A 57,502-nucleotide genomic window follows, 5' to 3' on the forward strand; every position below is an offset into this window, starting at 1 on the left:
ACTCGCGTTGCGCCTTTGGCCAACTGGCGACTTCAGCGTGTAACCGAATACATTCACGCTCACTTGTTCGACCCGATCTATCTGGCCGATCTCAGCAATATAGCCGGGTTGACCAGAATGCATTTCCTGACGCAGTTTCGCCTGGCAACAGGATTCACGCCGAACGCTTATGTCATGCGAATGAGGATCGAGCATGGACGGCGACTGCTTGCGCAGACCGATCTTTCGATCGTGGATATTTCGCAGATGCTAGGCTTTAAAAGTCAGAGTCATTTCACATTGGTCTTCAGGAAGATCGTCGGCAATACGCCGGCTCGCTGGCGGACCGCGTCGAAGTGACGGACGTTCGTTCTTAATCAGAATTAAGCCTGGTTAACTGTCCAGTTTTGCGCGGCTACTCTAAGCTCGTGTTCGAATAGCCATTCCGCACCGCACTATTAAAGAAGAAGACAACACTCCCGCGACCTGACGCGAACGCTTTGCGACGGAGCTATCTGATGAAGCCACCTGCGAAAGAGGACATCGGGCAACGCGCGCTGCTCGGCATCCTTGCGCGTGCGACTCAGCCGCGCAATTCGGCAAGCGGACCCGTGCGGCGGAAGAAGCCAAGGTATCGGCTTAGAAAGGACCGCGTGCGCAACGACGACGCGCCTGCTATCAACGCCGATGCCCGCGTGACATGCATTTCCATCGTCGAACGAACGTCTTCGCAAACCGTGACCGTCTGCTGGAGCGACGCCAGAATGGGGCACTTTGCAGAGCAGGTATGGCGTTTAGGACGCGCATGCGCCGACTCGTTCTGCGTGTTGACAGGTAAGCAGATCGCGTACGGCGACAAGATCTTCAGGCCTCGGGTATGGAGGGGCGTTGCACCGGACGAGGATTGCATGATTCTCGCTTGTGCCGTCGATGAGATGTTCGACGATTCGGTGAAGCTGGCGGACGAGTGCATGACCGCTTCGGAGAATGTAGCCGATGCGACTCCGTAACTCCGATGGCGAAATCAATTGCGCCCACCGTAGTCATCCGTTCCGATAGCCGCATATGCGCGACCTCCGTATATCTTTCGCGCGTCGCATAGTCGATCGGAGCCTCGCATGTTGACGCAAGTGAACGGCATTGCCTTCGGTGTGCTCGTCGTTCTCGCCGACTTCGTGGCATGGCGCATTCTCGGGCCGGGCGCATCGCCGTGGCGCAAAGCGTGGCGTGTGCTGCTCTTCGTGGCATTGAGCTACATACTCTTCGCCAATAAGCTCAGTCCGCTCGCGACGACCGCATCGACCAACGAGGCGCAGCGCTTCGTCGCGCAGGCGCTCGGCATCGTCTGGTGGCTACAGTGCGCGCAGTTCGTCATTCTCGTTCTCGATACGCTGATCCTGCCGCAGTCGTGGCACACGCAACGCCTCTTTCACGATGTCGCCGCCGCGCTGATCTTTCTCGCGGCCGGCGTCGCCGCGTTCGGCTATGTGCTCGGACTGCCGGTGAGCGGGCTCGTTGCCACATCGGGGGCGATCGCGGTCGTCTTCGGACTCGCGATACAGAATACGCTCAACGATATGTTTTCCGGTCTGGTCTTGAATGCGACGGAACCGTTCAAGCTCGACGATTGGGTCGGTATCGGCGATGTCGAGGGCCGCGTGGTCGAGAGCAACTGGCGCGCGACGAAGCTCATCAACGGCCAGGGTAATCTCGTGGTCGTGCCGAACAGCGTCGCCGCCAAGGCGACTATCGTCAATCTGAACGAGCCGCCGAGTACTCACGGCGTGACCTTGTCGCTCGAGATCGATCCTCAGATACGCCCCGCGGCTGTGCTGAATGCGCTTCAGCTTGCCGCGTCGAGCAGTGCGGACGTGCTCGACAATCCGGCGCCGCTCGCGATCGTAAAGGCTGTGCGAGCGAACTCGATCGATTACGAACTGCTGTGCTATGTCGGCGCGCTCGCGAAGAAGGTGCCGGCGAGAAACGCGCTCTACGACCTCGCGCACCGGCACTTGAGCGCTTCGGGCGTGACGCTGAGACCTCTCGCAGTGCCCGTGTCGTCGCTCGCGCCTGGGCAGCATCGCAGACGTGCGCTGCGTGCCGTGGACATCTTCAGTCACTTGGACGACGCGGACCTCGATATCCTCGAAGCCGCGATGGAATGGCATCAGTACGAGGCGGGCGAAGAGATTTACGCCTCCGGTTCCGAGGGGCGCGTTCTGACGATCATCGATTCAGGCGTTGCCTCAGTCACGTTGCCCGGCGATTCCGGCGAAGTGGAAGTGAGGCGCATGGTGCCGGGGGACACCATAGGGCAGTCCGCCGTGTTGTCGGGCGCTACGATGCATGCGACGGTGCGGGCGCGCACGCGCGTGACTGTGTACCGACTGACGAGTGATTCGCTCACGCCGATCGTCACGAAGCGGCCTGACGTTGGCCGTCAGATGTGCCGTGTGCTTTCTGAACATCGTGAGACGGAGGAGAAGGTCATGTCCCCAAAGGAGAAAAGCGGCGAGAACACGGCGGGGTTCTTTTCATGGCTCGAGGATGGCATGCGGCGTCTGCATCAGATCGTGGCGGGTTAGTTACGGGCACTGAGCCATTGATTCACTGACAGATCCTTCCTCATCGATTCCTCGAGAGATTTTGTTCTCAGCGTTCTGCCCTCCGAATTCAGATGCAGATCTGTGTTGAAGAAAAACTTGCGATCGAACATGACCTGATTCCGGTCATCGAGCACGGTGCCGAGCGGTGCGATCGCCGCCGCGAATTGCCGTGACGCTTCCTCTACCCGATCCGCGCGCGTGACGCCTGTCGCCACATACGGAACATTGGCGAAATAGACGGTCACGCCTTTGCGGTGCATGTCCCGCACGAATTGCTGAAGAGTCTGGAAACTGCCGGGGCATACCTCGGTTTTCTGTTCGGGCGAGGCCGCATGACCGGTGAAGTGCGAGCCGTCTATCTGCTGCATGTTGCCCAGGTTATCGAGGTGATAGGCCGAGTAAGCGAATGCGGTCGGACGCGGCGAATGAGTGAATTCGCTCAGGATATTCTTGTCGCGGAACGTCTTCAGGCGATCTTCGATCGAGCGCGGAAACCACGTCTCGCGAATGCGGGCGAACGCCAGCTCGAAGAGCAGTCCAGGACCGCTCAATGATATGGCTTCGAGCCGTTCGAACATCGACCATGACTGCCACCGCCGATGGTCCCACGCGATAGCATTGCGCGCCCGCCAGGTGATGCTCGTGTTGTCTCGTGTTTCACAATAGTATTCCTGCTCCAACGGCAAGATGACCATGTCGTTGCGTTCCGCGGCCGTTGCAACTTCGCCGAGAATTTCGTCCAGCGCAAGGCCAGCGTGCAGACCGTAATTGATGACTGGAATGCCGAGGTCTTGGCTGAGTCGGTCGGTGTCCACGCTAAAAAGCACATTCGATCCGGCCGCTATGATCAGCTTGCGCTGCCCCTGATAGCGAAGCGCGATACTCCGCTTGACCACGGTCATTTCGCGGACCCAGTACTCGGCGGAGATCGGCGCAGGCGCGAGCAATAACGACATGGAAAAATACGCGAGGGCTATCGTCAGCAGCGATATCGCGAATACTTTCAGGTAGCTCATGGTCAGAACTCGAAATACAGGAATTCGGACGGACCGTTGGATCTGATCGCCAGAACCACGAAAAATAAAAGCAGCGCCGAAGTAACCGCCATCAATGCACTTGGATTAACAAAAGAAAGCAGGCTCTTTGCCTTGATGACGATGGCCGGCCAATGCATCTCCGGATGTTCCACGGACATATGTTGTTCCAGCAGACGTTGAAGGTTGGGGCATGCCCAGACGAGAATCGCGCCGATAAACAGAGCGACGAACGCGATCTTCGGCAGCGTCACCGAAGTTATGAACGGAAGCGACACGCCGTGCAATCCGGCCATGCCGGCAAGCACGTTCCATGCGGTATCGAATTTATCGGCTCGAAAGAAGACCCATCCCACTACGACAGCGATAAAGGTGAGCGCCACGCTCGCCAGTCGCCACGGCACGCTCGCGTGAGCGATTCCAAAGCGTGAAGCAAGAGCTCGCCAGCCGTGATTGATGATCAGATACACGCCATGCAGCCCGCCCCACACGACGAACGTCCAGCCCGCGCCATGCCACAGACCGCCGAGCAGCATCGTTATCATGAGATTGGCGTGCCGGCGCATTGGCCCGCCATGACGGCTTCCACCCATCGGTATGTAAAGGTAGTCTCGCAGAAAGGCTGAGAGCGTCATGTGCCAACGTCGCCAGAAGTCGATGATGCTCGCGGACTGATAAGGCGAATCGAAGTTGATCGGCAGCTTGACGTTGAACAGCAGCGAGATGCCCACGGCCATATCGCAATAGCCGGAGAAATCGAAATAGAGTTGAAGCGTGTATGCGAACGCCGCGATCCACGCCTCGAAGAATGTCAGCGGGACGCCTGCGCTGGCCGCATTGAAGAGGGGCGTCGCGGCCAGCGCGAGGTTATCGGCGATCAGCACTTTCTTTGCAAGGCCCAGCACGAATACCGTCAGCCCGGCCGCAATGTTATGCGGATTGATCCTGAACGTATCGGGATTGGCGAACTGGGGCATCATTTGCTTGTGATGCAGAACGGGTCCAGCGATCAGATGCGGAAAGTAAGTGACGAACAATAAGTAGTTGGCGAAGCTGTACTCGCGCGCAATACCACGATAAACGTCCACGAGAAAGGCGATCTGCGTGAAGGTAAAAAACGAAATGCCCAAAGGCAGAAGCACGGCCAGCACGTCGAGGTGCCAGCCCAGGAAGTGATTCGTGGAATCGATAAAGAAATTCGCATATTTGTAGTAGCCAAGCACCGCGAGGTTGGTGGCGATGGCGGCAGCCGTCACCCATTTGGCGCGTTCAGGCCGCGACCGCCTGCTCTCCGTGCCGATTCACCACGCGGCGCCGTAGTTGAACGTGATGGACGCCAGCAGGAGCACCACGAAGCGCGGATTCCAGACCGCGTAGAAGCACAGCGACGCCAGCCCGAGCCATACAGCGGCCCAGCGATGACTGTAGCGACTGAGCAAAAACGTACCAGCGAAGACGATCGGAAGAAAAAGGAAGAGAAACGAATCGGAATTGAACAGCATGCTCGGCTTCCTCGACGTCTGACCGGTTACGCCGCCAAGCGAATCGCGACCCGTCTCTGCCGCGCTTGGTCTGCTCGATTCTAGTTTTCCAGCAATTTGTTTCCGATTCGATGTCTGAAGACACCATTGCTTTGGCTGAAGAAAGGGGCGTCATCGCCGTTCTTCCGGGATAACCTGCCATAGCGGTTCGGGCGACACGGCGATCGCTCCCGAAAACGGCCGGTCGTGTGGAAGGATCAGCAACACGGTCGTGGCGAGGCTTGCACACAACAGCGCAATCGCGACGGCGGACGTCAGGCGGTTTTCGCAGTGAATTCGCCGCTCGGATCTTCTTCCGGTACGCCGGGGCCGTGAATCACGCCATCCAGACCGATGAAAGCAGATGCGACGAGGTTGCGCATGAATGCTCTCCTCATTCACGGACCCGATCGTCCATATAGACGACAAACGACTCGCAGGAAAGCGAAAAGCGGCGAGCGCTTTATCGCTCGAATGGAATTATTGGTGCGTGTGAATGTGAATAGGCGCGGGGAAACGCGTGCGCGACGAGTTAGTCGCCTAGCTGCATCGACACCATCGCAATCAGTGCCCCAATCCACTCGCCGCGATCTGCTGCTCGACGTATTGCGCGAAGAGGGCGTGCATGCGCGTCGTCGGATGGAGATCGTCGGCGAACATGTAGGTCTGATCGGCGTTCGACGAGACGTAGGTCGCCGGCGAGCAAAGCAGCGACGTGTCGCGCGGTGTCTTCGACGGATCGCAGGCCTGGCCCGTGTTCGACACGGTGAATCCATTGGCCTGATAGTTCGCGATGGTCTGCGTCGTCCATGCGTAAGAGTCGATCACGATGACCTTGCCTTGCACACCGTTGGATTGCAGGGCGGAATTCAGCGTCGCATTGAAAAGCTGCGAGAGCTGCGTGAGGTTGCCGCCGCCATCCGTCGACTTGATGCCATCGGGCGACAGTCCGATATTCGGCACGTTGACCACCACGACATGCGTGGCCCCGCTCTGCACGATCTTCGCGACGAGTTGCGCGAGCGTGGTCGCCGCGGTCTGCACGGTCGTGTTCGCGGCGGGCGGACTGCCCGCGCGCAGCACGTCGTTCGCGCCGGCCCAGACGAGCACGAGCTGGTTCGAATTGAAACTGCCGTGGGCGGATAGATAGCTCGAGATCTGTTGATTGACCGGCATCTCGACATCGCCGATCACGTCGGTCAGGAATTGATTCTGATCGGCTGGCGTGGCGACCGTCGATCCGCCTTGCGCATAGCCCAATCCGCTTTGCGGCTTCAGCTCGTGGCCGAGGTCGATCGTGAACGCCGCGGTGAGCGTGTCGCCGTAATACTGCGCGACGTCCTGCGCCCAGACTTGTCCAGGATTCGTCGTGAAACGCCCGCCCTTGACCGCACTCGCGATCGGCTCGTACGTCCCCACGTCCGACAGGCTGTCTCCGAACGCGACGACCTGCAGCTTGACGCCGCCCGCGGGTGCAGATGAACTGCTCCCGCCCGAGTCGCTTCCACCGCCGCATGCGGTAAGCACTGCAATCAGCACGGCAGAAATTGCGTGGCGAATGCCGGGTGTGATTCGGATATGACGCATCGCTCCTCCGTGCCATCCTTGACCGGGGCAGGTTTGCCCTCGCTGTGAGCGCGCGTGAAACTGCGGCCTCGATCATCGGTAAGCAAGAAAGATGCGCTTCGCGTACTTCCTGTAGCGAATCGGCTACCATTGGCCGACGGCTCGTTCGAATCCCGGTTGCGAGGACGCCAAGGTGGACGACTATATCGATCTTGCTGACGACCCTTCCGCGCTGGCGCATCTTCTGCGACGACTGCGCCTCGCCGATGCCGCCGCCGCTGCGACCGCAACGCTCACGCCGCTGACAGGCGGCGTTTCCTCGAACATCTTCCGCCTCGAGATCGGCGACAAGACCTACTGTCTGAAGCAGGCGCTGCCGAAGCTCAAGGTCGCGAAAGACTGGATCGTGCCGGTCGAGCGCGTCTATGCGGAAATCGGCTGGCTTCAGACGGCTGGCCGGATCGTGCCGGGGCATGTACCAGAAGTGCTCGGCGTCGATCGCGTAACCAAGAGCTTCGTCATGGCGTTCCTCCCGCCGGCATTCGCGAACTGGAAACGCGTGTTGATGGACGGCCGCGTCGACCCGGCGATAGCGGCGCAACTGGGCGACATAATGGGCCGCATCCACGCGGCGACGGCAGGGAACGCGGATATCGCGGCCCGATTCGCGAATGACGATACCTTTCACGCGATCCGTCTCGAACCTTATCTGGAAGAAGCGGCCCGACAGCATCCGCAAGTGGCGGCGGCGCTACGCTCGCTGACCGAGCGCACGGCGAGCACGCGAGAAGCGCTCGTTCATGGCGATGTCAGCCCGAAGAACATCCTCTTGGGACCGGCCGGGCCGGTGATGCTCGATGCCGAATGCGCGTGGTACGGCGATCCCGCCTTCGACGTGGCCTTCTGCCTCAATCACTTTCTGCTCAAGGCGGCGCGTTCGCCGGATGCGCTTCCTGCGCTGATGCTGTCGTTTGCGAAGCTCGTCGAAGGTTATGTGCCGCATATCGCGTGGACAAGACACGACGTGCTGCTGCAGCGCGTTGCATCGCTGCTTGCTGCGCTGTTGCTTGCGCGCGTGGACGGCAAATCGCCCGTGGAGTATCTCGACGAAGATCGCCGCGCCCGCGTGCGCGCCGCCGCGATCGAACTGATCGAGCGGCCCGAGAGCACGCTCTCCGACATCACAACGTTCTGGCAAAGGGAGTTCTCCGAATGAGTCGTATCGATGAAGTGCGGGCGCGGCGTATCTGGGATTCGCGCGGACGGCCGACCGTCGAGGTGGACATCGTCACTGAAACCGGCGCGCGCGGACGCGGCATCGCTCCGGCCGGTGCGTCACGCGGCTCGCGCGAAGCGGTCGAACTCCGCGATGGCGGCACGGCGTTCGATGGCAAGGACGTCAAGGCGGCCATCGCCGGCATAGCGCGCGAGATCGCGCCCGCGTTGCGAGGACACGAGGTCGCGGAACAGGCGGCGATCGACGCGATGCTCATCGCGCTCGACGGCACGCCGGACAAGTCGCGGCTCGGCGGCAACGCGCTGATCGCGACATCGCTTGCCGCATTGCACGCTGCCGCGAACGAACGCGGTGTGCCGCTCTGGCGTCATGTCGCGGGCGAGAACGAAGTGACGTTACCGCTTCCGCAGATCCAGATTTTCGGCGGCGGCGCGCATGCGGATCGGCGCGTCGATGTGCAGGATTTCATGGTGATCGCCATGTCGGCCACGAGTTTCGCGCAGGCGCTCGAAATGACCGCCGAAGTCTATCTCCAGGCAGGAAAGCTCATGCGCAAACGCGGCGCCGCGCAGGGCGTGGCGGACGAAGGCGGATGGTGGCCCGCTTTCGCCAGCAACGAGGAGGCGATGGACGTGCTGGTGGCATCGATCGAAGCGGCGGGTTTCGTTCCGGGTACCGACGTGGGCATCGCGCTGGATATCGCCGCATCGGAATTCGGCAGAGGCGGTTGGTACACGCTCGGGCTGGACGACGTCCGGCTCGACACCGACGCGATGATCGAAAAATTGTCGAGGTGGATCGAGCGATATCCGATTGTCTCGATCGAAGACCCGCTGGCCGAAGATGATGAAGCGGGGATGATCGCGTTCACGCGCGCGGTTGGAAGCAAGGTGCAGATCGTGGGCGATGACTTTCTCGTTACGCGCGCTGCGCTCATCGATGAAGCCGCCAGGAAAGGGGCTTGCAATGCGGCGCTCATCAAGCTCAATCAGGCTGGCACCGTGACCGAAACGCTCGCGGCGCTTCAGGCGTCCAGGAGGAACGGCTATGCGTCGATTGTGTCGGCGAGATCGGGGGAAACCGAGGATGTGACGATCGTCCATCTCGCGACGGGGTGGAACGCTGGGCAGTTGAAGGTCGGTTCGTTCTCGCGATCGGAGCGGATGGCGAAGTGGAATGAGGGGGTGCGGATTGAGGAGGGCGGAGGTCCGGCAATGGCGTTTGCGACGGCGGCGGGGTTGCTTCGAGGTTGAAGGCTTGCTCGTATTGAAGCGTCCTGCACTCGGAATAGTCCGAAAAGATAGGTATTCCATTTATATCTAACCGTTTGAATCCTATGTAATCCTTCGTAAAACCTCGTACTGCGAGTCATAGGTGCCTCCCTGAAGGCAGTTTTTGGGTAATAATTGCCTGCGCCCATTCGTATTGCAGAAGACACGCAATCGGAAACGGAGTGCGCCGGGGTTCGAAACAGATCGCTCCAGCGTGTCCGTCAGTCGGATGGCGCCACTTCAGGGAGCTTCTTTCGCATGTCGACGGTCATACCCAGCCAGGCCTACAGCCTGACTCTCAAGCCGCAACCGGGCCCGATCTCGGTCCTTCGATTCAATGGCCGCGCAGACATTAGCGCGCTATATGAATATCGCATCGAATTCACGAGTGCTCTCCCCGATATTCCGATGGATCAGGTCGTAGGCAGGCCGGCGACATTCGCCGTTGAACCCGTTGATCCCGCTCAAGGTTATTTGGAACAGATGTTCGGGTCGCGCTGGAAAGACTTCAGCAAGATGCGGTTGAAGTACTCGATTCACGGGATCATCCAGCGCTTCGAGAACCTCGGGTCGTCGGCCGATGAGACGCACTATCGCGTCACGCTTGTTCCGAAAATTGCGGACCTCGCCAGAGTGAGGAAGAGCAGGTTATTTCAAAAGCAATCCGTTGTCGAAATCATCACGGATACGTTGCGCCACTACGGTTATCGCTTGGGCGTCGATTTCGATTTCAAGAGTCTGCGGGGGAAATATAAGCGGTTCGAATACGTTACTCAATTTCACGAGACCACATTTGCCTTTATCCAGCGGCTCTGCGCCGAAGCGGGTCTCTGGTTTCGTTTCGAACAGAAGCACGATCGCACCGTCGTCATATTCGGCGATGATCTGGATGCGTACGCCCGCAAGCAACGAATCTTGCCGCTGCGGTCACATTCCGGTTTAGAGAGCGCTGGTGCTGAGTCGATTCGGTCGTTGAGGACCATCACACAGCGTGTGCCCGAAGCGATTCAACTGAACGACTACAACCATCGTCAGGCGGACGTGTCGCTGTTGGTCGAGCAGAACGCCGCGCCCGGCGATAAAACCACGGATGGCGTCGATAACCACTGGGGCGACCATTACGAGACGCTGGAAGAGGGCCGGGAGATCGCGCGCCGGCGTCACGAAGAGCATCTGGCCACGCAGATCAGCTATCGGGGCCGGGGCAATCCTTTCTCGCTCGAAGTGGGCGAGGTGATGGGTCTCGACGTGAACCCCAAGGATGCGCCGCACGGATTGTTCGTTACGTCGATCCGGTGTGGCGGTGGACGCGGCACATCGTATTGGACCGCGTTCCGTGCGATTCCGGCGGATCGCCGGTGGCGCACGAGCATCGATTCGATCAAGCAACCGAAGATCGAAGGCATTCTTCCGGCACGGGTGGATTCTCCCGGCAATTACCAATATAGCTATTTGACGGAGAAAGGGCTGTATGTCGTCAAGATGCCGTTCGATCTGGACGAGTGGAGCCCAGGTGGAAGGAGCCGTGCGATCCGGATGGCCAAGCCGTATGCGGGTGCCAATTATGGGCATCACTTTCCGTTGATTGACGGGACGGAGGTTGCGCTCATTTTCACGGCGCAAGATCCGAATAGGCCGGTGATTATCGGTGCACTGCATGACAGCTTGAATCCGGACCTCGTCAATAATCTAAACAACACGCGTAACCTCATCCGGACCGCCGCGCAAAACGAATTGCGCATGGAGGACAAAGAGGGGATCGAGCATATTCACTTGACGACGCCCTATCAGACCAGCGAGTTGAATCTCGGGCATATGGTCGATGGTGATCGCAAGGAAAGAGGTAGGGGCGCGGAGTTGCGCTCGGATGAGCGCGTGGCAGTTCGAGGTGGGAAGGGCGTGTTCAACCGTATCGAGAACGGCACGCCGGGCGATATATTGGAGAAATGCTCCGCATGGAGTAAGCAAGGTGCGACCAGTACGCAGCAACAACGCCAGAATCTATTCGACAGTCAAACCGAACTCGGTTTTAGTCAGCAATTTCACGTTGATGACGCGCTGCTAAATTTTTCGAAGAAGGGTGAGCCAGTGAGGTACCGCATCCTCGACGAGACCGGCGTCTTGATCGGAGGCGGAGTCCTTGCCGAAAGCGGAAAGACATTGCGGGCCTTTACGGAAACGTCACAGCCGATCACCGCAGTCCTTGATCTTTACGAAGGAAAATGGAGTGCAACCAGCTATAAGGAGTTGTTCGAGTTTTCGAGTGATTCGCTAGAAGGACAACACTTGGGACTATTTGACTACGCGGACCATACAGCTCCGCATGACCAATACGATATCAACGATAAGGATCGGGACGACGATCGCCTCGCCTAAGAACAGTACCGATTATAGACATTCAAGAAGCGAGGAAATTCGATGACACAATTTCGATGGTTCTGCGTAACTCTGTTCCTGTGCACTAGTTCAATTGCGTTCGGTGCGCGGGCAGAGGACATCGCTCTGGCGCCGCCCGACGGATTTGTTGCGTCTTCAATCGACCGGGTCGGCAGCGCTCAGTATTGCGTGACAGGAGAGATCATTGACGACGTGCACTCAACTAAGACCGCCTGGGTAGCACTATTAGATTTCTCGAGCAAACGTCTTGTCTGGAAGGCTGAGCTTCCTTTCGCGCCGCCGTACGCCGGAAATTACGCTCTGCATTGCACATCTGGTCCCGATGCGTTTTATGTGCTGACAGCGGAGCAGACACACACTGAAGAAAGCCTCGCGCAGACAAAGCTGATGCTGAACAAGCTTAGCAGGGACGGCAGATTATTAGTAAGTAAGCCAATCGAGGCTGGCTTCGACGAATGTCAGTACGGATGGTTCAACCATGAGTGCCGTCTCGACACATTGAGACATGTCAGGTGTTTTATGTGTTCTTCATTCTCAAAAAAATGCTAAAAAAGATCATTCCATTGGCTGTCGCAATGACAGTAGTCGTTGTTTTGGGCTCAATCACGAGTGCGTCGGCATCGACGACGCTTAAGACGTCTCGAGCGAAGGATGCATCAACCGTCAAGTCATACGAGGGAACCATCGTCTTGCAAGGTGACGGACGAAACGCGTTCGGGAAGCGCGCGATTACTTATCGTATTGCGCTGCGTTCGTCGACGTGTCGTTCGATATTGGAAGGTTCGGCTGTTCTATTCGCTGCGAAGGACGAAATGGGAGACGATTCCGCTTTCTTGCGTAATGGCGACGTGGTGAAGACGAACATCTTCAAAGGTACAGGTACTGGACCTGTCCAAAGCACCCGGACATCAATCCCAATTTCATCATCGATGGCGATGAACAGACGTTGGACGAAGGCGTGCCCATCGCCCGTCACGGCTATCGCGCAATGTGCGGATGTCATTTGATTTCCAGCCTCCTTTGAGCGTTGCGCATGCCTGTCGTATTGCCTGCGGCCGAATCGCCGGAGTTTCGCCCGCGACCGGCCAATCCGTTTGTCTGGCTTGGCCTGCTGCTCGTCATCATGGTAGCGGGTGTTGTCATCACGCTCGTGACATGGCCGAAGGGCGAGCCGACCGGCACGCTCGAATTCTGGGTTTCGCTGCTTGCCCGGCCCGCGCTCGTGTGGGGCATCGCGCTGGGGCTGCGTCTGGTCTATTTCGATCAGGAAAGCGAGCGCCTCGACGCGGTGAATGAGGTTCTGCGCGGGGAGCGGAATAAAGCGCTGCAGTATGCGAGCGAACCGTTAGCCGCCATCGCTTGCGCCTATCTCACCGGCGCAGGCGATTCCGGATTAGTCGCCAATATCTTGCAAGGCGCGAGCGTGCTGGAAGCGCGCACGTCACTCGACGGACGAGAGGGAATTCGCCACTCGGCGCTCGATCTGGTGAGCGACGAAGAGAATCCATGCCGCTATCGGGTTTGTTTCGGACGGTTGATAGCATCCATGGAGAGGACGGTGCGCGGCTTGCCGCTGGACGTTCCCTTTGGCGTGCGCTTGCAACTGCCGGCAGACGTCGACAGGGAAACATTGCGCCAGACCTGGCAGACATGCTGGGACGAGAAATCGATGCGCCGCTGCGAGGCGAAACTCGTGCCAAACGAGCAGGGCATCATGGCGCTCGACGAATGGCTCGATCACTGCGGCGGTCCCGTGTTGGAGAAGGTACTTCTCTTCGTCGCCGTCCAGTTGCACGATGTGCCTCCCAAGAATAGCGCGGAAGCGGCGAGCGCCGTGCTCGTCGGCTGGCCTCAGCTGCTTTCTCGGCGAGAGATCGCTTATCTCGGAGTGCTGCATCGTCCGGTGCAAGGGCAACGCGACGACCTCAAATCCTGTGTGTCGACAGCGCTTCAGTGGGGCCGAACCACGGCTGCGGAAGTCGGCGATCTGTGGCAGGCCGGCCTTGAGAAGGACGACAAAGGCGCGGTGAATCAAACGATGTCGGACCTTAAGGCCGGCGTGTCCAGCGGAAGTGATTTAGGCGGAGTCCACGACATCGATCTGGCGCTGGGTCAACCCGGCTATGCGTCGGGGTGGCTTGCGCTTGCGTTGAGCCTTGAGCATGCCACGAAAACAGAGAAACCACAGTTGGCGGCATGGAGAGAAGGCGCCTTGCACTTCGCTGTCGTGCAGCCCACCGTTAGGCCCCATCAATCAGAAGTGAAAGAAGTGAACGCATGAAGTTTTTTCGCAAGCCCTCGGGCTATTGGGTTTTCGTCGTTGCATTGACGATCGGCATTGCCTTGTATGTCTGGTTTCATGGCGAGGGCATTGATCCCTCGCCTCTCAAACGTGTTGGATTTGTCGTTGTCATCGGCATGTTCGCGCTCACGGCGCGCGCCCGCGTAACCGGACTGTGGCATACCGTCGTGCGTAAGACTCCGCGCGACAATGCCGGGCAATATGAACGAGACGCGTCTGCGCGCGCGGCTACGACTGATAGCGACGCCAGCGAAGTCGTCGCACGCCGGCGCGACTATCTCGAGTCGACGCTACGCCATCGTTACGGATGGCGCTGGCGATCTCTGACGCGATGGATAGCGGTGGTCGGTGACGAGGCGTGCGTCAAATCCGTGGTGCCGGGACTCGTCGATGCGGGCTATGTAATCGCCGGCGATACCGTGCTCATCCACGCGAAGCAAAACCGTGAGACCCTCGATGAGGGTTGGTTGACCCAGATTCGGCAACTGCGTCGTCGGCGTCCGATCGATGCGGTCGCCGCCCTGACGCATACCTCGGCCGGCACTGCGCAAGGGGAGGCGTTGGTGCAAACGCTGGCCCGTCATGCACGCGCGCTGCAGTGGTCGGCTCCGGCCTATGTGATCGAAGTCACGAACTCCCACGTCGAGGCGTTTCGCGACGACGATATCGTAGGCAGGACTTGGACGCGCATGTTTCAATCGGGCGAACTGGCACACTCGCTGCCTAGCCTCGCCGGGCGTCTGGCCGATGCCGGTGTAGCACGGCTGGCACACAATCCTGGTGACCGCTACCTCGCTGAACTGTCCGCTCATATCGAAAAGTCCCGCGCTGCATTGTGCGATCTTGTAGCGCAGTCGAGCGCGTCGCGCTTGGTCCGGACTTCGGTGCAGGGCCTGCTGTTCGCGCCGCTGACGATCAAGGGCGCGGTCACTCAGTTGGCTCGCCAGGCGGACGTCCCAGCACCCGCCGATGAACAACACACACAGCTTCCGCTTTGGACCATCATCGCCGCTCGCAGCCGCAGGGTGCACGGCCACCGCACCGGCTTTTCATGGTCGACTACAGCAGCCTGCGCGACCATCGCCGCCGCGACGATCTGGCTTCTGGGATCGACGATCTCCGGCGTTTCCAATCGCTCATCGATGCAGCAAGCGGCCTCCACGCTGCTAGTGGCCTCATCCCCACAGAACGCGACACAAGTACTACTCGCCCTCGACGCCCTAGACAAACAACTCGACACCCTGGAATTCCACCGCAAGGAAGGCGCACCGTGGCACACTCGCTTCGGCCTGAACCACGATGCCGAGCTTTACGGAGCCCTCTGGCCGGCGTATCAAAACACCGCCTCGCGCGCGCTGATCGAGCCGATCAAAGCGAAACTCGAACAACGCCTGCAACAACTGGCTTCGCTCTCCGACGCTGAAATCGCGAGCGGTGGCAACACGCAGGTGCAAGCCGCCTACGACACGCTCAAGACATACCTGATGCTCGCCCATCCGGAACATGCCGATGCCGCGTTCCTGACCGCGCAACTGCTGGCGACCAACGCGCCGGCGCGCCCGCAGAACGCATCGATCACTCAGGGCACGTGGGACGACGTGCGCCAACATGCGATCGAGTTCTACGCGAGCCATCTGAAGCGCGGTGCAGCACCGGCGATCGTGCCCGACGCATCGCTCGTCGCCTCGGCCCGCCAGACGATCATCGGCGTGCGAGGCCTTCAAAACTCGACCGACGCGATCTACCAGCAGATCATCGAGGAGACGAAACCAAAGTACCCGCCGATCACGCTGGCGACGCTCCTCGGCGACCACCCGAGCCGCGGCCTCTTCAACACGACGGTCACCGTTCCCGGCGTATTCACACGCGCCGCATGGGACGAACGCATTCCGAAAGCGATCGACGAAGCGAGCGAACAGCGTACCGTCACCGGCGACTGGGTGCTGTCGGACGCGAAGATCGACAACACCACATGCTCGCAACCGCGCGCATCCTCGATCTGCTCGATGCACGCGGCGCGTTCGCGTCCGGCGATCTGGAACGCGCGATCGCCGCGCTCGATCTCATCGTCGAGCGCGCGAACGCGTGGAACGACGCCGCGCGCCCGACGCTGCAAGCGCTCGTCGCGCGCTTCGAACGTAAAGACGATGCGGTTCAGAGCGCCGAGCCGAGCGCGACCGCTCCCATTCCAGCCGGTTCGACGTTGCCGTCGTCGGGGCCGATCGCCTCGACGCGCGATCTGCTCGATCAGGCGCGCACGATGGCTGCCTGGCTGCGCGATCAGGAGAACGGCTATCTGCCATCGGCGCGGCTCGTGCGCAGCATCCGCTGGGACACGCTGCATGAAGTGCCGCCCGCGGATGCCAGCGCGCGCACGCGGCTCGTGCCGCCGCGCGGCGAGATCCGCCAGCAATTCAAGCGGCTCGTGCTGCAGAAGCAATGGAACGAACTGCTCGAACGCGTCGAAGGCGCATTCATGGAGGGCGTCAATCATCTGTGGTTCGACCTTCAATACTTCCAGCACGTGGCGCTGGATAACGTAGGCGTGCCCTACGACGCCTGGCGCGATCTGTTGCGCGCCGACTTTGCCCTCTTCCTGGAGCGTTTGCCCGGCATCGAGCGGCTCGCCTTCAACGACGGCACGCCCTTCGCCGACGACGCCACGCTCGAATGGATCGCGCGTCACGCCGTCGTGCGCGATCTCGAAGCGGGCGAGAGCGTGGCGACCTTGCCCGTGTCCGCCGACCACGAAGGCACCGCGAGCGACTGGCCCGAGATCGAAGCGCAGGCGCGTGATCTATCCGCGCGCGACGGCATCGAAGCCGCGTTTGCTTGGCTCGAGGCACTACCCGGTATGAAAACGGAGCGTCATCGCTACTTGCAGCGGCTCGTGATGGCGCGCATCGCGGACAACGCAGGCCGCATCGATACGGCGCTTGCACTCTTGACCGAACTCGACGTCGCGGCCAACGCGTTGCCGCTCACACGCTGGGAACCGGCGCTGATCTTCGAGGTGAAGCAGCAACTGATGCGCGCGCTCAAAGCGCAAGCCACGCGCAAGGACGCCGACAAAACTGCGCTGATCAACCGTGTCAACGAATTGCGTAACGAACTGACCGTGCTCGACCCGGCGCGCGCCCTGACCCTGTCGTAACAAATCCAATGAATAAAGACACTCCGATCGACGTCCACAACGACGCAGCTCAACCCGATCCGGTCCTGCGCTACTACGAAGCCGAAATGCGCTACCTGCGTGAAGCGGGCCGCGAATTCGCGCGCGCGCATCCGGACCGCGCGCGCATGCTCAATCTCGATCGCGTCGGCGACCGCGATCCGTATGTCGAACGCCTCTACGAAGGCTTCGCGTTTCTGACCGGCCGGCTTCAGCAGAAGCTCGACGACGAACTGCCCGAACTCACCGAAGGCCTCGTAAGCCTTTTGTGGCCGCACTACCTGCGGATGATTCCATCGCTGTCGATCGTCGAGCTGAGGCCGCTCGGCGAGAAGCATCAGCGCACGGAGCATGTCCCGGCGGGCGTCGCGGTACGCTCCGCGCCGATTCCCATCGTCAAGGATTCGGGCGATGGTTCGACCGCGAAAACCGTCCAGTGCCTGTATCGCACGACGCAGCCCGTCGATCTGCATCCCTTGCGCTTGTTGCGCGCGGGACCGTCCGTGCGCCACGACGGCCGCTCGGTGATTCGTCTGGCTTTCGAATTGGATCATTCGGCCAATCGCAAGGAGACGGATCTCTCGCGCCTGCGCCTGCACCTGAGCGCGGATCAGCCGACGGCGTTCGCCATGCATCTCGCGCTCACGCGTCAGGTGCACGCGATCGAATGGCGCATCCCCGAAGTGCGTGATGGCGAAGCGCTGCCTTTGACAGGCGTGACGATCGAACCGGCGGGCTTCACGCCCGGCGAGCGTCTGTGGCCCAAGTCCGACGCCGCGTTCTCCGGCTATCAGCTGCTACTCGAATACTTCACGTTCCGCGAGAAGTTTCTGTTCGTCGATCTGTGCGGACTCGACGTCGACGCGCTCCCGGAAAACTCGACGCACTTCGAACTGGAGATCGTGCTCGACCAGACGTATCCGTCCGATCAGCGTTTCAGCAAGGACAACGTCCGGCTCTTCTGCACGCCGGTCATCAATCTGTTCGAACTCGATGGGGAGCCGGTCGTGATCGATCATCACGAGACCGAGTATCGCGTAGTGCCGGCGGGGCATCAGGGCGAGCACGTCGAAACGTATTCGGTCGATGCAGTCGAAGCGTTCGATCACCTCACCTCCGAGCGATACGAATATGTGCTAGGCAGGCGCGTGCCGTATCGCAGCCGCGCGGTGCGCGTGACGCTCGCGCCGCAGAACGCGCAGCAGGCGCGGGACTTGTTGCCGGGCGCATGGCTGCATCGCGATGTGATGTCGCTGCTGAAGATCTATATCGGCACCAAAGCGGATGTGCATCTGCGTATGCAGATGTCTTCGCGCTTCGCGCCGGAACCGGCGGTCGGCAAGCAAGGGACCGAAGTCGCGCCGCGGCTGGGCTGGACGGTCGTGCTGCCCGCCCGGCAAGAGCGCGTCATCACGGTGGAACTGGGCGTGTGCGAGGCGTTTTCGTCGCCGTCGCCCAATCCTTATCTGCAACAACGCGCCGCGTGAGATACGGAGAATCATGTTGAATCGACGAAGGATAGCCTGGGCGCTGATGACGCTTTCACTCTCGGCGTGCGGCGTGTGGCAATGGGCGCAGACGGCCGCCAGAACATTCCAGGGTAACTGGTGCAAGACCTGTGTGAGGATCGAAAGACAGACGCCGCTGGGCGTGATGCATGCAATCGCTGCATCGCGCGGGGGACGCTGTCTTTCGCTGGAGACGCAGACCGTCAAAGACAAGCTGACATGGGAATGCGGTCTGGGGCACGTATGGGAGGCCCGTGCGGAATGGATCAGGCACGGCGCCTGGTGTCCTGAGTGCGCCGCACTCGAACGCGAGAAGCTTCGCGCAAATGAGGTTTCCGACGCGAAGCCTCGACCTCGAGTGAGGGCAACCGATGCGAACCCGTCACACCATCCCGCGTTGACGAGATTGCGTGAATACGCATCCAGGCTCGGATGGCGCTGTCTCGCTCAAGCCTGGTCGGGCTACTACGCGCAGTACGAATTCCAATGTGAGAACGGACATCGACAGAAGCACGCAGCGTCGCAGTTTCTGTTCGGCAAGCGGCATCGTCCTCGATGCGCTCAGTGCGAAGCCGATGGAAGTGCCGGATATGACCATCTTCATCAGAAAACAACGTAGCAAAGCAGGATCACGAAACGATGCAAAAGAGATTTAACGCTTCACGCAGTTATGGCGTTGCCACGATGGTCGCCACAGCGACGCTCGCGCTGGCCGGCTGCGGCGCGTGGCAGGCCACGAAGGACAGCACCGTCGACGCCGCGCAATGGCTCTTCACGACGCAAGTCAAGTCGATGAACATCGACCTCGACGCGCGCGCCGCATTGAACGAAACCACGAGCGGACGACCGCTCTCCACCGTCGTGCGCTTCTACCAGCTCAAAGACTCGAAGACCTTCGCGCAACTGGAATACATCCAATTGCAGAACAACGACCTCGAGTTGCTCAAGACCGACCTCGTCGCGACGAAAGACGTCGTGATGCGTCCCGGTACGAGCGCGAGCATCCGCGAGCCGATGGACAAGGACGCCGAGTACGTCGGCGTGGTGGCGTTCTTCCGCACGCCGAGCAGCGACGGCGTATGGAAGCTGCTGATTCCGAAGCAGCAATGGAAAGACACAGATCCGGTGAAGATTCAGGTACAAGGGAACCGGCTTGCCTACGAGGGCGCGAAGCCGAGGCCCGTGACGCGCGATACACCGCAGCAGTCCGTTCCCGCTGTGGCGGCGTCGGCGGCATCGAGTGTTTCGGGTGCATCGGCGACAGTCAGGAGTGCGTCGCAGACCCTGAACTCCGCGGCCGATTCGGTCAAGAGCGCGAAAGCAGGCGCGAGCGCCGTGCCTCGTAGCGTCGGCGGACTGCTCTCGAACTGAGCTGGTCTGAACCTCAACCTCAACCCTTTACCACCAAGCAGGAAGCAACATGAAGAAGTTCCTCTCTCTCACCGCGTGCGGGCTCTCGATATCCCTCTTGGCAGCCTGCGCCAGCGGTCCTGACCGCGACAAGGAGCTCGCCCTCAACCAGCAAGTCGGCATCGAAGTGACGCAAACGCCGGAAGGCGTGCAAGTGCGTCTGCCCGACCGCGTGTTGTTCGACTTCAATAAAGCGGCGCTGCGCCGCGATTCGGGATCGGCCATCCAGCGCGCGGTCGTGTTGCTTAAGCGCAGCAATAAGTCCGTGATCGTCGAAGGCCACACCGACAATTCCGGTACGCACGAGTACAACCAGGCGCTCTCCGAACAGCGCGCGCAGACGGTCGCGAGCGCCTTGGAGGATCGGGGCATCGTATCGTCGCGCATCGCCACGAAGGGTTTTGCTTACGACCGCCCCGCCGCAAGCAACGACACCCCGGAAGGCCAGGCGAAGAACCGCCGCACGGAGATCGTGGTGGTCGGCGAATCGCTCGACGCGATCATGGGCAAACCGACGAAGCGGAATTAAGGAACGCGGCCGCCTTCGCGCGCTAACGCGTCGCGGCCAACCGATTGCGGACGGCGAACCCCGGCTTACTACCGCCAGTAGCCGACCGCATAATGCCGATATCCCCATCCCGGATGTCCGCCCCAATAGCCGACGGCCACTGACGGCGCGTACACCGGAGCGGGCGGCGCGTAATAAGCGACGGGCGGCGCGTAGACCGGCACCGGCGTGAAGGGCGCAACCGGAACCACCGGCGCATAAGGCGCAACCGCCACGACAGGCGCGAGAGGTGCAACCGGCACGACCGGCATTCCCACATTCATGCCGACGAACACATGCGCCTGGGCACTGCCCACCAATCCCATACCGAACACCATCGCAACGGCGACATAACCGATCTTTTTCATGATCCTTCTCCTTGAAACGCGGTGCGGCGTATTAACGCATCGGTTGAGAAGGATTCTGAACGTCGAGAATGAGCGAAGAATGAGCGCTCATTCAGTTCCGCAGTCGTTGCAGGTGTTATCGATGTACCTTGCCGCCTTTCCGCGCTCCGGCGGGCTGACCTGCATATAGCCGCCGTCGAGGATGTTATGACGCACGACATTCCCGCTATAGTCGACGCCCCCTTCGCCATTCGACCCGCCGGTGATATTCCCGCCGTTGATCATGCGGTTGCACTCGAGGACGTTGCCGCCGGTGTCCTGCGTGGCGTCGTTGTTCTCGGGGCCCATGCGGCAGTTATCGGCGAGATTGTAGGCAACGCGTCCTTTGACCGATCCGACCAGCGCGATGCCGTAAAGCGGACAGTTCGCGAACGAATTGAACACCAGAACCGCGCCGGTGCCGCCGCCTTGCCCTTCGGTCTGAAACATCGACTGGCCGAAGAAGTCGCGAAAGCTGTTGCCCGCGAGCGTGAAGTTGTCCACCGCGCCGTTGGTCTGCACCGGAATATCGTAATGTCCGGGATGGTCCCAGTCGCGCACGCGCGTCGGATTGGCGCCCACGAAGTTGCAGCCGACGAGACTGTTCCCCGTCGACGGTCCCTCGAAGTTGAACATGTTGCTGTCCTCGCGCACCGTCTTCTTGAGGGTCGCGCCGGGCTCGCACTGGATATGCCGGTTGCTCGCCGTGACGACGACGGTGCGGTTCAGCAGATACGTCCCGGCGGGCACGAGCACGTCGCCGGCATCGACCGCGGCCTGGAACGCCTTGGTGTCGTCGGTCTTGCCGTTGCCGGTCGCGCCGAACGCCTTCGGGCTGCGCGGATCGACGAGCTTCGGCGGCGTGAAGGAGGTCTCCGGGCAGCTCGGCGTCGCCGGGACGGGCGAACTGGTCAGGTTGGCGCGATGGCCGCCGCTATCGCGTCCGTCCCTGAACTGGCGCCACCAGCGCATGACGTTGCGCACGGTCAGTCGATCCAGGATACGGCCATCGTCCCAGGCGGCGTAGACGGTCTGAAAATGCCTCGTCACGCCAGGTGTGTTTATCACGAGCACGGAAACGACCACCAGTATCCCGCCAACCACGATCGATTTCTTCATCTACATCCCATGCACGCTTTGGTTTTCACAATGACGAGGCCTCGGTAAGCCGTCGCGCAGCCGCAACTCTCGCACGTTGTGACCGCGGACTTCTGCCCGGTAGCACACCAGGCGAGCGCGCGAAATGCTCGTACAAGGCTGCATCATCGCGCGCCGGTGGCGTGCCGAACAGTCCGACCGTTGCGTTTGATGCACGCTCCCTCGGTGCGCAAGCGGCCAGCCGGTCCTGCGCGGCTCGAGTCAATTTGCCGGAGGAAGTGTGCTGACCGCAACAGTGCAATCGCTAAGAGAGCGTCTGCTCGGCGTTCATCAGGACCACAAGCGCATCGCGAGGAGCGCCTTCGTCCTGCTGATATTCGTGCTCGCCGGGAAGTTCATCGGCGCATCGAAGGAAATGGCGATCGCGTATCGATACGGCATCAGCGGCACCGTCGATGCCTATCAGCTCGCGCTCACGCTCGTCACCTGGCTGCCCGCGACGATCACGAACCAGTTGAGCGTGCTGCTCGTTCCCGCGCTCGTCGCGCTCAGAAACGACAAGGCGCGGCAGAACCAGCTTCTCGGCGAACTGGAAGGGGCGGGGCTCGCCGTCGGCATCGTGTTTTCGTTGCTGCTGTATTTTTTCTGGCCGCACATGGTGGGCTTCTTCTCGGGCAATCTCGCCGAATCGACGCGCGAGATGTGCCGTCAGATGGTGGTCGGCATGACGCCGGTCGGCGTGCTGGCCTTCACCATCTGCATCTCGGCGGCGCGGCTCCAGGCATCGGAAAAGCACATCAACACGTTGCTGGAATGCGTGCCGGCCATTGCGTTGCTCGTCTTCGTGCTGAGCGCGCGCGACAACACGTCGGTCATGCCGCTCATCGTCGGCACGACGATCGGCATCGTGATTCAGGCGGCGTGGCTGCGGATTCTCGCGAAACGCGCCGATGCCGTGCCCGCGCGTCCGCGTCTGTCGCTGCGCGCGAAGGAGTGGCCGGGCATGACGCGCTCGATGGGCATGCTGCTGATCGGCTCCGTGGTCGCGAATCTGTGGCTGCCCGTCGATCAATATTTTATGGCGCATATGGGCGATGGCGCCATCGCCACGCTCGGCTACGCTAACCGTCTGCTGTCGCTGCTCGTGAGCATGGGCGCGATCGCCATCAGCCGGGCAACGCTGCCGATTCTTTCGGAAATCCTGCATCGCGGCGATCATGCGCGGGCGCGCAGCACGGCCATCAAATGGTCGTTCGTGATGCTGGCGGTGGGATCGATCGGCGCCGCGCTCGCCTATATCCTCGCGCCGTATGCGATCAAGCTGTTCTTCCAGAAGGGCGCATTCACGAGCGAGGACACGATCGCGGTCACGAGCCTGTTTCGCTTCGGGCTTTCGCAGATACCGTTCTCTTTCGGGATGTGCGTGCTGATCCAGTTGTTCGCGAGCGAAGCGCGCTACAAGGCCATCACGGTGATCTCCGTGTTGGGCTTCGCGACCAAGCTGGCGGCCAATGCGGTGCTGATCCGCTTTTACGGTCCGCTGGGCGTGCCGCTCGGCACCGGCGTGGGGGCGGCCAGTGTCCTGGCCTGCTATCTCTTCTGGACGCGTTTTGCGCCGCCTTATGTCGGCAAGAGCGACCAAGGACACGACTGATCGCAGGATCGTCGGCCGCCCCGTATCGGCGAGCGGCTGACGATCCGGCCACTGCGTCCTACGCGCCCCGCACCATGACGCCGTGAACGCGGCGCTGCACTTCCGACTCGTCCGCGATGCCGTAGTCCGTGTCGAGCGCGGCCGCGGCCGCATACACGCCCGGCTCTTCGATGACGCCCGCGTGATTGCCCGGCACTTCCGCGACCGTCAGCCCGCTGCGCGCGATCTTGCGATACAGCGGCAGCGGATCGCCCCGGTCTTCGTCGCGCAAGGCCGCGCGCACATAGACGATGCGCCCGCCCGCGTACGGCTTCGGCCGATAGTTGTTCATCGCGGTGCGGCACGTGTCGCGCATGCGTCGCAAGACCGGCGGCATGGGATCGGCGGCCGGCGCTGCCTGCGCCCGCGGCACGCGGCCGAGGCGCATCGCCACCTTGTTCGCGGCGGCGTGGAACTTGCCCGCCGCGAAACTCACGCGCGCTTTCGGCGGCATGCCCGAGAGCGTCTTCCATAGCCGGCTCACGTAATCGCGGCGGAATTCGAGCAGCGCGAACCACGGCAGCCAGCGTTCCTGCACATACGTGTCGAGCAGGCACACGAACTCCGTCTGCTCGCCCGCGCCGAACAACTGTTGCGCGATTTCGAGCGCGATCAGTCCGCCGAACGAGAAGCCGGCGAGCGCATACGGCCCGGTCGGCTGGACCTTGCGAATTTCGTCGACGTACGTCTTCGCCATGTCCTCGACGCGGCGTTGCGGCGGCGTTTCACCGTCGAGCCCGAGCGCCTGCAGACCGTACACCGGGCGCGACTTGCGCAGACTGCCGATGAGCCGCGTGCATTCGAGCACCGACCCCGTCACGCTGTGCACGAAGAAGAGCGGCGCGCCGTCGCCTTCGCGCATCGGCACGAGCACTTCCGATGTCTGCGGCAGCGCGCCGTTGTCGATCACGTCGGCGAGTTTCGCGATGGTCGGCGCGCGCAGCATCGTCGCAAGCGGAATCGGGCGGCCGATGATCGGTTGCAATTCCGCGAGCAGCCGCGCCGCAAGCAGCGAATGTCCGCCGAGCTCGAAGAAATTGTCGTCGCGGCCGATCGGCGCGAAGGCGAACAACTGTTCCCATTGCATCTGCAGCAGCCGTTCGAGTTCTTCGCGCGTCGTGTAAGACTGCGGCGAATCGGCGGCGCGGGCTTGCAGCGCGGGATGCGTGCGGATCGCATCGACCGAGGCGGGATTGCGCAGCGCGGCGGCGTTGGTCACGTCGCGCCCGTTGACCGCGTTGCGCACCGCCGCTTCCGTGAGCTTGCCGCTATGCGTGACCGGCAGATCGTCGACGGCCGCGATCACATCCGGCACATGCGCGGCGGACGTGCGGCGCACGAGATCGCGGCGAATCCGCGCGATCAGCGTCCCGTTGAGCTGCGCGCCCGGCTTCAGCGTGACGAGCAGCACGAGCCGCTCGCCGATGGGATTGCCCGGTCCGTCGGCGCTCGCGGCATCGCGCATGCGTTGCTGAACGACGATGCCCTCGCGTATCTCGGGGATATCGTTGAGCACGGCATAGATCTCGCCCGGCCCGACATTGATGCCGCGCACGACGAGCACGCCGTCGCTGCGCCCATGCAGGCGCGCAGTGCCTTCGGGCGGAAACTCGATCTGGTCGCCGTGCGTCCAGACGCCGGGATTCGCGCTGAAATACGCCTTGTGAAAGCGCTCGCCGTCCGGGTCGTTCAGGAAGCCGAGCGGGCGCGACGGAAACGGATTTACGCACACCAGTTCGCCGACGCCTTGCGTACGCGCGCCGTCGCGCCACGCCTGGACATCGAATGCGAGACTCTTGCACTGCGCTTCGCCCGCGTACACGGGAAGATTCGGGTTGCCGAGCACGAAGCAGCCGAGGATATCGGTGCCCCCTGAAATGGATTGCAACCGCAGCGGCTTCACGTTGTCGCGAACCCATTCGAACTGGGCGTCGAAGAGGATCGCGCCGGTCGACATCATCGCGCGAAGCTCGCTCAAATCGAATTCACGCGATGGCACCAGACCGGCGTCCTCGCACATCTTGAGATACGCGGGGCTCGTGCCGAACACGTTGACGCGCTCTTCGGCGACGAGCCGCCACAACGTATCGACGGATGCGATCGGCCCGTCGTAGGTCACGATCTCGACGCCCGATGCGAGCGCCGACAACTGCCAGTTCCACATCATCCACGCGCAGCTGGTGTGGAAGTACATGCGATCGCCAGGCCTCAGATCGCAATGCAGCCGATGCTCCTTCAGATGCTCGATCAGACTGCCGCCCGTGCCATGCACGATGCACTTGGGCTTGCCGGTCGTGCCCGACGAGAACATCACGAAGAGCGGATGATTGAAGCCGAAGCGCTTCCATTCGACGCGGCGCGGATCGCCCGCCACGAGCAGCGCATCGAGCGAGTTGACGGGCGGCGCGGCGCGCACGGCCGACGGATCGCCGTCGAGGCAGACGATGCCCGCAAGCGACGGCAGCGCGTCGGCGAGCAGCGTCATTTTCTGCGCGAGCGGCGTGCCGGTGTCGAACGGCTTGGCGGCGGTATGCGCGAAGAGGAAGCGCGGTTCGAGCTGCGTGAAGCGGTCGAGCAGCGTCTCGATGCCCATCTCCGGCGCGGCGGTGGAGAGCGTCGCGCCGATCGCGGTCACGGCGAGCGCGGTGACGATCGCATCGGCATCGTTGCGCATCACGCCCGCGACGCGGTCGCCTTCGCGCAGGCCCAATTGCGTGAGCGCGTCGGCGAGGCGAGCCACGCGCGCGCGCAATTCGCCGCGCGTCAGATGCACGCGGCGGCCATCGGCATGGCAGGCGGTGAGCGCGGGCGCATCGGCGGGGGCGACGGAAAAGCCGAGCAGATTCTCCGCGTAGTTCAGTGTGACCTCGGGAAAGAAGCGCGCGTGCTCGCAACTATCGCCGACGCACACAGGCTCCGCTTCGCCCGACCATTGCAATCCTGGCGTCCATTGCATGAAGCACTTCCAGAAGACGCGATGGTCCCGGACCGAGAAGTCGTGCAACTCTTCATAGCGTTTGAAAGCCCGACCCGTTTGTGCTTGCAGCGCCGCGGTGAACGCAGTCATTTGAGACTGTGCGGTGCGAACGGGTTCGTGGTCGAAAATCGGCAGACGTGTTCTCGCCTCGTTGGGCGATTCCGAACGATCCATGAGAAGCTCCCTCAGCGGTTATGGCAATACCGAGTCCCGTCGGCTTGCCTTATTTATTTGATTCTTTGAATTGTGCGCGGCGCGTTGAGCGCTCTCGATTTAGTGAGGTCCGATTCCGGGCGGACCGGTGTCGCCGACGATGAAGCGTATCCAGCCGAATCGTGTCGCAATGTGCGGAGAAGAACAAAAGTCGTTGGCTGATTGCAGGCACGTGTCGGGAATCGGTATGAATGACACAGAACGCGGACATGCCGCCGTCAACACATTGGAGAACGAACTATATGCTTGCAAATTGCTTTCGATGTCTTGCGCACTGACATGCGCGATGCCGCATCGTTTAATGACCGATTGAAAGTCGAGGCACCACGTTCACATGCATTTCCCCGCGAGAAGAAAATTCATGACCTTGGCGCTGGCAGCATGCCTGGGCGGCGTGGTTGCGGCGCGCGCGCTCGAAGACGATAGCGAACGCGCGGACGGCGTCGCGTATGGCAAGGGGCGTCGCGAGCGGCTCGACGTGTATGCGCCCGAATCGCGCGCTCGCGCGAACCTTCCCGTCGTCGTCTATTTCTATGGCGGCGGCTGGCAAAGCGGGCATCGATCGGATTCGCGCGACATAGCCGAGGCGCTCGCCGCGCATGGCATCGTGACGGTCGCGCCGGATTACCGCATCTATCCGGAGGCCGTTTTCCCCGGCTTTCTCGATGACCCCGCCGCGGCCGTACGCTGGACGCGCGATCACGCGCACGAATTCGGCGGCGATCCCGAACGCATCTTCGTGATGGGTCATTCCTCGGGCGCGCACATGGCCGCGATGCTCGCGACCGATCCGCGCTATCTGGCGGCGCAAGGCATGGCGAACACGTCGCTTGCCGGGATGATCGGACTCGCGGGCCCGTACGCCGCGATTCCGACGAGCGATCCGCACATGGACGAAATCTTTCCGGCGGCGTCACGCAAAAGCGCGCTTCCGATCGCCTTCGTTTCGGGAAAGGAGCCGCCGATGCTGCTCGCCGCGGGCACGGCGGATACCGATGTCGATCCGCGCAACAGCGATCGCTTCGCCGACGCGTTGCGCGCGCATCACGACGCCGTCGTGCTGAAGAAATATGCGGGTTACGGCCACGATACGATCATCAAGTCGTTTTCGGCGGAGCGGCGCAAGGACTCACCCGTTCTCGCCGATGTCATCGCGTTCATCGACGCCCATTGAGCCGAAAGCAGCGTCAGTCCGCCGCACGCGCGCTCCTGTGAAATGCTTGATGCAGGTCAACCGTAAAAACACGGTCATCTTTAAAGTGATCTCGAGCGTGCGCAAGTGACCCATGCGTCACGCGCACGCACATACGGCCTCGTCAATCGACTTCCGGAGCACATGATGCAAGCACGCGATGTAATGACTTCCCCCGTCGTTTCCGTCACGCCCGAAACCAAGGTGCATGAACTGGCGCGATTGCTCGTGCAGCATCGCATCAGCGCGGCGCCCGTCGTCGATCAGGAAGGGCAGGTCGTCGGCATGATCAGCGAGGGCGATCTGCTTCATCGGGAAGAAATCGGCACCGAGAAGCGCAGCCGCCGCTCCTGGTGGCTCGACATGCTCGGCTCGGACGGCGGCGCGCTCGATTACATCAAGTCGCATGCGACGACGGTCGGCGACATCATGAGCCGCGGCGCGATCTGCGTGAACGAGGATACGTCGCTCGCCGATATCGCCGCGGTGCTCGAAAGTCATCACATCAAGCGCGTGCCCGTGCTGCGCGATGGCCGTCTTGTCGGCATCGTGAGCCGATCGAATCTGGTGCAGGCGCTGGCGTCGTCGCTTGCCGTCGATGCCGCGCCGCAAGCGCTGGCCAGCGATGCGGAAATCCGCGCAATGCTGATGGGCGACCTCGCCGGGCGAGGCTGGGCGTTCCCGGGGCGCAATATCGTCGTGCGCAATGGCGTGGTGCATCTGTGGGGCACGGTGTGGTCGAAGGATCAGCTCGACGCCATGCGCATCGCGTCGGAAAGCATCCCGGGCGTGAAGCGGGTCGAAGATCACACGATCCCCTATCCGGTCATGCCGGGTCTCTAAGCGCTCATTGCCCAATATACGGGACGACCCGAATTGCCGGGGATGAGAAGCCCGTCCTACTATCAAGTCCCGCTGCCATCGCGGCCCGAGGTACCCCCGGGTTACGCGTCGCGAAGCGTGCGCTGAAATAATGCGCGACTCGCCTTCAGCCGACGCGAACCTGCATTAGTCAATCGAACGATCGGGAGACAGGTATGCTCAGCGCACACGAATACGCAACGCTCATGCTGGTGAAGGACGCTGCCGATCAGATAGGCGACCGCCACGAACTGGACACGCTTCTCGAACGCCAGCTCGTCGCGATGGAACAACTCGTGAGCGGCGCGCGCCTGCCTCGCATCACGGAAGACGGCGATCTGCTGCTGCGCGCGATGCGCCGTCTTCATTGACATTCACGCCGCCAGTTTTTCTTTATGCGCGGCGACGAGTTCCGCCTCGTCGCGCAGCGCCTTGCGCACCGATGCACGCGCTTCGATCCGCTCGATATACGCCTTCAGGTTCGTCAGATGATCCAGCTTGACGCCTGAGCGTTCGTGCCACATCGTCGCCCAGACATAGGCATCCGCGACGGTGAACTGCTCGCCCGTGAGATACGCGCGGCCATCGGCGAGACGCGCGTCGAGCTTGCCGTACGCCTTCAGCAGCTTGTCGCTGTGAAACGCGATGCCTTCCGGCGTCATCAGCTTGCGCATGAGCGGAATGTGCTTTTGCGCGATCTCCGTTGCGACGAACGTCAGCAATTGATCCATGCGCACGCGTTCGATCGTGCCGTGCTTCGGGATCAGTCCCGACTCCGGATGCCGGTCCGCGAGATACGACGCGATCGTGATCGTCTCCGTCAACGGTTCCGCTTCGCCGTCGAGCTGAAGCGCGGGAACGTAGAGAAGATCGTTCACAACGGCAAAGTCGGAGCGATCGGATGTCGTCTTGCCGAACACATCGAAATGCACGAGTTCGGGCGCAAGCCCCAGCTCGTTGGCGACGGCTTGCACCGCGAGCGAACAAGTAGCTTGAGCGATGAAGAGTTTCATGGTGTGCCTCGTATCGGTGAAGGATTGCCGGGAACGCATCCCGTCGATGTGAAGTATCGCGGGATTGCTCGCGCCGATAAACGCCGCCGCGGGCGTCGCACAGTCGCTCGCGCGGAGACAATCCGCGTCGCGGGCGATGCCCGGCCAACGCTGCTACAGTGCGTTCCATCGACAAAAGGGGCGAGCGATGAGCGAGCGCGTGGATGCACCGATCAACGAAATTGCCGTCTTCGTGGCGGTCGCGCAAACCGGCAGCTTCACGCGCGCCGCGGAGGAAATGGGCAACAGCAAGTCGAATGTCGGCAAGGCGGTGCAGCGGCTCGAAGCCCGGCTCGGCACGCGGCTCTTTCAACGCACGACGCGCGCCGTGCGGCTCACCGAAGATGGCGAAACGTATCTGCAAGCCGCGCGCGATGCGCTCGACGGTCTGCGCGAAGCCGAGCAGCAACTGGCGGCGCGCCGCGCGGAGCCGGCGGGCCGCGTGAAGATCGACGTACCCGCGGGTTTCGGCAGGCTGCTGCTGCCGAGCTTTATCGACTTTCGCGCGCGGCATCCGAAGGTGACGCTGGAGCTTGCCTTGACCGATCGCATGTCCGATCCGATCGGCGAAGGCTGGGATGTCGTCGTGCGCATCGGCGCGCTGCCCGAGGACAGCGAACTGACGGTGCGCAAGCTCTGCGACCTGCGTAGCGGCCTGTACGCGTCGCCGGATTATCTCGACCGTAAAGGCACGCCCGAGGGCATCGATCAACTGGGCGAACACGACGCCGTCATCTTCCGTGGTCCGATGGGGCGGCTGCGCGCCTGGACCTTGCGCGACGGCGCATCGGTGAACGAGTTCGCGCCGCAGCCGGTGCTCGTGCTCGCGGATGGTCAGGCGCTCGTGGAGGCGGCGGTCGCGGGCTTCGGCATCGCGCAGATTTTCGATCGCGTGGCGCTGCCGCATGTGCGCGCGGGCAGGCTCGTGCACGTGCTGCCCGAAGCCGATGTCGACGGACCGCCCGTGCACGCGATCATTTCGCTCGGCCAGAAGATGGCCGCCAAGACACGCGCGGTCGTCAATCATCTGGCCGAGACCTTGCAGCGCGCGGAGTCGTCGCGCTAGTCCTGCAAGGCGGCTTCTTCCACTTTCTCGTCGGCCTGAGCGCGCGTCCTGGGCGAAGCAGCCGGACGCTGGCGGTTGCGCCTGTCGCGCAGCGGCTTCGCGCCCGACAGCTTGCGCAGCATCACGTAGAACACGGGCGTGAGCATCAGGCCGAAGAACGTCACGCCGAGCATGCCGAAGAACACGGCGATGCCCATCGCGCGGCGCATTTCCGAGCCCGCGCCCGTCGACATCACGAGCGGCACGACACCCATGATGAACGCGATCGACGTCATGAGAATCGGACGCAGACGCAGGCGCGATGCCTCGATGGCCGCCTGCACGATCGAGCGGCCCCGCATCTCCAGCTCGCGCGCGAATTCGACGATCAGAATCGCATTCTTCGCCGACAGCCCCACGAGCACCATCAGGCCGATCTGCGTGAAGATGTTGTTGTCGCCCCGCGTGAGCCACACGCCGGCGAGTGCGGACAGAATGCTCATCGGCACGATCAGCAGGATCGCGAGCGGCAGCGTCACGCTTTCGTACATCGCCGCGAGCACGAGGAACACGAGCAGCACGCTGATCGGGAAGACCCAGAACGCTGCATTGCCGGTCAGGATCTGCTGATAAGTAAGATCGGTCCATTCGAAGCGGATGCCGCGCGGGAGCGTCTCCTTCGCGATGCGTTCGACGGCCGCCATCGCCTGACCCGACGAATAGCCGGGCGCCGGACCGCCGTTGATATCGGCGGCGAGAAAGCCGTTGTAGCGCACGACCATCTCGGGGCCATACGTCGGCGTGACCCTCACGAGCGACGACAACGGCACCATCTCGCCGCGCTCGTTGCGCGTCTTCAACTGCAGGATGCTATCGGCGTTCGCGCGGAACGGCGCATCGGCTTGCGCGCGCACCTGATAGACGCGGCCGAACTTGTTGAAGTCGTTCACGTAGAGCGAGCCGAGATAGATCTGCATCGTATCGAAGACATCGGTAACGGAGACGCCGAGCTGCTTCGCCTTCTCGCGGTCCAGCTCCACGTTCAGTTGCGGCACGTTGATCTGGTAACTCGAGAACGCCGGTCCGAGTTCGGGCGCTTTCGCGGCCGCCGCGAGAAAGGCTTGCGTCGCCTCGTTCAACGCTTCGTAGCCGAGCGCGCCGCGATCCTCGATCTGCAGCTTGAATCCGCCGATGGTCCCGAGCCCCTGAACCGGCGGAGGCGGGAACGTGGCGATTGCCGCATCCTTGATTGCGCTGTACTGCGCGTTCAGACCGGCGACGATATCCGCGCCCGTTTCGCCCTTGCCGCGTTCCTTCGATGGCTTCGCGACCGAGAACACGAGACCGCTGCTCGACGAATTCATGAGGCCCGTCACGGAAATCCCCGGAAATTCGGGCGTGTGGATGACGCCCGGCTGCTGGCGCGCCATGCGGCCCATGTCGCTCACGACCTTCTCGGTGCGATCCAGCGATGCGCCCGCGGGCAGTTGCAGGATGCTCACGAAATAATCCTTGTCCTGCGCGGGCACGAAGCCGCCGGGCACGAGCTTGCCGAGCAGCACCGTGCCGCCGAGCAGCACGGCATAGATCCCCGTCATCGCGAGCTTACGATTGATGATGCCGCGCACGCCCGTGCCGTATCGCTCCGAGCCGCGATTGAACGCCTTGTTGAAGAGCCTGAAGAACGGTCCGAGCACGCGATCCATCGCGCGCGTGAGCCAGTCTTTCGGCGCGTGATGATCCTTCAGCAGCAGCGCGGACAGCGCGGGCGAGAGCGTGAGCGAATTGAACGCGGAGATCACCGTCGAGATGGCGATCGTCATCGCGAACTGCTTGTAGAACTGTCCGGTCAGCCCCGACATGAACGCGAGCGGCACGAACACGGCGACGAGCGTCAACGCGATCGCGATGATCGGTCCGCTCACTTCGCGCATCGCTTCGTATGACGCTTCGAGCGGAGACAGCCCGGACGCGATGTTGCGCTCGACGTTCTCCACGACCACGATCGCATCATCGACGACGATACCGATCGCGAGCACCATGCCGAACAGCGACAGCGCGTTGATCGTGAAGCCGAACGCGAGCATCAGCGAGAACGTGCCGACGATCGACACCGGCACTGCGAGCAGCGGAATGAGCGACGCGCGCCATGTCTGCAGAAACACGATCACGACCAGCACGACGAGAATCACCGCTTCGAAGAGCGTATGCACCACGGCGTCGATGCTCTCGCGCACGAACTGCGTCGGGTCGTAGACGATCTCGGCCTTCACGCCTTCGGGCATGTCCTTCTGCAACTCGGCGGTGATCTTGCGGATGTCGTCGGAAATTTGCAGCGAATTCGCGTTGGGCTGCTGGAAGATGATGATCTGCACCGCCTTCTTGCCGTCCATGCTCGCACGCAGCGCATATTCCGACGCGCCCAGCTCGACGCGCGCGACATCGCCGAGATGCGTGACGGCGCCATCGGCCGAGGTCTTCAGGATGATGCGGCGAAACTCGTCCTCCGATTTCAAGCGCCCCTGCGCGTTCACGCTCAGTTGCAGCGGGACGTGCGTCGTCATCGGCGCGCCGCCGACGATGCCCGCTGCAACCTGCACGTTCTGTTCGCGGATCGCTTTCACGACATCGGTCGCCGTCATGTTCTGGCGCGCGATTTTCGTCGGGTCGAGCCACACGCGCATCGAATAATCGCCCGAGCCCCACAGCACGACTTCACCGACGCCGGGCACCTGCGCGAAGCGGTCCTTGATGTTGATGAGCGCGTAGTTGCGCAGATAGGTGAGATCGTAGCGATCGTTCGGCGAGACGAGATTCACGCCCATCGTGAGCGTGGGCGACGACTTCACCGTGGTCACGCCGAGCCGCTGCACGTCTTCGGGAAGACGCGGCAATGCCTGCGACACGCGGTTCTGCACGAGTTGCTGCGCTTTGTCGGGATCGGTGCCGAGCCTGAAGGTGACGGTCGTCGTCATGTTGCCGTCGCTGTTGGCCTGCGACTGCATGTACAGCATGTTCTCGACGCCGTTGATCTGCTCCTCGATCGGCGACGCCACCGTTTCCGCGATCACCTTCGGATTCGCGCCGGGATATTGCGCACGCACGACGACCGAAGGCGGCACGACCTCGGGATACTCCGCCGTCGGCAGCTTCGTGAGCGCGATGAGTCCCGCGAGCAGAATGACCACCGACAGCACGGCCGCGAAAACGGGCCGGTCGATGAAGAACCGTGAAATGTTCATGATGAGTCTCTAGCCTGATCACACAGCGAAGGCCGCTGCATCGAAATATCGCAATGAGCGCGAGTATGTCGGCTGTGCGTGAGCGGATAAACGCTCGTCAGGGAGACGCTTTGGAGAACGGCGCGCGACAATCGGGCTTTCGTGGCGAACCCGTCGCATGTGCGCGCATGCGACGCGGCGGCATTGCGCCGCCGCGTGTGTCATCGGAAATTCAGCGATTCAATGCTGCGGAGCGCCCTCCCACGCGGGCAACGTCGCGCCGTGATACACGCTCAGGATCGACGAAGCGACATTGGCCTGCTGATAGCTGTCGACGAGCGCCTTGACCCACGGCGCTTGCGCATCCTTCGCATTGACCGCGATGAAGTTGCGATACGGATTGTTCGGCACCTGCTCCTGCGCGATGCGCTCCTGCGGAATCTTGATGCCGGCCTTGATCGCCCAGTCGGTGTTGACGACGGCGGCATCGAGATCGCCGATCGCGCGTCCGACGATGCCCGCATCCAGTTCCTTGATCTGCACGTGCTTCGGGTTGCTCGCGATATCGCGCGCGGTCGGCAGGAGACCGACGTTATCCCGCAGCTTGATCACGCCGTTGGCCTGCAACAGCAGGAGCGCGCGGCCCTCGTTGCTCGGATCGTTCGGCACGCCGATGGCCGCGTTCTGCGGCAGCGCATCGACCGATTTCCATTTGCGCGAATACAGACCGATCGGCTGCACATAGGTATAGCCCACGGGCACGATGTCGTAATGACGGGCGGAGATTTGCGCGTCGAGATAAGGCTTGTGCTGGAACGAGTTCGCGTCGAGGTCGTGCTGCGCGAGCGCTTCGTTCGGCTGCGTGTAGTCGGAGAAGGTCGTGACCTTCACCGTGATGCCGTGCTTCGCGGCATTGGCGGCCACGGCGCGCCATACGTCCTCGTCTTCGCCGGACATGATGCCCACGCGCACGGTCTGATTCGCCGCGAGCGACGGCTGCGCGTTCACGACGCCGCACGCGAGCAGGATCGAGAACAGAGTGGCTTTGAATGGATGCTTGATCTTCATGATGCACACGCATGCTGATTGAGGGAAGCGTGATGCTAGAGGCCCGGCGCGTGCGCGACAAATAATATCGGGCGCTATCGATATGCGCGGCGAAGCGCTTTCGCTGCGAGCGATATCGTTATCACGATTTCTCGTTTAGCCGGACACGCGCGCGTTGATAGCATCGTCGGCGTGGGCATCGGTAAAGATGCCTTTTTTCAACGAGGAACCCCGCATGTCCGACCGAAAGAACACGCCCTTCGTCCCCGCGCGCCGCCGCACGCTTTTCACGCTCGCCGCGCTCGGTGCGGGGCTGTCGGGCGGACTCGCGGGGCGCATCGCGCAAGCTGCCGATGCGCCGAAGACCCTGCGCATCGGCTATCAGAAGTACGGCAACTTCGTGGTGCTCAAGGCGCGCGGCTCGCTCGATAAGCGCCTCGCCGCGCAGGGCGTCACCGTGCAATGGCTCGAATTTCCCGCCGGGCCGCAACTGCTCGAAGGGCTCAACGCGGGCGCGGTGGATATCGGCACGGTCGGCGAAACGCCTCCGATCTTCGCGCAGGCTGCGGGCGTCGACTTCGTCTATATCGGGCACGAGCCGCCCGCGCCGCACGCCGAGGCCATCGTCGTGCCGAAGGATTCGAAACTCCAGTCGGTCGCGGAATTACGCGGCAAGAAAGTGGCGCTGAACAAGGGATCGAACGTTCATTATCTGCTCGTCGAGGCGCTCAAAAAATCGAATCTGACCTGGGCCGATATCCAGCCCGTCTATCTCGCGCCCGCCGATGCGCGCGCCGCCTTCGTGCAAGGCAGCATCGACGCATGGGCGATCTGGGACCCGTATCTCGCCGCCGCCGAGAAGCAGGCGAGCGCCCGTCAGCTCACCGACGCGAGCGGGCTCGTGCGCAACGTGCAGTATTACCTCGCGACGCGCAAGATCGCGACCGCGCAGCCGCAACTCGTGCATGTGGTGCTCGAAGAACTGGATCAGGTCGATCGCTGGGCGCGCGAGAACGTGCCCGCCGTGGCTGCGCAACTGTCGCCGCTCGTCGGGCTGGATACGGACATCCTCGAAACCGCGCTCAGGCGCACGTCGTACGGCGTGCAGGCGATCGATCCGGCCACGCTCGCTTATCAGCAGCAGATTGCCGATACCTTCACCGGCCTCAAGCTGATTCCGAAGAAGCTCGACGTGACCGAGGCGCGCTGGAACGTCGCCTGACCGCGTTCCCGGCGTTAGCACGAACACGCATATCCTTCGCGCGAATCGTTGGTTCGGCTGCACCCTACATGTCGTTAGACTCGTCGGAGCGCCGCTGCCACGACGCGCGCGTACGCACTCAATTCAACACACGACGAACAGACGAGGCAGATTCCGCGATGAATGTTTTCTGGTTCATTCCCACTCACGGTGACAGTCGTTATCTCGGCACGTCGCAAGGCGCGCGCGCCGCGAATTACGACTACTTCCGCCAGATCGCGGTGGCCGCCGATACGCTCGGCTACGAAGGCGTGCTCCTGCCCACCGGCCGTTCCTGCGAAGACGCATGGGTGGTTGCGTCGAGCCTCATTCCCGCGACCACGCGCCTCAAGTTTCTCGTCGCGATCCGTCCGGGCCTGAGCTCGCCGGGACTGTCGGCGCGCATGGCATCGACATTCGACCGGCTTTCGAACGGGCGTCTGCTCATCAACGTCGTGACGGGCGGCGATCCGAACGAGCTCGCGGGCGACGGCGTCTTTCACGATCACGACACGCGCTACGAAATCACCGACGAATTCCTCACCATCTGGCGCGGCCTGCTCGAACAGTCGCACGATAACGGCAGCTTCGATTTTGACGGCAAGCATCTGCAATCCCAGGGCGGCAAGGTGCTGTATCCGCCGGTGCAGAAGCAGCATCCGCCGCTGTGGTTCGGCGGCTCGTCGGCGGCGGCGCATGACATCGCGGCGAAGCACATCGATACGTATCTGACATGGGGCGAGCCGCCCGAGGATGTCGAGAAGAAACTGGCCGACATCCGCCGCCGCGCCGCCGACGAAGGCCGCACGATCAAGTTCGGCATTCGCCTGCACGTGATCGTGCGCGAGACCGAGCAGGAAGCATGGGCGGACGCGGACAAGCTCATCAGCAAGCTCGACGACGACACCATTCGCCGCGCGCAGGCGCAGTTCGCGAAGATGGATTCCGAAGGCCAGCGCCGCATGGCCGCGTTGCACGGCGGCAGGCGCGACAAGCTCGAGGTGTATCCGCATCTGTGGGCGGGCGTCGGGCTCGTGCGCGGCGGCGCGGGCACGGCGCTCGTCGGCAATCCGGAGCAGGTGGCGGGCCTCATGAAGCAGTATGCGGAACTCGGCATCGACACGTTCATTTTGTCGGGCTATCCGCATCTGGAAGAGTCGTATCGTTTCGCCGAACTGGTGTTTCCGCTGCTGCCGCGTCAGCAGCGCGAACGAGCGAACGGGCCGTTGTCGGGGCCGTTCGGCGAAGTGATCGGCACCTCGGAGTTGCCGAAGGTATCGGCATCATGAAGCTGAATTCCGTCGCAGGCCGAGCGTTACCCTGGCTCGTGCCGGTGCTGATCCTGATCGCATGGGAAAGCGCCGCGCGCACGGGCGGGCTGTCATCGCGCGTGCTGCCCGAACCGCTTGCAGTGGTGAAGGCGGCGTGGTCGCTGATCGAGTCCGGCGATCTGTGGGCCAACGTCAAGGTCAGCGCGGGCCGCGCGCTCGCGGGCTTCGCGATGGGCGGCGGCATCGGCTTCGTGCTCGGCCTGGCGACGGGCCTCTTCAAGCCCGCCGAAGTCGCGCTCGATTCGACCGTGCAGATGATCCGCAACATCCCCGCGCTCGCGATGATTCCGCTCCTGATCCTGTGGTTCGGCATCGGCGAGGAAGCGAAACTCGTGCTGGTCGCGCTGGGCGTGTTTTTCCCGGTCTACGTGAACACGTATCACGGCATTCGCTCGGTCGATCGCGATCTGATCGAGATGGCGAAGAGCTACGGATTGTCCGGCTTCGCGCTGTATCGGCATGTGATCTTGCCGGGCGCGTTGCCGTCGATTCTCGTCGGCGTGCGCTTCGCATTCGGCCTGATGTGGGTGATGCTGATCGTCGCCGAAACGATCTCCGCGCAATCGGGCATCGGCTACATGACGATGAACGCCCGCGAATTCCTGCAAACCGATATCGTGGTGGTCGGCATTCTGCTCTATGCGCTGCTCGGCAAACTCGCCGACATGGCCGCGCGCGCGATCGAACGCGCGACGCTGCGCTGGCATCCGGCCTATCAAACGAAGGCGTAATCATGAATCTGATCGATGTCGACACGCTGGCGCCCGCGTTCAGGCGCGTCGAAACGCAAACGCATGCGCGCGCGCCGATCGCGGGGCGCGATCTCGCCGTCTCGCTGCGCGGCGTGGAGAAGCGCTTCGGCGAGCGCAAGGTGCTGGATCAACTGGATTTCTCGATAGAGCGCGGCAGCTTCGTATCGATCGTCGGACGAAGCGGCTGCGGCAAGTCCACCTTGCTGCGGCTCATCGCCGGTCTGGATCAGGCGACGGCCGGCGTCGTGCAGCGCAACGCGCCGGCGAAGGCAAGCGAGTTGCAAGTGCGCATCATGTTCCAGGACGCGCGTCTCTTGCCGTGGAAAAGCGTGCTCGACAACGTAATGATCGGCTTGCCGCGCGGCAAGCGCGACGACGCCCGCGCGACGCTCGCCGAAGTGGGCCTCGCCGAGCGCGAGAAAGACTGGCCGTCGCGACTGTCGGGCGGGCAGCGTCAGCGTGTGGCGCTCGCGCGTGCGCTGGTGCATCGGCCCGATCTGTTGTTGCTCGATGAACCACTGGGCGCGCTCGATGCGTTGACGCGCATCGAGATGCATGGGCTCATCGAGCGGCTGTGGCGCGAGCACAAGTTCACTGCGCTGCTCGTCACGCACGACGTGCAGGAAGCGGTGTCGCTCGGCGATCGCATCGTGCTGATCGATGCGGGGCGCATCACGCTCGATACCGCCGTGCCGTTGCAAAGGCCGCGCACGCGCACCGCGCCGGGCTTCGCGGAACTCGAAGAGCAAGTGCTTTCGCGTGTGCTTCAACGTAGCTGACTGTGCGGTGCGCGCTATGCGCGAGCCGCGCTATGCGTCGAGCGGCACCGCGCTCACGCACTTCAATTCGTCGAGACATACGCTCGACTTCACGCCGCTCACGCCGGGAATGCGCATCAGCGTATCGAGCAGAAACGCCGACAGTCCCTTCAGATCCCGCGCGACCACCTTCAGCATGTAATCTATATCGCCTGTCACGGCGAAACATTCCTGTATCTCCGCGAGCTTGCCCACGACGCTCTTGAACTTCGCCAGGTCGCGCACGTGGCCGCGTTCCATCGTCACCTGAATGAAGGCCACGACGCCGAAGCCGAGCGCTTGCGCATCGAGCCGCGTCTCGTAGCCCTTGATCACGCCCATCTCCTCGAGCCTTCGATGACGCCGCAGCGTTTGCGCGGGCGACAGATTGATCGCTTCCGCCAGCTCCAGATTGGAGATGCGTCCGCGCGACTGCATAATGCCGAGCAAACGCATGTCGATACGATCGATCTCGATAGTCTGCAATTTTCTTTCTCCAATGACCCCGGCAATGAAATTAGAAAGCGGAAACTAGCGTTTATCTGCGCATCGTAGGAAATCATATTGCGCCTCAACAAATTTACACTGATTCCCCTAAATCGAGCGGGGACGTCCACCGCAACATAGAAGGAGAGAGAAACGTGGCACATGAGGGACACAGCACGCTCAAGCGCGGCCTGAAGAACCGTCACATTCAGCTGATCGCGCTCGGCGGCGCGATCGGGACGGGCCTCTTTCTCGGCATTGCGCAGACGATCAAATCGGCGGGGCCGTCGGTGTTGCTCGGCTATGCGATCGCAGGCATCGTCGCATTCTTCATCATGCGTCAGTTGGGCGAGATGGTCGTCGACGAGCCGGTCGCAGGTTCGTTCAGCCACTTCGCGGACAAGTATTGCGGGCGATACGCGGGCTTTCTATCGGGCTGGAATTACTGGGTGCTCTACATACTCGTGTCGATGGCCGAGCTGTCGGCGGTCGGCATCTACGTGCAGTACTGGTGGCCCGGCATTCCGACGTGGGTCTCCGCGCTCGTGTGCTTCTGCGTGATCAACGCGATCAACCTCACGAGCGTGAAGTCGTATGGCGAGCTGGAGTTCTGGTTCGCGATCGTGAAGGTGGTCGCGATCGTCGGCATGATCGGCTTCGGCGGCTGGCTGCTGTTCTCGGGCAGCGCCGGACCGGAAGCGAGCATCACGAACCTGTGGCGACATGGCGGCTTCTTCCCGAACGGCGTCTCGGGACTCGTGATGGCGATGGCCGTCATCATGTTCTCGTTCGGCGGATTGGAGCTCGTCGGCATCACGGCGGCCGAAGCGGATGATCCGTCGCACACGATTCCGCGCGCGACCAATCAGGTGATCTATCGCATTCTGATTTTCTACGTGGGCGCGCTCGGCGTGCTGCTTTCGCTGTATCCGTGGCAGAAGGTGGTGACCGGCGGCAGCCCGTTCGTGTTGATCTTCCACGCGATGAACAGCAACTTCGTCGCGCACGTGCTCAATGCGGTGGTGCTCACGGCGGCGCTTTCCGTCTATAACAGCGGCGTCTACTGCAACAGCCGCATGCTCTACGGTCTCGCGCAGCAAGGCAACGCGCCGCGCGCGCTGCTCAAGGTCAACAAGCGCGGCATTCCGCTGATCGCGCTCGGCGTGTCCGCGATCGCAACGGCCGCGTGCGTGCTTATCAACTATTTGATGCCGGGAAAGGCGTTCGAGTTGCTGATGGGACTGGTCGTCTCGGCGCTCATCATCAACTGGGCGATGATCAGTCTCATCCATCTGCAATTCCGTCGCGCGAAGGCACGTGCGGGTGAGACGACCGTGTTCAAGAGCCTTGGCTATCCGCTCACCAACTATCTGTGCCTTGCGTTCCTCGGCGGGATTCTCGTGGTGATGTGCATGATTCCGGAGTTGCGGATTTCGGTGTATCTGATTCCGGTTTGGCTCGTCGTGCTGGGCGTGGGGTATGCCGTTCGCAACCGGCGGCGTGCGAGTGGGGCGTTGTCGGGGGTATGAGGGGGCGTTAGCGTTCTTCCAAGTGCATGCAGTGCCCGCAAGCGGCGTGATGCCGCGAGCGGTCGCCGTCGGGTTTAGCTTAGTCGAATACGGACTGGGCTTGCATCGGAAAGGAATGGAGACGCATCGCTTGGGTTTTTGCGGGTGACGGCGTGCCTTCTGCTATGGAGATTTCATCTCCGTTAAGCCCGAAGCGCCAATTCATTTCATGGTGGCTACGCTGGCAGCGCATTGGGTGAACTGTCCGGCGCCGAATTGGTTCGCAGAGTTGAATCGGTAACGGTGGCGACGAGGCAGCGTTTTGAATCGTCGCGCATATGGCACGCGGACTTCGGGGCGACGCATGCGCGATCTGCCTGCGAACAGACCTGGCCCTCGCCCCTCATTCTCACCTCATTCTGCGCCAGCACACTGCATCCATCGCTCATGGAGGAGGGATGCAGTCATGGAAACCTTTGAAAAAGCGGCCTTTCGGTCCTACGTCGATGTCGTGCTCGATCAGCTCGATGCTCACGCCGATCGCGCGGTGCTGCGCTATCTCGACGAGGACGTGACGGGCGGCGCGTTGCGCGCGTCGATCTATCGCTATGCGCGGGCGCTCGCGTCGCTCGGCATCTCGCGCGGTGCGTTCGTCGCGATGTTCGCGCCGAATTGCCCCGATGCGCTCGCCATCCGTTACGCGACGAATCTGCTCGGCGCGGCAACCATGTTCCTGCCCGCGATCGAATCGGCCGAGCAGCGCGCCGCATTCGTGACCCGCATGCAGCCGACACTACTCGTCGCCTTCGCGGAAACGAAACACCTGGTGCCGGAGCGCGGCAGCGCGCGTCTCGCTTATGTCGGCACGGGCCCGGCGCGCTTGCGCCTGGATACGCGCGCGCGTGTGCAGCACGATCTGCCCGTGCAGAGCCGCGCGCGGCGCGATGATCTCGCGGTGGTCGTCTCATCGGGCGGCTCGACCGGCGCGCCAAAAGCGAGCCGCCGCAGCTTCGCGGCCTATTCAACCATGGTGAGCGCGCCGAGCCCCGAAGACCGCCGGCAGCTTATCAACGGCGCGCTGGCCTATCTGTCGCAAGTGCTCGTCGACACTACCTTGGTGGGCGGCGGCACCGTGGTGCTGAAGCCGTCCTACGATCCCGCCGACACGCTCGCGACAATCGAGGCCGAACGCATCACCGATGTGCTGCTCGTCGAGCCGCAGCTCTTCGAAACGATGGATCACCCGGACGTCGATCGGCGCAATCTGTCGTCGCTGCGCACGATCGCGCACATCGGCGGATCGGCGCCCGCGATTCTGCGGCGGCGCGCGGTCGCGCGGCTCGGTCCCGTGCTCACGCACATGTACGGCGCGAGCGAGGCGGGGCTCGTGAGCATGCTGACGCCATCGGATTATCTGGCCGATCCTCGCTTGCTGGATGGCGCGGGCCGCATCCGGCCGGGCGTCGATGTACGCCTGCGCCGCGCCGATGGAAGCTTCGCCCGCGAGGGACAACACGGCGCGATCGAAGTGCGATCGAGGGCGGTGGCGCAGGGCTATCACCGGCAGCCGATCGAAGCGGCGCAGAAGTTTCGCGATGGTTGGTGCCTGACGGGCGATATCGGCTTTATCGACGAAAACGTTCATTTGCATGTGCTCGGACGCGCCGCCGATGTCGCCGAGATCGATGGCGTGGTTATCGGTCCGGCGCGGATCGAAACGCCGTTGTGCGCATTGCCCGATGTTCGCTATGCGCGCGCGGTGGCATCGGCGGATGTTGCGCGCGGATTTCTGTGGGATGTCGTCGTCGTGCCGTGGGCGGGCAGGCGCATCGATATCGGGCGGTGTTTGCGTGCGCTTGAGTCGGCGTGTGGCGAGCGCGTGGCGGAGGCCGTGAGGGTGGCCGTCGTGCAACGCGTGCCGCTTACGGAGCAGGGGAAGGCGAATCGGGCGGCGATCGGGCGGGTGTGTGGGGATGGGGTGAATCGGCGTGTGGGGAAGGAAGACTTTGCATGCAGCGCGTAGCTTTGAGCATGTCAGGCACGTTGGTTAAACATTCGCTTCGGGCGAAAGCCTGAAGCGGTCAGCAAGTTTCGTCAAACAACCACGCTCTAGCCCTTGCGTCTTGCGCTCCCAAGAACCAAATGCGCGACCGTCCCAAACACGATCCCCCAAAACGCCGACCCCAACCCGAGAAAACTCATATTAGAAGCCGTAGCAATAAACGTAATGAACGATGCTTCACGATGCGCCTCATCCTGCACCAACCCGACGACATTGGCCACGATCGCACCGAGCAACGCCAGCCCGGCGAGCACGGCAACAAACGCATTAGGCAGCGCGGCGAACAGCATCACGACCGTTCCGGCGAAGCATCCGCCCGCGAGATAGAAGACGCCATTCGCGATCCCGGCGACATAGCGGCGCGCCGGGTCGCGATGCGCATCGGGTCCGGTGCACAGCGCCGCGGTGATCGCCGCGATGACGATCGTGATGCCGCCCGAGAACGCGACCAGCATCGATGCAACGCTCGTCGTCATGAGGACCGGCCGCGTCGGCGTGTGATAACCGGACGCTCGCAAGATCGCGAAGCCGGGCAGGAACTGACCCGTCAAACTGACGATGACGAGCGGCACCGCGAGACTCACGATCGACTGCCAGGTCCACGTCGGCATCGTGAACACGGGGCGCGTGAGATGAAAGCTCACCGACGAGAAATTCGTCAGCCCGAGTCCCACGGCAAGCGCGACACCCGACGCCAGAACCAGAATGAGGCAATAGCGCGGCGCCCATCGGCGGAAAACGAGGAAGCTCGCCAGCATGCCGAGCGCGAGCCACGGCGTGACGGCAACCGACTTGAACACGCTGGTGCCGAACTGGAACAGAATGCCCGCCATCATCGCGCAGGCAATGCCCTTCGGTATGCGCTCCACGATCCGGTCGAACCATCGCGACACGCCCAGCACGAAGATGCACGCCCCCGCGACGATATACGCGCCGATCGCCTCGCTTACCGGCATGCCGGGAAACAGCGTGACCAGCAGTGCCGCGCCGGGCGCGGACCACGCCGTGATGATCGGCTGCTTCAGCCACCAGCTCAATGTGATGCCCGAGACGGCCGCACCCATCGAAATGGACCAGACCCACGACGCGACCACGTCGTTGCCGACATGCGCCGCGTGCGCGGCCTGAAAGAAGATCGCGAGCGGCCCGGCATACGAGATGATGACGGCAAGCAGACCGGCGCTCACCGCCGCCACGGTCCCGCTTCCCTTCGTTGCAGCCGACATCAAACCGGGTTCCGTGTCGCGCTTCATGCGTTCCTTTCGCCGTTTCAGCGGATGGACGAAGGATGACGCGCGAGCGCAGTCACCTTCATCGTCATATAGGGAAACAAGGGCAGGCCCGAAAGGATGGTGTGCAGTTCATCGTGCGAATCCACATCGAACACGCTGTAGTTCGCATACTCGCCGACCACGCGATGAAGCTGCTGCCATTTGCCTTGCCGTTGCAGTTCCTGAGAGTATTCTTTCTCGCGCGCCTTGATTTCATCGGCCTTCGCGGCGGGCATGTCGTGCGGCAAGTGTACGTCCATTCTTACGAGATAAAGCATGTCGTCCTCGATCGGGTGTCGATTGTATTAGGCGCGCTTGTCGCGACGATAGAACGCGAGCTTCTCTTCATCGATCTGAAGACCGAGGCCCGGTCCTTCCGGCATGTGCAGATCGAAGTCGCGATACTGCGGGCGCGCCGTGACGATGTCGTCCTTCAACAGCAGCGGCCCGAACAATTCGGTGCCCCATGCGAGCTGCGGCAACGCGCTGAAGCCGTGCGCCGATGCAATCGAGCCGATGCTGCCTTCGAGCATGGTGCCGCCATAGAGCGACACGCCCGCCGCATCGGCGATGGCGGCCGTGCGCATCATCCCGTAGATGCCGCCGGACTTCGCAATCTTCAGCGCGAACACGTCGGCGCATGCATGGCGCACGAGTTCGAGCGCGTCTTCCGGTCCCGTCACGGCTTCGTCGGCCATGATCGGCACGATGAAGCGCGCCGCGAGCCTTGCAAGCGCGCCGCGCTGCTCGCGTGGCGTCGGCTGCTCGATCAGGTCGATGCCCGCCGCTTCCAGCGCTTCGATGCCGAGCGCGGCATCGGTTTCGTTCCAGGCCTGGTTCACATCGACCGTGACTTTGGCGCGGCTGCCGAGCGCGGCCTTGATCTTCGCCACATGCGCGACGTCGTCGCGAACGCTGCGCCGGCCGATCTTCAGCTTGAACGTGTTGTGACGGCGTTCGGCCAGCAGCATTTCGGCTTCGTCGATATCGCGCTGGGTATCGCCGCTCGCGAGCGTCCAGAGCACGGGCAGCGTCTTGCGGACCGCGCCGCCGAGCAGCTCGGACACCGGCACGCCCAGGCGCTTGCCTTGCGCGTCGAGCAGCGCGGTCTCGATCGCGGACTTGGCGAAGCGGTTGCCGCGCGCGATCTTGTTCAGCCGGAGCATCGCGCCGTTGATGTTGCTCGCATCCTGTCCGACGAGCGCGGGCGCAAGGTACGTATCGATGGTCAGCTTGATGCCCTCGGGACTTTCATCGCCGTAAGACAAGCCGCCGATCGTCGTGGCTTCGCCAAGGCCCTCGATGCCGTCGCTCGTGCGCAGACGGACGATGACGAGGGTTTGTTGCTGCATCGTCGCCATTGCGAGTTGATGCGCGCGAATGGTCGGGAGGTCAACCAGAATCGCTTCGACGGAGGTTATTTGGGCGTTCATACCTGAAATGTCGGAATGGAAGGGTTGATGAAGTATTGCGCGCCCGTTTGCCGCGTGTCCAACACCGTTGACGTCTAGTGCCATACCCCCCAGGTATGACGCGCGTCACCGCCCCCGATCCGTGCGCGGCGTATAGACGATCCGTTCTTCCTCGTACAGCCGGTAGATGAGTTCGAGCATTTCCTTGATGTCGCGCGACTCGTCGAGCGCGCGCATGCTCATGATGATGGGCGACACGAGCGTCGGATCGTCCAGTTCCTTGTAGCTCACGTCGTCGCGTTTCAGGCCGTAGACGCTGCTCGGCACGACCGAAATGCCTTCGCCCGCCGCGACGAGACCCAGCGCGATCTGCAACTCGCGCACTTCATAGATCTTGCGGGGCGCGAGCGCGCGGTCCTGGAAGGCCGAGAGCACCTGATCCGCATAACTCGGGCGCGGCGCCTTCGGGAAGATGATCAGCGTCTCGTTGATGAGGTCGCGCAGCGAGAGCACGGGCTTCGCGAGCGAGAGCGGATGACCGACCGGCAGTGCGACGATCATCTGCTCCTCGCGCAGAATCACGCGGCGGATGTTCGCATCCTCATGACGAATGCGGCCGAAACCGACATCGATGCGGCCGTCCTTGAGCGCGCGGATCTGGTCCATCGTCGACATTTCGTGGAGACTCAGTTCGACGGTGGCGTTCTCGTCGCGAAAGCGCCGGATGATCTTCGGCAGCATGCCGTACAAGGTCGAGCCGACGAAACCCACCGACAGACTGCGTTCGATATTGCCGACGCGCCGCGTCATCGATTCGAGTTCGGCGGTCTGCGCGAGCAGTTGCACCGCATGCGAATAGAAAAATTTGCCCGTCTCGGTGAGCTTGAGCGGGCGCGAATTGCGCTCGAATAACTGCACGCCGAGCGTCTCTTCGAGCTGCTGTATCTGACGGCTCAAAGGCGGCTGGGCGATATGCAGTCGCTGCGCGGCGCGCGTGAAATTGCGTTCTTCCGCCACCGCTACGAAATAGCGCAGGTGCCGCAGTTCCATCTCTATACCTCCTGGATATGGCCCAATACTAAATCAGTGTTGGACTGGCCTTCTTTGCGTCCATTATCCTGCCTTCACGCTCTGTTTCAACACCCGACCATACCTTCCGAGCATATTCATACCGGTGCTGAAGCAAGGGTTAACCCCCACCAAAAAATTGCGAGATTCAGGAGCAGACATGAGCATCAAAGTGTTCGATACGAAGGAAGTGCAGGACTTGCTGAAGGCGGCCGCCAACCTCGGAAGTCAGGACGGCAGCGTTCGCGCCAAGGAGATCACGCATCGCCTGTTGAGCGACTTGTTCAAGGCGATCGACGACCTCGACATGACGCCCGATGAAATCTGGGCCGGCGTCACTTACTTCAACAAGCTGGGCCAGGACGGCGAAGCTGCGCTGCTTGCCGCTGGTCTCGGTCTGGAAAAGTATCTCGACATCCGCATGGATGCCGAGGACCGCGAGGCCGATATCCACGGCGGCACGCCGCGCACCATCGAAGGCCCGCTGTACGTTGCCGGTGCGCCGGTGCGCGACGGCGTGTCGAAGATCGATCTCGATCCCGATGAAGACGCAGGCCCGCTCGTCATTCGCGGCACGGTCACGGGCGCGGACGGCAAGCCCGTCGCGAATGCGGTGGTCGAATGCTGGCATGCCAACTCGAAGGGCTTCTATTCGCACTTCGACCCGACCGGCGCGCAGAGCGACTTCAATCTGCGCGGCGCAGTGAAGACGGGCGCCGACGGCACATACGAATTCCGCACGTTGATGCCCGTGGGCTACGGCTGCCCGCCGCACGGCGCGACGCAGCAGTTGCTCAACACGCTTGCGCGTCATGGCAATCGTCCGGCGCACGTGCACTTCTTCGCGACCAGCGAGAACCATCGCAAGCTGACGACGCAGATCAATATCGAAGGCGATCCGCTCATCTGGGACGACTTCGCTTACGCGACCCGCGAAGAGCTCGTGCCGCCTGTCGTCGAAAAGACGGGCGGCACGGCGCTCGGCCTCAAGTCCGACGCGTACAAGGAAATCACGTTCGACATCCAGTTGACGCCGCTCCTGCAAGGCAAGGACAACCAGGTCGTTCATCGTCCGCGCGTATCCGTCGCTGCGTAGTCACGCGACACGCGCCTGCGGCGGCGACAGATCTGTCGCCGCTCGAATCTCCGCACGAATCTTTCGACACCGATGCAAGCGCTCCATGACCGGAGCCGCATAGGGAGAACACACATGTCCGTTATCACCGACAAAGCCAGCCAGCTCGACGAACTGCTGCAAACAGCCGTTCAGGACGACAAGGAAAGCGGCGTATTCCGCTGCCGCCGCGATATCTTCACCAACGCCGATCTCTACGAACTCGAGATGAAGCATATCTTCGAGAGCAACTGGGTTTATCTCGCGCACGAAAGCCAGATCCCCAACAACAACGATTACTACACGACGTGGATCGGCCGCCAGCCGGTGGTCGTCACGCGCGACAAGACCGGCGAACTGCACGCGGTCATCAACGCCTGTGCCCACAAGGGCGCGATGCTGTGCCGTCGCAAGCATGGCAACAAAGGCAGCTTCACGTGCCCGTTTCACGGCTGGACCTTCGCGAACACCGGCAAGCTGCTGAAGGTCAAGGACGAGAAGACCACCGAATATCCGATTCAATTCAATACGCACGGCTCGCACGATTTGCGAAAAGTGCCGCGTTTCCAGAGCTATCGCGGTTTCCTGTTCGGCAGCCTCAATGCGGATTCGATGCCGCTCGAAGAGTATCTCGGCGAGACGAAGATCATCATCGATCAGATCGTCGATCAGGCGCCGAACGGACTCGAAGTATTGCGCGGCAATTCCTCGTATATCTACGACGGCAACTGGAAGATGCAGATGGAAAACGGTTGCGACGGCTATCACGTCAGCACCGTGCACTGGAACTATGCCGCGACGATGGGCCGACGCAAGGTCGAAGGCACGAAAGCGGTCGATGCCAACAGCTGGAGCAAGTCGGTCGCGGGCGTGTATGGCTTCGAGCATGGCCACATCCTCTTGTGGACCCGGACGATGAATCCCGAAGTGCGGCCCGTATATCAGCATCGCGAGGAAATCAAGGCGCGCGTCGGCGAGGTGCAGGCGGATTACATCGTCAATCAGACGCGCAATCTGTGCCTCTATCCGAACGTGTTCCTGATGGATCAGTTCAGCACGCAGATTCGCGTGGTGCGCCCGCTCGGTGTCGACAAGACCGAAGTCAGCATCTTCTGCTTCGCGCCGAAGGGCGAGAGCGCCGAGGACCGCGCGACGCGCATTCGCCAATACGAAGACTTCTTCAACGTCTCGGGCATGGGCACGAGCGACGACCTCGAAGAGTTCCGTGCGTGCCAGTCGGGTTATGCGGGCATCACGGCGATGTGGAACGACCTGTCGCGCGGCGCGCCGCTGTGGGTTCACGGTCCCGATGAGAACGCGAAGAAGATGGGTCTCGATCCGCTTATCTCGGGCGAACGCAGCGAGGACGAAGGCCTCTTCGTCGCGCAGCACGAATACTGGGTCAATGTGATGCGGGACGCCCTGAAGAAGGAACAAGGGGAGGCACTGGCATGAGCTTCGATTACCACAAAATCTGCGCGACGCTGTATCGCGAAGCGCGCCTGCTCGATGACCGTCAGTGGGACGAGTGGCTCGGCTGCTATGCGGAAGACGTCACCTACTGGATGCCCGCATGGGACGACGATGACAAGCTCACCGACGATCACGAAAGCCAGATCTCGTTGATGTTCTACCCGGATCGCGGCGGCCTCGAAGATCGTGTGTTCCGCATCAAGACCGAGCGCAGCGGCGCATCGATGCCCGAGCCGCGCACGAGCCACAACGTCACCAATGTGGAAGTGCTGGCCGAACGCGAGAACGAAGTGGATGTGCGCTACAACTTCGACACGCTCAATCATCGCTACAAGATCACCGATCATTTTTTCGGCACGATCTTCGTGACGCTGCGAAAGGTCGACGACATTCTGGTGATCGCGCACAAGAAGATTGTGTTGAAGAACGACTATATCCGTCAGGTCCTCGACGTCTACCACGTCTGATGCCCCGGTGATGAGACAGGAAGTAGGAGGCAACATGTCCAGCTACAACATTGCACTGAATTTCGAAGATGGCGTCACGCGTTTCGTCGAATGCAAGGCGGGCGAGAAGGTCCTCGACGCCGCATTTCGCGCCAAGATCAACCTGCCGATGGATTGCTCCGACGGCGTATGCGGCACCTGCAAATGCCGCGCCGAAAGCGGCAGTTACGATCTCGGCGACGAGTACATCGAAGACGCGCTTTCCGACGACGAGAAGGAAACCGGTCTCGTGCTCACGTGCCAGATGGTGCCGTCGAGCGATTGCGTGATCGCGGTTCCGGCTTCGTCCACCGCGTGCAAGACCGCGCAAAGCAAATTCGCCGCGACGGTCACGAAGATCGAGCCGCACAACGATGCCGCCGTCGTGCTCGAACTTGACGTGGATGCCGCCACGCCCGCGCCGGTTTTCTTGCCGGGCCAGTACGTGAACATCGACGTGCCGGGCAGCGGCCAGCATCGTTCGTATTCGTTCTCGTCCGCGCCGGGTCAGACGAAAATCAGCTTTCTCATCAAGAAGATTCCGGGCGGCGTGATGAGCACGTGGCTCGAAACCGCGCAGGCGGGCAGCTCGGTGGAATTGACCGGACCGCTCGGCAGCTTCTATCTGCGCGCCGTGGAGCGGCCGTTGCTGTTCCTCGCGGGCGGCACGGGCCTCGCGCCGTTCCTGTCGATGCTCGAAGTGCTCGCGCGCGCCAGCTCGCAACAGAAGATTCACCTGATTTACGGCGTGACGCGCGACCTCGATCTGGTGCAGGTCGAAGCGATCGAGGCCTACACGGCGAAGCTGCCGAACTTCACGTTCAGCACCGTCGTCGCCGATGCGGAGTCGAATCATCCGCGCAAGGGCTGGGTGACGCAGCACATGCCCGCAGAATCGCTGAATGAAGGCGATGTCGATGTGTACCTGTGCGGCCCGCCGCCGATGGTCGATGCCGTGCGAAAGCACTTCGACGACAACGGCGTGAAGCCCAACAGCTTCCACTACGAGAAATTCACTCCCAACGCCGCGCCGGTGACCGCATGAGCACACAACGATTTGCAGGCAAGGTGATGATCGTCACCGGCGCGGCGCAGGGCATCGGACGCGGTGTGGCGCTGCGTGCGGCCGCCGAGGGCGCGAAGGTGCTGTTCGTCGATCGCGCGGACTTCGTATCCGAAGTGGCCGCCGAAGCGCAAGGCGCGGATACGGCGGGCTTCGTCGCCGATCTCGAGACGTATGACGGCGCGGCATCGGCGATGGCGTTCGCGGCGCGCACGTTCGGCGGCATCGATATTCTCGTGAACGGCGTCGGCGGCGCGATCCGCATGCGTCCGTACGCGGAGTTCCAGCCTGCGCAGATCGACGCTGAAATTCGACGCTCGCTCATGCCTACGCTCTACGCGTGCCATGCCGTGTTGCCGCATTTGCTCGAACGCGGCGGTGGAACCATCGTGAATGTGTCTTCGAACGCCACGCGCGGCATTCGACGCGTGCCGTATTCGGCCGCGAAGGGCGGCGTCAACGCGATGACGCAAGCATTGGCGATGGAATACGGCGAGCGCAATATCCGCGTGGTCGCCGCTGCACCCGGTGGAACCGAAGCGCCCGCCCGACGCGTCCCGCGCAACGCGAGCGGCGATAGCGAGCAGGAAAAAATCTGGATGGGCGAAACGGTGAAGCAGGTGACCGAATCGACCTTCTTCAAGCGCTACGGCACCCTCGACGAACAGGTCGCCCCGATTCTGTTCCTCGCTTCGGACGAAGCAAGCTATATCACGGGCGCGGTGCTGCCGGTTGCTGGCGGCGATAACGGTTGATAACGGTCGGGTGCAGGAGACGCATGCCATGAGTGAACGCAAAGCTATCGTTCCCAAAGGAATGGAAGCAGTGTACGAGAAGATTCGCTACGCGCCCGCCGTCAAGGCGGGCAACACGATTTACGTGTCCGGGCAGATCGGTCGCGATGCGGCCATGCAACTCGTCGAAGACCGCGAAGCGCAGATCGTGCAGGCATTCGAGAATCTGAAGCAGGTGCTGGAAGCGGCGGGCGCTTCATTGAGCGATGTCGTCGACGTGACCACCTTTCACACCGACATGCGCGATCTGCCCTTGTTCATGCAGGTGCGCGAGCGCTACCTCAACACGCATCCGCTGCCGGCGTGGACGGCCATCGGCGCGCACATGCTTGGCGGCGCGGCGGGTTATATCGTCGAAATCAAGGCGGTCGCGGTGTTGGCCGAAGCAGGGAAATGAACGTGTGCGGCAAGGCAAAACGCGACGTCGTTTCGGTGCTGCCGCATCGCGCGGACGATATGGCGCGTCTCGCGGTTCTGCTTGCGGACGGTGAGCCCATTGTCACGGTCATCGGCAAGTTCAACGCGGGCAAGAGCTCGCTGTGCAATCTGCTTGCCGACCGATTCGCCGCGCACGGCAAGACGGTGGAGTACTTCTATCTCGATGCGGGCCGCATCGTCGAAACGCGAGAGCGCTTCAAGGCGAGCAGCAAGCCGATGTCAGGACGCGCGCGATAGCAAAGCTGATGTCGATGAACGCGGCCGCGGATCTTATGAAGACGCCGTGTCGATCTCGTCGCATCGCGCGCGCGAGCAGCGATCTGAAAGAAAGACTTCGCGGCTAACGTCTTAAGAACGTCAACGAGAGCCCCATATTTGCTGCGCAAGGGAAACGCGCGCGCGAGCATCGTGAAAAGAAGACCGCGTAATTAATTAAAGCAAGTCCTACATCGAAGTTAAAGGAGACAACCATGCGTCATATCGACGTTCAAAAGTTATGCGACGATGCCCGCTTCAGGAAGTTTCATCTGCTACTCCTGTTGTGGTGCGCGCTCATCATCATTTTCGATGGCTACGATCTCGCGGTCGTCGGCATCGCGCTTCCATCGATCATGAGCGACATGGGCATTCAGCCGACGAGCGCCGGATTCATGGTGAGTTCCGCCTTGCTCGGCATGATGCTCGGCGCGGTGTTTCTCGGAACGATCGCGGACCGGATCGGCCGCGTGCCCGCAATCGTGATCTGCCTCTTGCTGTTCAGCATATTCACTGCCGCCGCGGGACTGACCCGCGACCCCGTGACGTTCGGTATTGCGCGCTTTCTTGCGGGACTCGGCATCGGCGGCGTGATGCCGAACGTCGTCGCGCAGATGACGGAGTATTCCCCGCGCAGAATCCGCAGCACGATGGTCACGCTGATGTTCAGCGGATATTCCGTCGGCGGCATGCTGGCGGCGCTCGTCGGCAAGGCGATGATAGAGCGCTACGGCTGGCAGTCGGTGTTCATCGCCGCGGGCGCGCCCGCGCTGCTTGCGCCGGTGATCCTGAAGTACATGCCCGAATCGCTTGCATTCCTGGTTCGAAACAATCGCGCGGATAGTTTGAAGAACATTCTTCCGCGCGTGAATCCCGCCTACGTGCCGCAGCAAGCCGATAACTTTTCGCTTTCCGAACGCGAAGCCGCGTCCGGCTCGACGATCGCAAGACTCTTTGCCGATGGCCGCGGCCTGAGCACGGTCATGCTGTGGATCGCGTTCTTCATGTGCCTCTTCATGGTCTACGCGTTGAGTTCGTGGCTGACGAAACTGATGGCGAGCGCGGGGCATAGTCTCGGCTCGGCGCTCACCTTCGTTCTCGTCTTGAACTTCGGCGCGATGATCGGCGCGATCGGCGGCGGATGGCTCGCCGACCGCTTCAACATCAAGTACGTCCTCATCGCGATGTACGCGCTCGCGGCCATCTCCATCAGCTTGCTCGGCGTGAAAGTTCCGGCTGGCGTGCTGTTTTTGCTGGTCGGTCTGGCGGGCGCATCGACCATCGGCACGCAGATCGTCACCTACGCGTTTGCCGGGCAGTTCTATCCGATGGCCATTCGATCGACGGGCATCGGCTGGGCGTCGGGCATCGGGCGCAGCGGTGCGATTCTCGCGCCCATCGTGATCGGTTTTCTCGTGAGCCGGGCGTTACCGCTTCAGCAGAACTTCGTCGCGATTGCCATTCCCGGCGTCATCGCGATGCTGGCGGTCTGCCTGATCGATTCGCGTCGTTCGCGGCGTGACGCCGGCGCTGCCGTTGCTCCGCAGGCCGATCCGGTTTGAAGCAACCGCCCTCGCGCATTCATTCCTTTCGGGATGCCGGTTGCCGGGGCTTCTGCGGCCCGGAAGGAGCGCCGCGCTGCGTCGGCGCCCTCGTGCATGCATCCGGCGGCGTGACATAGGGCACGTCGTCGCAGCAGCATGCGTAGACCGGGAAGCCATACGCGTTCGTGCGGACGACGGTCGTCGGCCCGTGCAGCGGGCATACCGCTTTCATGGCGCCTCCTGAATTCGATAGTCGACGTGTCTATCGTACACGGGACATCAATGCGACATCAGCACGGGCACGGTCATCGATTCCAGGAAGGTGCGCGTCGCGCCGCCGAGCACCAGTTCGCGCCAGCGCGCATGACCGTAGCCGCCCATCACGACGAGATCCGCGCCGAGATCCGCAGCGCGTGACAGCAGTATGTCGCCGGCCGACGCATCCGCGCCGTTCGCGCTCGACACCACGTCGACCTCCACGCCATGCCGGGCGATGCACGCGGCGATCTCCGCGCCCGCGATGCGCTTATCCGATGCCCCGTCCGCTTGCGTCTCGATCGTGACGACGGTCGCGCGCCCGGCGGCCTTCAACAGCGGCAACGCGTCGTGGACGGCCCGCGCCGCTTCACGTCCGCCATCCCACGCGATCATCGGAAAGCGGCCCACGTCGGGGAAGAAACCGGTGTAGGGGACGAGCAGCACCGGACGTCCGGCGGACAGGATGAGATGCTCGCGAGAGCCATCGCCGATATAAGACTCGGGATCGCCCGGATCGTCCTGGCCCGCGATCACGAGATCGGCGCATCGCGCGTGGTGCGGCACCGCGCGATCCGCGGGATCGTCCGGCGCGAGCCATTCGCCCGATACGCCGGCACGATGCAACTCCGCGTGGAAGAGCCGTTGCAGCGCGCCGGCCTGTTCGCGGCGCACGGCGGCCCGCGCTTCGTAATACGCGGCGGTGCCGGCCATCACGCTGAACGCGCGCGCGTTCGGCTCGAAGACCGAATAGAGGCCGATTACATACGCGTCGAAGCGCCTCGCGAGTTGCAACGCTGTTTCCAGACGGGGATGGGCGCGCACGCTCGTATCGAGGTGCACGAGGATCGTCTTGAAGCTCATCGAATGACTCCTCGACTTCACTGAAGGTGGATGGCTTCCGAGTCTAGGGAGACGCCGCCGTTATCCGCTTGACTCAGATCAACGGATGCGGCATTACGCGCCGATCTGCTTGCGCTTGACTCAGGTCAATTGCCGCGACGGTGCACGGCGATACAGTGAGCGCGTCATCCATGTCATGCGTCATGCAACGGAGTTCGCAGATGAAGGCACTCGTCTATCACGGTCCCGAAAACAAATCGCTCGACGAACGGCCACGGCCGACGCTCGCCGCCGCAACCGATGCGATCGTCCGCGTGACGCGCACGACCATCTGCGGCACCGATCTGCACATCCTCAAGGGCGACGTGCCGACTTGCGAGCCGGGTCGCGTGCTCGGACACGAAGGCGTGGGCATCGTCGAGGAAGTGGGCGCGGCGGTGTCGGCATTCAAGCCGGGCGATCACGTGCTGATCTCGTGCATTTCCTCGTGCGGCAAATGCGAAGCGTGCCGGCGCGGCATGTATTCGCATTGCACAACGGGCGGGTGGATTCTCGGCCACAAGATCGACGGCACGCAGGCGGAATACGTGCGCATCCCGCACGCCGATACGAGTCTCTACCCGATTCCGGCGGGCGTGGAGGAAGACGCGCTCGTGATGCTGTCGGACATTTTGCCGACGGGCTTCGAATGCGGCGTGCTCAACGGCCGCGTGCAGCCGGGCAGCACGGTCGCGATCGTCGGGGCGGGTCCGATCGGCCTGGCAGCCTTGCTCACCGCGCAGTTCTATGCGCCCGCGCAGATCATCATGATCGATCGCGACGCGCATCGGCTCGAAGTCGCGCGAACATTCGGCGCGAGCGGATGTATCGACATCTCGGACACGGAGCCGGTCGCCGAGATCATGCGTCTGACCGATGGCGCGGGTGTCGATTGCGCGGTGGAAGCGGTCGGCGTTCCGGCGACGTTCGAGCTGTGCCAGCAGATCGTCGCGGCGGGCGGGACGATCGCGAACGTGGGCGTGCACGGCGTGAAGGCCGATCTGCATCTCGAATCGCTGTGGGATCGCAATGTGACGATCACGACGCGCCTCGTCGATACGGTCAGCACGCCGATGCTGCTCAAGACCGTGCGCGCGGGACGGCTGCAGCCGAAGCAGCTCATCACGCACCGCTTCACGCTCGATCGCGCGCTCGATGCCTACGACACCTTCAGCCGCGCGGCGCAGACTCAGGCGCTGAAAGTCATCATCGAAGTGTCGTGACCATGGAACGCGCGCCCGTGTCGAAAGTGCTGGTGGTGTGTTACTCGCGCACCGGCAGGACGCGCGCGCTGGCCGCCGCGCTCGCCGAGCGGCTGCATGCGGATGTCGAGGAGATCATTGAGCCGGGCGGTCGATCCGGTTTGATCGGCGTGTTGCGCGCGCTCGCCGATACGCTGTTCCATTGCGACGTGCGCATCGGGGGCGCGCTGAATGATGTATCGGCATACGACGTAGTGGTGATCGGCACGCCGGTGTGGATGGGCACGCTCAGTGCGCCGGTACGCGCATGGCTCGCCGGGAACCGGCGCAAGCTGCGGCACGTCGCGTTCTTCAGCACGCAGACCATGCATCGCGAGACGAACGTGTTCCGCGACATGGCGCGACTGACGCGCAAGCAACCGGTCGCGCGCTGCGCAATCGCAGGTCATGTGCGCATGCAGGACGCGAGCAGGCTCATCGATGCCTTCGTGGAACGCATCGAACGCAAGCTCGCGCGCATCGACAACCTGAAGTGGGCGGCCTGAGCGGAGGCGTGAAGGCCGGAGGGACGATGTACCGCAATATTCTGGTTGCGCTCGATGGGAGTGAGTGTTCGCAACGCGCGCTCGACGAGGCGATTCGCATCGGCGCGCGCGCGAGGGTGCGTGTCGTGTTCGTCATCGACGTGGCCGCGCTTTCGTCGTATCCGGCGCATTACCGCGTGAGCGTTCGCGAG

The 57,502-nt window shown here is 62.3% G+C and carries 49 protein-coding genes and 3 pseudogenes (2 of these 52 running past the window's edge); 36 read left to right on the forward strand and 16 right to left on the reverse strand.

The genetic code is table 11. The features are described from left to right. The 3 genes from NCS28_RS25225 to NCS28_RS25235 form a co-directional block, all read left to right on the forward strand. A protein-coding gene (locus tag NCS28_RS25225; protein ID WP_250516504.1) for an AraC family transcriptional regulator crosses the window boundary here: on the forward strand, positions 1-339 show its final stretch. 564 nt of this gene lie to the left of the window's left edge; only the last 339 of its 903 coding nucleotides appear in the window; its start codon lies off the left edge, out of view; it ends in the stop codon at positions 337-339. 293 nt (positions 340-632) lie between these two features. Next, on the forward strand, positions 633-989 hold the full coding sequence (locus tag NCS28_RS25230; RefSeq protein ID WP_250516505.1) for a DUF3331 domain-containing protein: 357 nt from the start codon (positions 633-635) through the stop codon (positions 987-989). Between the two features lie 108 nt (positions 990-1,097). Further along, on the forward strand, positions 1,098-2,564 hold the full coding sequence (locus tag NCS28_RS25235; protein ID WP_250516506.1) for a mechanosensitive ion channel family protein: 1,467 nt from the start codon (positions 1,098-1,100) through the stop codon (positions 2,562-2,564). On the opposite strand, the gene NCS28_RS25240 is transcribed toward NCS28_RS25235, so the two are convergent. The 4 genes from NCS28_RS25240 to NCS28_RS25255 all read right to left on the reverse strand — a co-directional run bounded on the left by NCS28_RS25240 (position 2,561) and on the right by NCS28_RS25255 (position 6,726). Then, positions 2,561-3,601, reverse strand: a complete 1,041-nt coding sequence (locus NCS28_RS25240; protein ID WP_250516507.1) for a hypothetical protein — start codon at positions 3,599-3,601, stop codon at positions 2,561-2,563. The two genes, NCS28_RS25235 and NCS28_RS25240, sit on opposite strands and share 4 nt — an antisense overlap. 2 nt (positions 3,602-3,603) lie before the next feature. Then, positions 3,604-4,875 (reverse strand): MBOAT family O-acyltransferase, encoded by a 1,272-nt coding sequence (locus NCS28_RS25245; RefSeq protein ID WP_250516508.1) that lies wholly within the window; start codon positions 4,873-4,875, stop codon positions 3,604-3,606. Between the two features lie 45 nt (positions 4,876-4,920). Beyond that, positions 4,921-5,121: a hypothetical protein gene (locus NCS28_RS33405; protein WP_250516509.1), complete on the reverse strand. Its 201-nt coding sequence runs from the start codon at positions 5,119-5,121 to the stop codon at positions 4,921-4,923. 582 nt (positions 5,122-5,703) lie between these two features. After that, positions 5,704-6,726, reverse strand: a complete 1,023-nt coding sequence (locus tag NCS28_RS25255) for an SGNH/GDSL hydrolase family protein (protein WP_250516510.1) — start codon at positions 6,724-6,726, stop codon at positions 5,704-5,706. Between the two features lie 172 nt (positions 6,727-6,898). On the opposite strand from NCS28_RS25255, the gene NCS28_RS25260 reads away from it, so the two are divergent. From NCS28_RS25260 to NCS28_RS25310, 11 genes and pseudogenes are all read left to right on the forward strand, one after another. Further along, positions 6,899-7,921, forward strand: coding sequence for a phosphotransferase (locus tag NCS28_RS25260; protein WP_250516511.1), 1,023 nt, complete (start codon positions 6,899-6,901; stop codon positions 7,919-7,921). Then, positions 7,918-9,195 carry a phosphopyruvate hydratase gene (gene eno, locus NCS28_RS25265; RefSeq protein ID WP_250516512.1) on the forward strand — a complete coding sequence of 426 codons (1,278 nt, stop codon included), beginning with the start codon at positions 7,918-7,920 and terminating at the stop codon, positions 9,193-9,195. The genes NCS28_RS25260 and eno overlap by 4 nt, the downstream gene beginning before the upstream one ends. A gap of 276 nt (positions 9,196-9,471) precedes the next feature. Next, positions 9,472-11,589, forward strand: a complete 2,118-nt coding sequence (locus NCS28_RS25270) for a type VI secretion system Vgr family protein (RefSeq protein ID WP_250516513.1) — start codon at positions 9,472-9,474, stop codon at positions 11,587-11,589. Between the two features lie 907 nt (positions 11,590-12,496). Next, positions 12,497-12,634 (forward strand): annotated as a pseudogene (locus NCS28_RS25275) (PAAR domain-containing protein); the annotation flags it as partial. Positions 12,635-12,643: 9 nt separating this feature from the next. Further along, positions 12,644-13,891, forward strand: a complete 1,248-nt coding sequence (locus NCS28_RS25280) for a KPHS_23130 family T6SS system protein (protein ID WP_250516514.1) — start codon at positions 12,644-12,646, stop codon at positions 13,889-13,891. Between the two features lie 1,163 nt (positions 13,892-15,054). Continuing rightward, positions 15,055-15,861, forward strand: a pseudogene (locus NCS28_RS25285) (ImcF-related family protein); the annotation flags it as partial. Positions 15,862-15,884: 23 nt separating this feature from the next. Further along, a pseudogene (tssA, locus tag NCS28_RS25290) lies at positions 15,885-17,066 on the forward strand (type VI secretion system protein TssA); the annotation flags it as partial. Between the two features lie 8 nt (positions 17,067-17,074). Further along, positions 17,075-18,571 carry a type VI secretion system baseplate subunit TssF gene (tssF, locus tag NCS28_RS25295; protein ID WP_250516515.1) on the forward strand — a complete coding sequence of 499 codons (1,497 nt, stop codon included), beginning with the start codon at positions 17,075-17,077 and terminating at the stop codon, positions 18,569-18,571. A gap of 431 nt (positions 18,572-19,002) precedes the next feature. Next, a complete protein-coding gene (locus NCS28_RS25300; RefSeq protein WP_250516516.1) occupies positions 19,003-19,248 on the forward strand; it encodes a hypothetical protein in 246 nt (81 codons plus the stop codon). A gap of 28 nt (positions 19,249-19,276) precedes the next feature. Further along, positions 19,277-19,963, forward strand: a complete 687-nt coding sequence (gene tssJ, locus NCS28_RS25305) for a type VI secretion system lipoprotein TssJ (RefSeq protein WP_250516517.1) — start codon at positions 19,277-19,279, stop codon at positions 19,961-19,963. Positions 19,964-20,012: 49 nt separating this feature from the next. After that, positions 20,013-20,531, forward strand: coding sequence for an OmpA family protein (locus NCS28_RS25310; RefSeq protein ID WP_250516518.1), 519 nt, complete (start codon positions 20,013-20,015; stop codon positions 20,529-20,531). 68 nt (positions 20,532-20,599) lie between these two features. Here NCS28_RS25310 and NCS28_RS25315 read toward each other — a convergent pair whose 3' ends face one another. Both NCS28_RS25315 and NCS28_RS25320 read right to left on the reverse strand, forming a co-directional pair. Continuing rightward, positions 20,600-20,917 (reverse strand): hypothetical protein, encoded by a 318-nt coding sequence (locus NCS28_RS25315; protein WP_250516519.1) that lies wholly within the window; start codon positions 20,915-20,917, stop codon positions 20,600-20,602. A gap of 87 nt (positions 20,918-21,004) precedes the next feature. Beyond that, positions 21,005-22,054, reverse strand: coding sequence for a glycosyl hydrolase family 28-related protein (locus NCS28_RS25320; RefSeq protein ID WP_250516520.1), 1,050 nt, complete (start codon positions 22,052-22,054; stop codon positions 21,005-21,007). 259 nt (positions 22,055-22,313) lie between these two features. Here NCS28_RS25320 and murJ point away from each other — a divergent pair, with 259 nt between their 5' ends. Further along, positions 22,314-23,687, forward strand: a complete 1,374-nt coding sequence (murJ, locus tag NCS28_RS25325; RefSeq protein WP_250516521.1) for a murein biosynthesis integral membrane protein MurJ — start codon at positions 22,314-22,316, stop codon at positions 23,685-23,687. Positions 23,688-23,745: 58 nt separating this feature from the next. Here murJ and NCS28_RS25330 read toward each other — a convergent pair whose 3' ends face one another. After that, complete coding sequence (locus tag NCS28_RS25330) at positions 23,746-26,877, reverse strand: acetoacetate--CoA ligase (RefSeq protein WP_250516522.1); 3,132 nt, start codon at positions 26,875-26,877, stop codon at positions 23,746-23,748. 400 nt (positions 26,878-27,277) lie between these two features. Between NCS28_RS25330 and NCS28_RS25335 the strand changes: the two genes are divergently transcribed. The 3 genes from NCS28_RS25335 (at position 27,278) to NCS28_RS25345 (ending at position 29,340) form a co-directional block, all read left to right on the forward strand. Then, positions 27,278-28,090: an alpha/beta hydrolase gene (locus NCS28_RS25335; protein WP_250516523.1), complete on the forward strand. Its 813-nt coding sequence runs from the start codon at positions 27,278-27,280 to the stop codon at positions 28,088-28,090. A 165-nt stretch (positions 28,091-28,255) separates the two neighbouring features. After that, positions 28,256-28,951, forward strand: a complete 696-nt coding sequence (locus NCS28_RS25340) for a CBS domain-containing protein (protein ID WP_250516599.1) — start codon at positions 28,256-28,258, stop codon at positions 28,949-28,951. Between the two features lie 194 nt (positions 28,952-29,145). Then, a complete protein-coding gene (locus NCS28_RS25345) occupies positions 29,146-29,340 on the forward strand; it encodes a hypothetical protein (RefSeq protein WP_250516524.1) in 195 nt (64 codons plus the stop codon). Positions 29,341-29,343: 3 nt separating this feature from the next. Here NCS28_RS25345 and NCS28_RS25350 read toward each other — a convergent pair whose 3' ends face one another. Then, entirely contained in the window at positions 29,344-29,982 is a 639-nt protein-coding gene (locus NCS28_RS25350; RefSeq protein WP_250516525.1) for a glutathione S-transferase family protein, read from the reverse strand. 187 nt (positions 29,983-30,169) lie between these two features. On the opposite strand from NCS28_RS25350, the gene NCS28_RS25355 reads away from it, so the two are divergent. Then, positions 30,170-31,087 (forward strand): LysR family transcriptional regulator, encoded by a 918-nt coding sequence (locus NCS28_RS25355; RefSeq protein ID WP_250516526.1) that lies wholly within the window; start codon positions 30,170-30,172, stop codon positions 31,085-31,087. Here the strand turns inward: NCS28_RS25355 and NCS28_RS25360 are convergent. Both NCS28_RS25360 and NCS28_RS25365 read right to left on the reverse strand, forming a co-directional pair. Further along, positions 31,084-34,308: an efflux RND transporter permease subunit gene (locus NCS28_RS25360; protein WP_250516527.1), complete on the reverse strand. Its 3,225-nt coding sequence runs from the start codon at positions 34,306-34,308 to the stop codon at positions 31,084-31,086. The genes NCS28_RS25355 and NCS28_RS25360 overlap by 4 nt on opposite strands. A 219-nt stretch (positions 34,309-34,527) precedes the next feature. Beyond that, on the reverse strand, positions 34,528-35,355 hold the full coding sequence (locus NCS28_RS25365; RefSeq protein ID WP_250516528.1) for a MetQ/NlpA family lipoprotein: 828 nt from the start codon (positions 35,353-35,355) through the stop codon (positions 34,528-34,530). Between the two features lie 214 nt (positions 35,356-35,569). On the opposite strand from NCS28_RS25365, the gene NCS28_RS25370 reads away from it, so the two are divergent. From NCS28_RS25370 to NCS28_RS25385, 4 genes are all read left to right on the forward strand, one after another. After that, positions 35,570-36,556, forward strand: coding sequence for a sulfonate ABC transporter substrate-binding protein (locus NCS28_RS25370; protein WP_250516529.1), 987 nt, complete (start codon positions 35,570-35,572; stop codon positions 36,554-36,556). Positions 36,557-36,714: 158 nt separating this feature from the next. Beyond that, entirely contained in the window at positions 36,715-37,863 is a 1,149-nt protein-coding gene (gene ssuD, locus NCS28_RS25375; protein WP_250516530.1) for an FMNH2-dependent alkanesulfonate monooxygenase, read from the forward strand. Beyond that, positions 37,860-38,636, forward strand: coding sequence for an aliphatic sulfonate ABC transporter permease SsuC (gene ssuC / locus NCS28_RS25380; protein WP_250516531.1), 777 nt, complete (start codon positions 37,860-37,862; stop codon positions 38,634-38,636). The genes ssuD and ssuC overlap by 4 nt, the downstream gene beginning before the upstream one ends. A 2-nt stretch (positions 38,637-38,638) precedes the next feature. Continuing rightward, entirely contained in the window at positions 38,639-39,436 is a 798-nt protein-coding gene (locus NCS28_RS25385) for an ATP-binding cassette domain-containing protein (RefSeq protein ID WP_250516532.1), read from the forward strand. Positions 39,437-39,466: 30 nt separating this feature from the next. Here NCS28_RS25385 and NCS28_RS25390 read toward each other — a convergent pair whose 3' ends face one another. After that, the gene (locus NCS28_RS25390) at positions 39,467-39,940 is read right to left on the reverse strand and encodes an Lrp/AsnC family transcriptional regulator (RefSeq protein WP_250516533.1); all 474 of its coding nucleotides are present in this window, start codon (positions 39,938-39,940) and stop codon (positions 39,467-39,469) included. 155 nt (positions 39,941-40,095) lie between these two features. Between NCS28_RS25390 and NCS28_RS25395 the strand changes: the two genes are divergently transcribed. Next, positions 40,096-41,469, forward strand: a complete 1,374-nt coding sequence (locus tag NCS28_RS25395) for an amino acid permease (protein WP_250516534.1) — start codon at positions 40,096-40,098, stop codon at positions 41,467-41,469. A gap of 445 nt (positions 41,470-41,914) precedes the next feature. After that, complete coding sequence (locus tag NCS28_RS25400; protein WP_250516535.1) at positions 41,915-43,471, forward strand: class I adenylate-forming enzyme family protein; 1,557 nt, start codon at positions 41,915-41,917, stop codon at positions 43,469-43,471. An 86-nt stretch (positions 43,472-43,557) separates the two neighbouring features. Here NCS28_RS25400 and NCS28_RS25405 read toward each other — a convergent pair whose 3' ends face one another. The 4 genes from NCS28_RS25405 to NCS28_RS25420 form a co-directional block, all read right to left on the reverse strand. Beyond that, a complete protein-coding gene (locus tag NCS28_RS25405; RefSeq protein WP_250516536.1) occupies positions 43,558-44,763 on the reverse strand; it encodes a benzoate/H(+) symporter BenE family transporter in 1,206 nt (401 codons plus the stop codon). Positions 44,764-44,780: 17 nt separating this feature from the next. After that, positions 44,781-45,059 (reverse strand): muconolactone Delta-isomerase, encoded by a 279-nt coding sequence (catC, locus tag NCS28_RS25410; protein ID WP_035505070.1) that lies wholly within the window; start codon positions 45,057-45,059, stop codon positions 44,781-44,783. A gap of 27 nt (positions 45,060-45,086) precedes the next feature. Then, the gene (locus NCS28_RS25415; protein WP_250516537.1) at positions 45,087-46,214 is read right to left on the reverse strand and encodes a muconate/chloromuconate family cycloisomerase; all 1,128 of its coding nucleotides are present in this window, start codon (positions 46,212-46,214) and stop codon (positions 45,087-45,089) included. A gap of 105 nt (positions 46,215-46,319) precedes the next feature. Further along, positions 46,320-47,243, reverse strand: a complete 924-nt coding sequence (locus NCS28_RS25420; protein ID WP_250516538.1) for a LysR family transcriptional regulator — start codon at positions 47,241-47,243, stop codon at positions 46,320-46,322. Between the two features lie 178 nt (positions 47,244-47,421). Here NCS28_RS25420 and catA point away from each other — a divergent pair, with 178 nt between their 5' ends. The 8 genes from catA to NCS28_RS25460 all read left to right on the forward strand — a co-directional run bounded on the left by catA (position 47,422) and on the right by NCS28_RS25460 (position 54,445). Beyond that, a complete protein-coding gene (gene catA, locus NCS28_RS25425) occupies positions 47,422-48,357 on the forward strand; it encodes a catechol 1,2-dioxygenase (RefSeq protein WP_250516539.1) in 936 nt (311 codons plus the stop codon). Positions 48,358-48,471: 114 nt separating this feature from the next. Next, positions 48,472-49,830, forward strand: a complete 1,359-nt coding sequence (locus NCS28_RS25430; RefSeq protein WP_250516540.1) for a Rieske 2Fe-2S domain-containing protein — start codon at positions 48,472-48,474, stop codon at positions 49,828-49,830. Continuing rightward, positions 49,827-50,315 carry a benzoate 1,2-dioxygenase small subunit gene (gene benB, locus NCS28_RS25435; protein ID WP_250516541.1) on the forward strand — a complete coding sequence of 163 codons (489 nt, stop codon included), beginning with the start codon at positions 49,827-49,829 and terminating at the stop codon, positions 50,313-50,315. Before NCS28_RS25430 ends, benB begins: the two co-directional genes overlap by 4 nt. A 34-nt stretch (positions 50,316-50,349) precedes the next feature. Then, positions 50,350-51,378, forward strand: a complete 1,029-nt coding sequence (benC, locus tag NCS28_RS25440; RefSeq protein WP_250516542.1) for a benzoate 1,2-dioxygenase electron transfer component BenC — start codon at positions 50,350-50,352, stop codon at positions 51,376-51,378. Further along, entirely contained in the window at positions 51,375-52,151 is a 777-nt protein-coding gene (gene benD / locus NCS28_RS25445; RefSeq protein ID WP_250516543.1) for a benzoate diol dehydrogenase BenD, read from the forward strand. Before benC ends, benD begins: the two co-directional genes overlap by 4 nt. A gap of 28 nt (positions 52,152-52,179) precedes the next feature. Beyond that, complete coding sequence (locus NCS28_RS25450) at positions 52,180-52,587, forward strand: RidA family protein (RefSeq protein ID WP_250516544.1); 408 nt, start codon at positions 52,180-52,182, stop codon at positions 52,585-52,587. Next, positions 52,584-52,865, forward strand: coding sequence for a hypothetical protein (locus tag NCS28_RS33410; RefSeq protein ID WP_350029820.1), 282 nt, complete (start codon positions 52,584-52,586; stop codon positions 52,863-52,865). Before NCS28_RS25450 ends, NCS28_RS33410 begins: the two co-directional genes overlap by 4 nt. A 233-nt stretch (positions 52,866-53,098) precedes the next feature. Next, positions 53,099-54,445 (forward strand): MFS transporter, encoded by a 1,347-nt coding sequence (locus NCS28_RS25460; RefSeq protein ID WP_250516545.1) that lies wholly within the window; start codon positions 53,099-53,101, stop codon positions 54,443-54,445. Between the two features lie 261 nt (positions 54,446-54,706). Here NCS28_RS25460 and NCS28_RS25465 read toward each other — a convergent pair whose 3' ends face one another. Next, positions 54,707-55,546 carry a universal stress protein gene (locus NCS28_RS25465; RefSeq protein ID WP_250516546.1) on the reverse strand — a complete coding sequence of 280 codons (840 nt, stop codon included), beginning with the start codon at positions 55,544-55,546 and terminating at the stop codon, positions 54,707-54,709. A 200-nt stretch (positions 55,547-55,746) separates the two neighbouring features. On the opposite strand from NCS28_RS25465, the gene NCS28_RS25470 reads away from it, so the two are divergent. The 3 genes in view from NCS28_RS25470 to NCS28_RS25480 are tightly spaced (at most 26 nt apart) and all read left to right on the forward strand, a layout consistent with a single transcriptional unit that may run on beyond the window. Further along, the gene (locus NCS28_RS25470; protein WP_250516547.1) at positions 55,747-56,787 is read left to right on the forward strand and encodes a zinc-dependent alcohol dehydrogenase family protein; all 1,041 of its coding nucleotides are present in this window, start codon (positions 55,747-55,749) and stop codon (positions 56,785-56,787) included. A gap of 2 nt (positions 56,788-56,789) precedes the next feature. Next, positions 56,790-57,311, forward strand: a complete 522-nt coding sequence (locus NCS28_RS25475; RefSeq protein ID WP_250516600.1) for an NADPH-dependent FMN reductase family protein — start codon at positions 56,790-56,792, stop codon at positions 57,309-57,311. A 26-nt stretch (positions 57,312-57,337) separates the two neighbouring features. Beyond that, positions 57,338-57,502: the 5' portion of a universal stress protein gene (locus NCS28_RS25480; protein WP_250516548.1), read on the forward strand. 282 nt of this gene lie beyond the right edge of the window; the window shows 165 of its 447 coding nt (coding positions 1-165); it begins with the start codon at positions 57,338-57,340; its stop codon lies beyond the right edge, outside the window.

It is taken from the genome of Caballeronia sp. INDeC2 (assembly GCF_023631325.1).
In the GTDB taxonomy this organism is placed as follows: domain Bacteria; phylum Pseudomonadota; class Gammaproteobacteria; order Burkholderiales; family Burkholderiaceae; genus Caballeronia.

What these genes read in the sequence shown, in the direction of transcription:
- NCS28_RS25235 (WP_250516506.1), top strand. Translation starts at nt 1,098, where the DNA reads ATGTTGACGCAAGTGAACGGCATTGCCTTCGGTGTGCTCGTCGTTCTC.
- NCS28_RS25240 (WP_250516507.1), bottom strand. Translation starts at nt 3,601, where the DNA reads ATGAGCTACCTGAAAGTATTCGCGATATCGCTGCTGACGATAGCCCTC.
- NCS28_RS33405 (WP_250516509.1), bottom strand. Translation starts at nt 5,121, where the DNA reads ATGCTGTTCAATTCCGATTCGTTTCTCTTCCTTTTTCTTCCGATCGTC.
- NCS28_RS25255 (WP_250516510.1), bottom strand. Translation starts at nt 6,726, where the DNA reads ATGCGTCATATCCGAATCACACCCGGCATTCGCCACGCAATTTCTGCC.
- eno (WP_250516512.1), top strand. Translation starts at nt 7,918, where the DNA reads ATGAGTCGTATCGATGAAGTGCGGGCGCGGCGTATCTGGGATTCGCGC.
- NCS28_RS25270 (WP_250516513.1), top strand. Translation starts at nt 9,472, where the DNA reads ATGTCGACGGTCATACCCAGCCAGGCCTACAGCCTGACTCTCAAGCCG.
- NCS28_RS25280 (WP_250516514.1), top strand. Translation starts at nt 12,644, where the DNA reads ATGCCTGTCGTATTGCCTGCGGCCGAATCGCCGGAGTTTCGCCCGCGA.
- tssF (WP_250516515.1), top strand. Translation starts at nt 17,075, where the DNA reads ATGAATAAAGACACTCCGATCGACGTCCACAACGACGCAGCTCAACCC.
- tssJ (WP_250516517.1), top strand. Translation starts at nt 19,277, where the DNA reads ATGGTCGCCACAGCGACGCTCGCGCTGGCCGGCTGCGGCGCGTGGCAG.
- NCS28_RS25310 (WP_250516518.1), top strand. Translation starts at nt 20,013, where the DNA reads ATGAAGAAGTTCCTCTCTCTCACCGCGTGCGGGCTCTCGATATCCCTC.
- NCS28_RS25315 (WP_250516519.1), bottom strand. Translation starts at nt 20,917, where the DNA reads ATGAAAAAGATCGGTTATGTCGCCGTTGCGATGGTGTTCGGTATGGGA.
- NCS28_RS25320 (WP_250516520.1), bottom strand. Translation starts at nt 22,054, where the DNA reads ATGAAGAAATCGATCGTGGTTGGCGGGATACTGGTGGTCGTTTCCGTG.
- NCS28_RS25330 (WP_250516522.1), bottom strand. Translation starts at nt 26,877, where the DNA reads ATGGATCGTTCGGAATCGCCCAACGAGGCGAGAACACGTCTGCCGATT.
- NCS28_RS25335 (WP_250516523.1), top strand. Translation starts at nt 27,278, where the DNA reads ATGACCTTGGCGCTGGCAGCATGCCTGGGCGGCGTGGTTGCGGCGCGC.
- NCS28_RS25340 (WP_250516599.1), top strand. Translation starts at nt 28,256, where the DNA reads ATGCAAGCACGCGATGTAATGACTTCCCCCGTCGTTTCCGTCACGCCC.
- NCS28_RS25345 (WP_250516524.1), top strand. Translation starts at nt 29,146, where the DNA reads ATGCTCAGCGCACACGAATACGCAACGCTCATGCTGGTGAAGGACGCT.
- NCS28_RS25350 (WP_250516525.1), bottom strand. Translation starts at nt 29,982, where the DNA reads ATGAAACTCTTCATCGCTCAAGCTACTTGTTCGCTCGCGGTGCAAGCC.
- NCS28_RS25355 (WP_250516526.1), top strand. Translation starts at nt 30,170, where the DNA reads ATGAGCGAGCGCGTGGATGCACCGATCAACGAAATTGCCGTCTTCGTG.
- NCS28_RS25360 (WP_250516527.1), bottom strand. Translation starts at nt 34,308, where the DNA reads ATGAACATTTCACGGTTCTTCATCGACCGGCCCGTTTTCGCGGCCGTG.
- NCS28_RS25365 (WP_250516528.1), bottom strand. Translation starts at nt 35,355, where the DNA reads ATGAAGATCAAGCATCCATTCAAAGCCACTCTGTTCTCGATCCTGCTC.
- NCS28_RS25370 (WP_250516529.1), top strand. Translation starts at nt 35,570, where the DNA reads ATGTCCGACCGAAAGAACACGCCCTTCGTCCCCGCGCGCCGCCGCACG.
- ssuD (WP_250516530.1), top strand. Translation starts at nt 36,715, where the DNA reads ATGAATGTTTTCTGGTTCATTCCCACTCACGGTGACAGTCGTTATCTC.
- ssuC (WP_250516531.1), top strand. Translation starts at nt 37,860, where the DNA reads ATGAAGCTGAATTCCGTCGCAGGCCGAGCGTTACCCTGGCTCGTGCCG.
- NCS28_RS25385 (WP_250516532.1), top strand. Translation starts at nt 38,639, where the DNA reads ATGAATCTGATCGATGTCGACACGCTGGCGCCCGCGTTCAGGCGCGTC.
- NCS28_RS25400 (WP_250516535.1), top strand. Translation starts at nt 41,915, where the DNA reads ATGGAAACCTTTGAAAAAGCGGCCTTTCGGTCCTACGTCGATGTCGTG.
- NCS28_RS25405 (WP_250516536.1), bottom strand. Translation starts at nt 44,763, where the DNA reads ATGAAGCGCGACACGGAACCCGGTTTGATGTCGGCTGCAACGAAGGGA.
- catC (WP_035505070.1), bottom strand. Translation starts at nt 45,059, where the DNA reads ATGCTTTATCTCGTAAGAATGGACGTACACTTGCCGCACGACATGCCC.
- NCS28_RS25415 (WP_250516537.1), bottom strand. Translation starts at nt 46,214, where the DNA reads ATGAACGCCCAAATAACCTCCGTCGAAGCGATTCTGGTTGACCTCCCG.
- NCS28_RS25420 (WP_250516538.1), bottom strand. Translation starts at nt 47,243, where the DNA reads ATGGAACTGCGGCACCTGCGCTATTTCGTAGCGGTGGCGGAAGAACGC.
- catA (WP_250516539.1), top strand. Translation starts at nt 47,422, where the DNA reads ATGAGCATCAAAGTGTTCGATACGAAGGAAGTGCAGGACTTGCTGAAG.
- NCS28_RS25430 (WP_250516540.1), top strand. Translation starts at nt 48,472, where the DNA reads ATGTCCGTTATCACCGACAAAGCCAGCCAGCTCGACGAACTGCTGCAA.
- benB (WP_250516541.1), top strand. Translation starts at nt 49,827, where the DNA reads ATGAGCTTCGATTACCACAAAATCTGCGCGACGCTGTATCGCGAAGCG.
- benC (WP_250516542.1), top strand. Translation starts at nt 50,350, where the DNA reads ATGTCCAGCTACAACATTGCACTGAATTTCGAAGATGGCGTCACGCGT.
- benD (WP_250516543.1), top strand. Translation starts at nt 51,375, where the DNA reads ATGAGCACACAACGATTTGCAGGCAAGGTGATGATCGTCACCGGCGCG.
- NCS28_RS25450 (WP_250516544.1), top strand. Translation starts at nt 52,180, where the DNA reads ATGAGTGAACGCAAAGCTATCGTTCCCAAAGGAATGGAAGCAGTGTAC.
- NCS28_RS33410 (WP_350029820.1), top strand. Translation starts at nt 52,584, where the DNA reads ATGAACGTGTGCGGCAAGGCAAAACGCGACGTCGTTTCGGTGCTGCCG.
- NCS28_RS25460 (WP_250516545.1), top strand. Translation starts at nt 53,099, where the DNA reads ATGCGTCATATCGACGTTCAAAAGTTATGCGACGATGCCCGCTTCAGG.
- NCS28_RS25465 (WP_250516546.1), bottom strand. Translation starts at nt 55,546, where the DNA reads ATGAGCTTCAAGACGATCCTCGTGCACCTCGATACGAGCGTGCGCGCC.
- NCS28_RS25470 (WP_250516547.1), top strand. Translation starts at nt 55,747, where the DNA reads ATGAAGGCACTCGTCTATCACGGTCCCGAAAACAAATCGCTCGACGAA.
- NCS28_RS25475 (WP_250516600.1), top strand. Translation starts at nt 56,790, where the DNA reads ATGGAACGCGCGCCCGTGTCGAAAGTGCTGGTGGTGTGTTACTCGCGC.